This is a genomic window from Pseudalkalibacillus sp. A8 (genome assembly GCF_045920555.1).
Lineage (GTDB): Bacteria > Bacillota > Bacilli > Bacillales > Fictibacillaceae > Pseudalkalibacillus.
The window spans coordinates 5,822,977-5,880,647 of the sequence record NZ_CP174509.1; the positions used below are offsets into that span (position 1 = coordinate 5,822,977).

General features: G+C 44.0%; 49 protein-coding genes and 1 riboswitch (2 of these 50 only partly in view). Of the genes, 8 read left to right on the top strand and 41 right to left on the bottom strand.

Going from position 1 to position 57,671, the window contains the following annotated elements; genetic code table 11:
- Positions 1–109 carry the 5' portion of a manganese efflux pump MntP family protein gene (locus tag ACJROX_RS29060; protein ID WP_408008639.1) on the bottom strand. 482 nt of this gene lie to the left of the window's left edge, so only the first 109 of its 591 coding nucleotides appear in the window; it begins with the start codon at positions 107–109; its stop codon lies beyond the left edge, outside the window.
- Between the two features lie 188 nt (positions 110–297).
- On the opposite strand from ACJROX_RS29060, the gene ACJROX_RS29065 reads away from it, so the two are divergent.
- Positions 298–2,517: a PAS domain S-box protein gene (locus ACJROX_RS29065; protein WP_408008640.1), complete on the top strand. Its 2,220-nt coding sequence runs from the start codon at positions 298–300 to the stop codon at positions 2,515–2,517.
- Between the two features lie 79 nt (positions 2,518–2,596).
- Here ACJROX_RS29065 and ACJROX_RS29070 read toward each other — a convergent pair whose 3' ends face one another.
- From ACJROX_RS29070 to ACJROX_RS29095, 6 genes are all read right to left on the bottom strand, one after another.
- Positions 2,597–3,649, bottom strand: coding sequence for an L-threonylcarbamoyladenylate synthase (locus ACJROX_RS29070; RefSeq protein WP_408011826.1), 1,053 nt, complete (start codon positions 3,647–3,649; stop codon positions 2,597–2,599).
- A gap of 188 nt (positions 3,650–3,837) precedes the next feature.
- On the bottom strand, positions 3,838–4,278 hold the full coding sequence (locus ACJROX_RS29075; protein ID WP_408008641.1) for a GNAT family N-acetyltransferase: 441 nt from the start codon (positions 4,276–4,278) through the stop codon (positions 3,838–3,840).
- Between the two features lie 149 nt (positions 4,279–4,427).
- Complete coding sequence (gene spoIIR / locus ACJROX_RS29080; RefSeq protein ID WP_408008642.1) at positions 4,428–5,072, bottom strand: stage II sporulation protein R; 645 nt, start codon at positions 5,070–5,072, stop codon at positions 4,428–4,430.
- A 247-nt stretch (positions 5,073–5,319) separates the two neighbouring features.
- Positions 5,320–6,177 carry a peptide chain release factor N(5)-glutamine methyltransferase gene (gene prmC, locus ACJROX_RS29085; protein ID WP_408011828.1) on the bottom strand — a complete coding sequence of 286 codons (858 nt, stop codon included), beginning with the start codon at positions 6,175–6,177 and terminating at the stop codon, positions 5,320–5,322.
- An 8-nt stretch (positions 6,178–6,185) separates the two neighbouring features.
- Positions 6,186–7,256 carry a peptide chain release factor 1 gene (prfA, locus tag ACJROX_RS29090; protein WP_408008643.1) on the bottom strand — a complete coding sequence of 357 codons (1,071 nt, stop codon included), beginning with the start codon at positions 7,254–7,256 and terminating at the stop codon, positions 6,186–6,188.
- 367 nt (positions 7,257–7,623) lie between these two features.
- Positions 7,624–7,953, bottom strand: coding sequence for a hypothetical protein (locus ACJROX_RS29095; RefSeq protein WP_408008644.1), 330 nt, complete (start codon positions 7,951–7,953; stop codon positions 7,624–7,626).
- 273 nt (positions 7,954–8,226) lie between these two features.
- Between ACJROX_RS29095 and ACJROX_RS29100 the strand changes: the two genes are divergently transcribed.
- Complete coding sequence (locus tag ACJROX_RS29100) at positions 8,227–9,558, top strand: CoA-disulfide reductase (protein ID WP_408011829.1); 1,332 nt, start codon at positions 8,227–8,229, stop codon at positions 9,556–9,558.
- 239 nt (positions 9,559–9,797) lie between these two features.
- Here the strand turns inward: ACJROX_RS29100 and ACJROX_RS29105 are convergent, their stop codons facing one another.
- From ACJROX_RS29105 to ACJROX_RS29150, 10 genes are all read right to left on the bottom strand, one after another.
- A complete protein-coding gene (locus ACJROX_RS29105) occupies positions 9,798–10,265 on the bottom strand; it encodes a hypothetical protein (RefSeq protein ID WP_408008645.1) in 468 nt (155 codons plus the stop codon).
- A gap of 212 nt (positions 10,266–10,477) precedes the next feature.
- Complete coding sequence (locus ACJROX_RS29110; RefSeq protein ID WP_408008646.1) at positions 10,478–10,642, bottom strand: hypothetical protein; 165 nt, start codon at positions 10,640–10,642, stop codon at positions 10,478–10,480.
- A gap of 197 nt (positions 10,643–10,839) precedes the next feature.
- On the bottom strand, positions 10,840–11,460 hold the full coding sequence (locus tag ACJROX_RS29115; RefSeq protein ID WP_408008647.1) for a thymidine kinase: 621 nt from the start codon (positions 11,458–11,460) through the stop codon (positions 10,840–10,842).
- Positions 11,461–11,840: 380 nt separating this feature from the next.
- Positions 11,841–12,041 (bottom strand): 50S ribosomal protein L31, encoded by a 201-nt coding sequence (gene rpmE / locus ACJROX_RS29120; RefSeq protein ID WP_408008648.1) that lies wholly within the window; start codon positions 12,039–12,041, stop codon positions 11,841–11,843.
- A gap of 93 nt (positions 12,042–12,134) precedes the next feature.
- Positions 12,135–13,415, bottom strand: coding sequence for a transcription termination factor Rho (rho, locus tag ACJROX_RS29125; RefSeq protein WP_408008649.1), 1,281 nt, complete (start codon positions 13,413–13,415; stop codon positions 12,135–12,137).
- Positions 13,416–13,760: 345 nt separating this feature from the next.
- Entirely contained in the window at positions 13,761–14,729 is a 969-nt protein-coding gene (gene glpX / locus ACJROX_RS29130) for a class II fructose-bisphosphatase (protein ID WP_408008650.1), read from the bottom strand.
- 186 nt (positions 14,730–14,915) lie between these two features.
- Positions 14,916–16,202 (bottom strand): UDP-N-acetylglucosamine 1-carboxyvinyltransferase, encoded by a 1,287-nt coding sequence (locus ACJROX_RS29135; RefSeq protein WP_408008651.1) that lies wholly within the window; start codon positions 16,200–16,202, stop codon positions 14,916–14,918.
- Between the two features lie 124 nt (positions 16,203–16,326).
- Positions 16,327–16,977 (bottom strand): fructose-6-phosphate aldolase, encoded by a 651-nt coding sequence (gene fsa, locus ACJROX_RS29140; protein ID WP_408008652.1) that lies wholly within the window; start codon positions 16,975–16,977, stop codon positions 16,327–16,329.
- A gap of 288 nt (positions 16,978–17,265) precedes the next feature.
- Entirely contained in the window at positions 17,266–18,129 is an 864-nt protein-coding gene (gene fba / locus ACJROX_RS29145; RefSeq protein ID WP_408008653.1) for a class II fructose-1,6-bisphosphate aldolase, read from the bottom strand.
- Positions 18,130–18,451: 322 nt separating this feature from the next.
- Complete coding sequence (locus tag ACJROX_RS29150) at positions 18,452–18,820, bottom strand: response regulator (RefSeq protein WP_408008654.1); 369 nt, start codon at positions 18,818–18,820, stop codon at positions 18,452–18,454.
- Between the two features lie 187 nt (positions 18,821–19,007).
- On the opposite strand from ACJROX_RS29150, the gene ACJROX_RS29155 reads away from it, so the two are divergent.
- Positions 19,008–19,523: a DUF2529 family protein gene (locus ACJROX_RS29155; RefSeq protein WP_408008655.1), complete on the top strand. Its 516-nt coding sequence runs from the start codon at positions 19,008–19,010 to the stop codon at positions 19,521–19,523.
- Positions 19,524–19,909: 386 nt separating this feature from the next.
- Here ACJROX_RS29155 and ACJROX_RS29160 read toward each other — a convergent pair whose 3' ends face one another.
- The 10 genes from ACJROX_RS29160 to ACJROX_RS29205 form a co-directional block, all read right to left on the bottom strand.
- Positions 19,910–21,514 carry a CTP synthase gene (locus ACJROX_RS29160; protein WP_408008656.1) on the bottom strand — a complete coding sequence of 535 codons (1,605 nt, stop codon included), beginning with the start codon at positions 21,512–21,514 and terminating at the stop codon, positions 19,910–19,912.
- Between the two features lie 327 nt (positions 21,515–21,841).
- The gene (gene rpoE, locus ACJROX_RS29165; RefSeq protein ID WP_408008657.1) at positions 21,842–22,357 is read right to left on the bottom strand and encodes a DNA-directed RNA polymerase subunit delta; all 516 of its coding nucleotides are present in this window, start codon (positions 22,355–22,357) and stop codon (positions 21,842–21,844) included.
- 810 nt (positions 22,358–23,167) lie between these two features.
- Positions 23,168–26,428, bottom strand: coding sequence for a fused isobutyryl-CoA mutase/GTPase IcmF (icmF, locus tag ACJROX_RS29170; protein ID WP_408008658.1), 3,261 nt, complete (start codon positions 26,426–26,428; stop codon positions 23,168–23,170).
- A 167-nt stretch (positions 26,429–26,595) separates the two neighbouring features.
- Positions 26,596–27,237, bottom strand: coding sequence for a TetR/AcrR family transcriptional regulator (locus tag ACJROX_RS29175; protein ID WP_408008659.1), 642 nt, complete (start codon positions 27,235–27,237; stop codon positions 26,596–26,598).
- Positions 27,238–27,319: 82 nt separating this feature from the next.
- On the bottom strand, positions 27,320–28,255 hold the full coding sequence (gene meaB / locus ACJROX_RS29180) for a methylmalonyl Co-A mutase-associated GTPase MeaB (RefSeq protein WP_408008660.1): 936 nt from the start codon (positions 28,253–28,255) through the stop codon (positions 27,320–27,322).
- Positions 28,256–28,283: 28 nt separating this feature from the next.
- Positions 28,284–29,426, bottom strand: a complete 1,143-nt coding sequence (locus ACJROX_RS29185) for an acyl-CoA dehydrogenase (protein WP_408008661.1) — start codon at positions 29,424–29,426, stop codon at positions 28,284–28,286.
- A 345-nt stretch (positions 29,427–29,771) separates the two neighbouring features.
- A complete protein-coding gene (locus ACJROX_RS29190; protein ID WP_408008662.1) occupies positions 29,772–30,914 on the bottom strand; it encodes an acyl-CoA dehydrogenase in 1,143 nt (380 codons plus the stop codon).
- Between the two features lie 27 nt (positions 30,915–30,941).
- Complete coding sequence (locus tag ACJROX_RS29195) at positions 30,942–31,793, bottom strand: 3-hydroxybutyryl-CoA dehydrogenase (protein ID WP_408008663.1); 852 nt, start codon at positions 31,791–31,793, stop codon at positions 30,942–30,944.
- Between the two features lie 16 nt (positions 31,794–31,809).
- Positions 31,810–32,997 carry an acetyl-CoA C-acetyltransferase gene (locus ACJROX_RS29200; RefSeq protein WP_408008664.1) on the bottom strand — a complete coding sequence of 396 codons (1,188 nt, stop codon included), beginning with the start codon at positions 32,995–32,997 and terminating at the stop codon, positions 31,810–31,812.
- Positions 32,998–33,330: 333 nt separating this feature from the next.
- On the bottom strand, positions 33,331–35,469 hold the full coding sequence (locus ACJROX_RS29205) for a (Fe-S)-binding protein (protein ID WP_408008665.1): 2,139 nt from the start codon (positions 35,467–35,469) through the stop codon (positions 33,331–33,333).
- A 601-nt stretch (positions 35,470–36,070) separates the two neighbouring features.
- On the opposite strand from ACJROX_RS29205, the gene cls reads away from it, so the two are divergent.
- The gene (cls, locus tag ACJROX_RS29210) at positions 36,071–37,261 is read left to right on the top strand and encodes a cardiolipin synthase (RefSeq protein ID WP_408008666.1); all 1,191 of its coding nucleotides are present in this window, start codon (positions 36,071–36,073) and stop codon (positions 37,259–37,261) included.
- 98 nt (positions 37,262–37,359) lie between these two features.
- Positions 37,360–38,088 carry a ZIP family metal transporter gene (locus tag ACJROX_RS29215; protein WP_408008667.1) on the top strand — a complete coding sequence of 243 codons (729 nt, stop codon included), beginning with the start codon at positions 37,360–37,362 and terminating at the stop codon, positions 38,086–38,088.
- A gap of 1 nt (position 38,089) precedes the next feature.
- On the opposite strand, the gene ACJROX_RS29220 is transcribed toward ACJROX_RS29215, so the two are convergent.
- The 8 genes from ACJROX_RS29220 to speE form a co-directional block, all read right to left on the bottom strand.
- A complete protein-coding gene (locus ACJROX_RS29220; protein ID WP_408008668.1) occupies positions 38,090–38,560 on the bottom strand; it encodes an RDD family protein in 471 nt (156 codons plus the stop codon).
- 68 nt (positions 38,561–38,628) lie between these two features.
- A complete protein-coding gene (locus tag ACJROX_RS29225; RefSeq protein WP_408008669.1) occupies positions 38,629–39,393 on the bottom strand; it encodes an alpha/beta fold hydrolase in 765 nt (254 codons plus the stop codon).
- Between the two features lie 16 nt (positions 39,394–39,409).
- Positions 39,410–39,580 carry a XapX domain-containing protein gene (locus tag ACJROX_RS29230; RefSeq protein ID WP_408008670.1) on the bottom strand — a complete coding sequence of 57 codons (171 nt, stop codon included), beginning with the start codon at positions 39,578–39,580 and terminating at the stop codon, positions 39,410–39,412.
- 98 nt (positions 39,581–39,678) lie between these two features.
- Positions 39,679–41,349 carry an arginine--tRNA ligase gene (gene argS / locus ACJROX_RS29235; RefSeq protein ID WP_408008671.1) on the bottom strand — a complete coding sequence of 557 codons (1,671 nt, stop codon included), beginning with the start codon at positions 41,347–41,349 and terminating at the stop codon, positions 39,679–39,681.
- Entirely contained in the window at positions 41,346–41,780 is a 435-nt protein-coding gene (locus ACJROX_RS29240; RefSeq protein ID WP_408008672.1) for a DUF1934 domain-containing protein, read from the bottom strand. Before ACJROX_RS29240 ends, argS begins: the two co-directional genes overlap by 4 nt.
- Before the next feature lie 106 nt (positions 41,781–41,886).
- Positions 41,887–43,695, bottom strand: a complete 1,809-nt coding sequence (locus tag ACJROX_RS29245; protein WP_408008673.1) for a PAS domain S-box protein — start codon at positions 43,693–43,695, stop codon at positions 41,887–41,889.
- A gap of 585 nt (positions 43,696–44,280) precedes the next feature.
- Positions 44,281–45,153 carry an agmatinase gene (gene speB, locus ACJROX_RS29250; protein ID WP_408008674.1) on the bottom strand — a complete coding sequence of 291 codons (873 nt, stop codon included), beginning with the start codon at positions 45,151–45,153 and terminating at the stop codon, positions 44,281–44,283.
- A 9-nt stretch (positions 45,154–45,162) separates the two neighbouring features.
- A complete protein-coding gene (gene speE / locus ACJROX_RS29255) occupies positions 45,163–45,990 on the bottom strand; it encodes a polyamine aminopropyltransferase (RefSeq protein WP_408008675.1) in 828 nt (275 codons plus the stop codon).
- A gap of 356 nt (positions 45,991–46,346) precedes the next feature.
- On the opposite strand from speE, the gene ACJROX_RS29260 reads away from it, so the two are divergent.
- Positions 46,347–48,413: a transglycosylase domain-containing protein gene (locus ACJROX_RS29260; protein WP_408008676.1), complete on the top strand. Its 2,067-nt coding sequence runs from the start codon at positions 46,347–46,349 to the stop codon at positions 48,411–48,413.
- A gap of 273 nt (positions 48,414–48,686) precedes the next feature.
- Here ACJROX_RS29260 and ACJROX_RS29265 read toward each other — a convergent pair whose 3' ends face one another.
- Positions 48,687–49,232, bottom strand: a complete 546-nt coding sequence (locus ACJROX_RS29265; RefSeq protein ID WP_408008677.1) for a YwhD family protein — start codon at positions 49,230–49,232, stop codon at positions 48,687–48,689.
- 204 nt (positions 49,233–49,436) lie between these two features.
- Here ACJROX_RS29265 and ACJROX_RS29270 point away from each other — a divergent pair, with 204 nt between their 5' ends.
- Both ACJROX_RS29270 and ACJROX_RS29275 read left to right on the top strand, forming a co-directional pair.
- Positions 49,437–50,747, top strand: a complete 1,311-nt coding sequence (locus ACJROX_RS29270; RefSeq protein ID WP_408008678.1) for an NCS2 family permease — start codon at positions 49,437–49,439, stop codon at positions 50,745–50,747.
- Positions 50,748–51,009: 262 nt separating this feature from the next.
- Entirely contained in the window at positions 51,010–51,825 is an 816-nt protein-coding gene (locus tag ACJROX_RS29275; protein WP_408008679.1) for a glycerophosphodiester phosphodiesterase, read from the top strand.
- Positions 51,826–51,955: 130 nt separating this feature from the next.
- Here ACJROX_RS29275 and ACJROX_RS29280 read toward each other — a convergent pair whose 3' ends face one another.
- From ACJROX_RS29280 to ACJROX_RS29300, 5 genes are all read right to left on the bottom strand, one after another.
- Entirely contained in the window at positions 51,956–52,351 is a 396-nt protein-coding gene (locus ACJROX_RS29280; RefSeq protein WP_408008680.1) for a DUF1992 domain-containing protein, read from the bottom strand.
- A gap of 118 nt (positions 52,352–52,469) precedes the next feature.
- Positions 52,470–53,513 (bottom strand): ribonucleotide-diphosphate reductase subunit beta, encoded by a 1,044-nt coding sequence (locus ACJROX_RS29285; RefSeq protein ID WP_408008681.1) that lies wholly within the window; start codon positions 53,511–53,513, stop codon positions 52,470–52,472.
- Complete coding sequence (locus ACJROX_RS29290) at positions 53,503–55,743, bottom strand: ribonucleoside-diphosphate reductase subunit alpha (RefSeq protein ID WP_408008682.1); 2,241 nt, start codon at positions 55,741–55,743, stop codon at positions 53,503–53,505. The genes ACJROX_RS29285 and ACJROX_RS29290 overlap by 11 nt, the downstream gene beginning before the upstream one ends.
- 160 nt (positions 55,744–55,903) lie before the next feature.
- A riboswitch (cobalamin riboswitch) is annotated at positions 55,904–56,106 on the bottom strand.
- A 295-nt stretch (positions 56,107–56,401) separates the two neighbouring features.
- A complete protein-coding gene (locus ACJROX_RS29295; RefSeq protein WP_408008683.1) occupies positions 56,402–56,908 on the bottom strand; it encodes a YwgA family protein in 507 nt (168 codons plus the stop codon).
- Between the two features lie 12 nt (positions 56,909–56,920).
- Positions 56,921–57,671, bottom strand: partial view of an HD domain-containing protein gene (locus ACJROX_RS29300; RefSeq protein ID WP_408008684.1) — the 3' portion only. 542 nt of this gene lie beyond the right edge of the window; only the last 751 of its 1,293 coding nucleotides appear in the window; its start codon lies off the right edge, out of view — the gene reads right to left on this strand; its stop codon occupies positions 56,921–56,923.

The following is a 57,671-nucleotide window of genomic DNA, read 5'->3' on the forward strand; positions in this document are numbered from 1 at the left end:
ACGCATCCATACCTAAAGCTATTGCCATGATGATAAGTGTAATCAATTCACCAACGAGTTCAGTCGTCACAGTTGTCCTCCCCCTTTGCCCATACTTCAACGTATGCATGTCTACTTCGGATTAGACATTTCTTCCAATTAAAGGGGAAAATCGAGTTTTGACGAAGGAAATTTTTCATTTATAGTGAATGTATACGAGGGACAAATATTTTCACAGATTATGTTTTGATTTGTTGTTTGATGGAGATTGTTGTGTTGTAACCACTCTCCCAATAAATAAAGAGCGGAGGATGCATCATGGACCCTTTATATCCAAATCCCTCTAATTATCATGAAAACGAAGGTAATAGTGAGGATTATATCTTAAGAAGAGCCGAGGAATTGGAACTTGAGGATCACATACAGGACAGCATGACGTTCAAAGTCGAAAAATCAAAATCTACATACAGGTTTGTCAATTGCCAGGGAAATTTGTTAAAAAAATTCGGCTATCAGCCATCTGACATAGTAGGAAAAAGCCTTGTTGAATGCTTTCCAACGAACCACACGCTTAAAAAAATTCTTTCATCTGACCGTGCCTGGGAAGGAAAGACCATTACATATGAAGGGCATTTGAATGGCATCCCATTTTTAGGGGCCGTTGCTCCAATTTACGATGATGAGGGGGAAGTTAGACAACTTCAAGGTTTCTGTGTCGATATCAGCAAGAAAAAGGAATCGGAAAAACAATTGAAGGAACGGGAATATTACTTTCGGACCCTCTTCAAATATCATCCTGATGGAATTTTCACTTTGAATAAGGAGGGCAAATTTCTTTTTGTCAATCCAGCAGTGCTCTCCATTTGCGGCTATAAGGAGAATGAGCTGATCAATACCCATTTCATGCCGTTGATCGTTCCAGAAGAAAGAAAAAACGCAAGAGACTATTTTTATAAAGCAAGCAACGGTAAAATCCTGGACTTCGAAACAACCATTTTCCATAAGCATGGTGATCCTGTGAATGTCCAAGTGACCAATATCCCGATCATCATTGACGATGAAGTCCATAGCATCTACGGAATCGTACGTGATATCACGCAGCAGAAGAAAAGTGAAAAAGAGCTCCATCTATTGAAGGATCGATTGGCCTCGATGATTTACCATTCCGCCGATTCGATTGCGATTTTTGATATGGACGATCTTTTGGTCAACGCGAATCCGACTTTTGAAAGCTTTTATGGATGGAAAGCTGAAGATCTGATCGGTAAAAAAGTTCCGTATGTACCTGAAGAGTATAAAAACGAGTACGGCCAAATTTTAGAAAAGGTCAAAAAAGGAAAGAAATTCACTGCTATCGAAACGACAAGGATCACAAAGGATGGGTCTAATTTCTATGCAAGCGTGACACTTTCTCCCCTGGAGGATGAAGAGGGCAATATTTTCGGTTATTCTGCTATTACAAGGGATATCAATAAGCAGAAACTCGCTCAAGACGCTCTAAGGAAACAAAATGAACATTACCGGATCATCACGGAACATACAATGGACCTCATCAATGTCTTCCATCCGAATGGGCAGATCCTGTATTCTTCCCCTTCTCATAAAACAATTCTTGGTTATAATGCTGGGGAGTTCAAGGATATGGAATGGACGAAAGTCATACATCCTGAGGATCTAGGATCAGTCATACAATCGATTGTCAATATGAAACAGACAAAGGATTCTTCTAAAATTGAATTCCGTATAAAAAATGCGGATGGGGATTGGGTTGTTTTAGAATGTTACGGTACAGTAGTCCTCAATCAAAAGAATGAAGTCGAATCGTTCGTTACGATCTCACGCGATATCACTGAAAGGAAGCAGACAGAGGATTTTTTACGGAAATCAGAAAAGCTGGCAGTCCTAGGGGAGCTTGCTGCAGGTATCGCACACGAAATCCGGAATCCGCTTACATCATTAAAGGGGTTCACTCATTTACTTAAAGCCAATGCCGGCGATGAAAATCTCGAATACTATGACATCATGCTTTCTGAGCTCGAACGGATCAATACGATTGTCGGGGAATTCATGATGCTTGCCAAACCCCAGCCTCGCAATGTCAAACCGAATGATATCTCGAAGATTTTAAAAGAAGCGACATCATTATTGGAAGCGCAGGCAAATCTCTACAACATCCAATTCCTTTTAGATTTCGATTCAGTCTTGATCGTGAATTGCGAAGCCGATCAGATGAAACAGGTCTTCATCAACTTGATGAAAAATGCCATCGAATCAATGGAGTCAAGCGGTGGCCTTATTGTGATCAGAGCAATCAGTAATAAGGACTCCGCCGCGATTTCATTTATTGATGAAGGGTGCGGCATACCAGAGGAGAAACTTTCAAATATCGGGGAACCATTTTATACGACAAAGGAAAAAGGGACCGGTCTTGGCATGATGATTTGCAATAAAATCATTGAAAACCACCACGGTTCGATTTCGATTGAGAGTGAATTGGATAAAGGGACAAAAGTAACGATCACATTGCCGCTCAGCTGAGGATTGATAGGAGTCGAGGGCATGTATGGCTGACCTTCGGCCGTATTAGAACAAAAAAAAGGGATTGACCCTTATCAGGTCAGTCCCGTTTCTTGTTCTTTGTAATCACTCGATTGCCTGCAGCTTTTAGGAGACGATTCATGAGGGCTTCACCCATGCCATCAATCGGATAGGTTTCTCCTAAAATCACATCCACTGACGTTTCATCGAATGCTCGAAGCTGATGATACAATTTTTGAGCTACACCTTCTACTTCTAATGCAGATCCTAGACTTTTCACTTCATCAGCTCGAAGCTGTCTTGCCAGTTCATCACTGACAAGCACTCCAACCTTCTTTCCTTCTCGTTGAAATCCTTCAATTTGCGATTGGAAAAATGCGCTATTTCCTTCTATCAAGTACAGCGGGGCATCCGGTGCGTAATGCGTGTATTTCATACCCGGAGATTTTGGCGCTTGTTCGCTTTCCAACAAGGCCGGATCCCATTTTACATCCCCCACAACCGTTTCTAGCTGGGCTTTCGTGATTCCGCCTGGACGAAGGATTATCACGGTTTCCCCTGTCACTTCTACAACGGTTGATTCTAGACCTACCCCTGTCACACCTCCGTCGAGGATCCCTTTAATCCTGCCATTCAGATCCTGGTACACATGCTCGCCGATTGTTGGACTTGGCTTCCCAGACTTGTTTGCGCTAGGTGCTGCGAGAGGCAGACCAGATGCTTCAATCAAGGCGAGAGCAACCGGATGGTCCGGCATCCTAACCCCGACACTTGTTAAGCCGGCAGTGGTGCGTTCTGCGATCCGCTCATTTTTAGGTAAAATGATCGTAAGCGGACCTGGCCAAAATCGATCCATCAACCTTTCCGCTGTTTCGTTCCAGGATGAGGCAGCTTGCTCCAACTGCGCTTTATCCGCAATGTGGACGATCAACGGGTTGTCGCTGGGCCGTCCTTTCGCCTCGAAGATTTTTTCAATCGCCCTATTGGAACAAGCATTGGCACCCAGCCCATAAACCGTTTCTGTCGGAAATGCGATGACCTCCCCTTCTCTTATCCACATTGCCGCTTCCTTTATTGATGGATGTTCCTTGATGTTATCCACATTTTCCACATTCCATTTTGTAGTTATCAACTGTTCCATGTGGGTAAGTACTCCTTTAAACTGTATATTATATCTGGGTTTTCACGATCTACCCACAAGCGTCCCAGAACTGTGGATATCGCTGTGGATAACTATTGGGTATAAAGAAAACTTGGTGAAGCCAAGCTTAAGCGCAGGCTGAAACTTAGTTGCCTTATACTGAAGTAGTCATACTTTCTTTAAGTGAAGTTAAGGCTCCGTTTCATGATTGCAATTTGATCTTTATCATATTGTTGCAGATGTGCACTTTTCAATAAGCTTTCTGGTATTTTATCATAGGGGATCTCCATAAATCCTAACGTATAGAAAATGGAGGTTACTTTTGTGAGTAAATATACCGTTTTAACCCCTTGTTGGTCAGCTAGCCGGATGATTGCTGTTAATAAACGAAGAAGCAATTCTTCTGATGAATACTCTTTGTCCAAAACGAGTGAACGGATTAGTCCGCTTTCCCCGAATCGTTCTAACCCAACAGTACCTGCCATTTTCTTTTTATCTGTTTCCAGGATGATGAACGTCTGGATGCATTCTTCAATTCCCTCACTTGAAAGCCCCGCCTGGGCAACAAACTTTTTTATAGATGGGGTATCATTCGTTTCAGCTGGACGAAACGATAACATCTCATCCTCTCCTTTCTAGCAATTCTACTCTAATCTATGAACGGAGAGAAGAGAATATCCCATTTTTTATAGACTTCCTGATAAAGAAAACTTTGAAGGATAAAATTATAAGGTCCTACTTGTAAAAAGGAAAGAGGGAATCTATCATTCTATGTGAATAGATTCCCTACTGTGGCAAATAGATTTTTTACGATTTCAAAAACGAAGAATTTCACCTCAGGTTCTTTTTCGGTAGTTGCTGCAGATGGAGCTGGTGCCTCTTGAGCCTCTTCATCCGTTTGGACTGCATCACCGTTGTCAAAGTCCAGGAAGCATAACGGCGGGAATAAAACACACCACCAGTTTGCACCTGTTGCTTCACCGATTGAAATCAAAACAGCTTCGTATTCTCCAGCCGGGTAGACAAGATCCCCATATAACTTTGTCGGGAACGGAACCTTTCCGAACGTTACGGAAAATGTTTCATTGAGTCCTTTATTTGAAAGTGATTGCTGAACGATTTTGTTGATGGATGGCAACTCACGTTTAATGATCGTTCTTGCTTCATCGATCGATTCGATGCCGAACACCCACTGTGTGATTTCTTCGTTCACCTTGTCACGGATCGATCTTTTCAGCTCTTGATCTGCTTGTGAGTCACTATTTGCGAGAATCCGTAAACGGATTGACTCATCTGGAATCACTTGCTCTGATACATTGTTGAACGAAGCATTTGCTACCTTGATTTGAGTTTCAAAGAATACAACCAATAAGATTAAAGATAATAGTATAATGACCATCGATTTTCGTTTCATCTCTCACCCACACCCTTTCTGATAAACAGTGTGGACGACAAACGGATGATTTATACTAGTAATCTAGTTAATTTTTTAATTGATTGATTTGTCGAAGATCCTTAAATCGCTGCGGGGTCTTGCCTGGCTCGCTTATCCCGCTATAAAAGAATAATAAACAAATCCGAATTTTTTAAGGATGCCTATTCACTGGTTAGAGCATAATCAAGTGGGAATGAAACATTCAAACAGAAAAAAATCCTACCTTCTATTCCACCACTCCGATGACGATCCGCTCTTTCCCGTTGATATCAGTAAGGACTTCAGTTTGTACGTGTTCACCTAGTTTTTCTTGCAAGAGTGATGCTACTGTCTGTCCTTGATCATAACCGACCTCAAATGCGATGAGCGCACGGTCTTCCATGACTTCTGGAAGCGAATCAATCATTTTATTGTAAAACTCGTACCCATCTGCCCCTCCTACAAGTGCTCGGATCGGTTCATAATCTTTTACGATAGAAGAAAGGGTCTCGATATCAGCCTCAGGGATATATGGAGGGTTCGAAACGATGACGTCGAAACGCTCACCCGATTCTAAAAACGGTTGAAAGAGGTCCCCATGAACCCATCGCACATCCGCCTGAAGTTTATTGGCATTTTCACAGGCCACTTGCAAAGATTCCTCTGCGATATCAACACCTGTTACGTTTAAATCTGGACGTTCAAGCGTCAACGTGATCGCGATGATTCCGCTGCCTGTTCCGATATCTGCCACGTTCAGATCGTTCTGTTCCGGAAAGAGTTTCTGGATACGTTCAAGGACTGCAAGGACGAGTTCTTCGGTTTCAGGCCTCGGAATCAATACTTCGGGACTTACTGTAAATGGCCTTCCGTAAAACTCTTCAGTTTTTGTAAGGTATTGAACCGGCGTGCCTTCCGCATGCATTTTTATATAATCAGAAAATTGGCACTCTTCTTCCTTTGTCAAAACGCGTTGCAATGAAGAGAGCATTTCGCTTCGCCGGACTTCAAGTACATGACACAGGAGCCATTCCGCAGCATTCGGCTCCCTGCCTTTTTCATTTAAAAAAGAAGAAGCCCATTTGAGGGCCTCAATGACATTCATTTCACTCATTATGCTCCCGCCTGCTTCATCATGTTGGCTTGCTCCTCATGGATCAGTGCCTCAATGATTTCTTCGACTTTCCCTTGTAAAATCTGGTCAAGCTTTTGGATGGTCAATCCGATTCGGTGGTCTGTGACACGGTTTTGCGGGAAGTTGTATGTGCGTATACGTTCAGAACGATCCCCCGTACCGACTGCGGATTTTCGGTTAGCCGCATACTCATCCATCGCTTCTTGTTGGAATTTATCATAAATACGTGCGCGCAATACTTTCATCGCTTTTTCTTTGTTTTTGATCTGGGACTTTTCATCCTGACATGAAACGACGATTCCGGTCGGTTCGTGAGTCAGACGTACAGCTGACATGGTCGTATTGACACTCTGTCCGCCAGGCCCGCTTGATGCGAAAGTATCGACTCGGATATCTTTTTCATGGATATCGACTTCCACTTCTTCTGCTTCTGGTAAAACAGCAACTGTAGCAGTTGAAGTGTGGATCCGTCCGCCAGATTCTGTCGAAGGTACACGTTGAACACGGTGTGCTCCATTTTCGTATTTAAGCTTCGAATATGCACCAGCACCGTTCACCATGAAAATGATCTCTTTGTAACCGCCTAACTCTGTATAACTCGCTTCAATGATTTCTGTCTTCCATCCCTGGATTTCAGCGTAACGGCTGTACATACGGTAAAGATCCGCAGCAAATAACGCTGCTTCATCTCCCCCAGCGGCTCCACGGACTTCGATGATGACGTTCTTGTCATCGTTCGGATCTTTTGGAAGCAAAAGAAGCTTTAATTGTTGCGTAAGCTCTTCATGACGTTCCTTCAATTCAGAAAGCTCCATTTTCACCATTTCACGCATTTCCACATCGAGCTTTTCTTCAAGCATCTGTTCAGCGCCTTCAAGCTCTTCAGTTACTTCTTTATATTCCCTGTATGTTGTTACTGTATCTTCAAGGTCAGATTGTTCCTTCGAGTATTCGCGGAGTTTTTTCGAATCACTGATGACTTCCGGATCACTCAATAACTCATTCAATTTTTCATATCGTTCTTCGATTGATTGCAATCGTTCTAACATATTGCTCACCATCCCAATTATCGTATTACGTTCCTAATTTTCATCAGGTAGGTAAAATCCGAACGGTCGAACCCGTATGAACGAAATCAACGTCTTTTTTTACCATATATGAATAAGAAAAGCGTAAGCGCCCAGTTTAACCACGCAGGTCATTGGAAGTCCGGCAAGGAGGCTGGCGCCTCACAGGTGGGCTGAAGTGGACCAAGTGGTTGTGCGCTGAGCTAGACAAGGCTTCTCAGACAAATAGTTGCTTAACATTAACATTATAGTATACGTCTTGTAGGAGGTCAAAGAACAGTTTAGAAGGAATTGAACTAGCATTTTTAAGGTAAATCTATTATGTAGAGGGAATGAATGTGTTATTGGTTTATATTTTTGCGTTGTATTTGATCCGTTCATAATCGGAACGGCATTGGTTCATCCGGATTGCTGCGGTGAGTGATTCGATAACAACCTGTTCATCGGTTATGATACTGAAAACGTGGGAAGAAGTTGCAAAATGTCCAAAAAAGTGGGTACAACCTTCAAAGCGTCTGTTTTCACTTGTCCATCGGCTTGGTTGATAAGAAACGATGAAGTTCCCCATACTTTCATAGATCGGATCAAGTGGTTCTGAATTCAAGCGCTTAAGCAATGCCTGTAAATTCTCTGGGTTCCCACTCCCCCATTCTGGTCCATTCGAATCAATGTATAGCATATACAAAAACCCCTTTCATCATGTAAGATTCGACAGCTTATGAGCTTTCATGAGTGTTATAGTGAAAGAAGATGGTAATAGATATACTAGGAATAGGAAAATTTTTAAAGAAGCGTAAGCGCCCTGCTAAGGTGTGTATAGGGTTAGAGATTCTGTAATACAACAAGCTGTTTGTTTGGTGAAAGAATCGAAGCGATCGTAGAGCACCTGGGCGCTGGAACTGGACAATACTTTATCGAAACATCTTACCTTTTAGAAAAGGAGTCGTCTGACATGAAATACGTCATAATCGGGGGCGATGCTGCCGGAATGAGTGCAGCAATGCAAATCGTCCGTAACGCTTCAAATCCAGAAATTCTTACACTTGAAAAAGGGAACATTTACTCTTATGGTCAATGCGGTCTTCCTTATGTAATAAGCGGTGAAATACCGGAAGCTGAAGATTTGATTGCAAGAGAAGTGGAAACCTTCCGAGAAAAATACGGAATAGACGCGAAAACCCACCACGAGGTGACAAGCGTCGATACTGATAAAAAAACCGTCAGCGGAAGTCATACAGAAACGGGTGAATCTTTTACATATTCGTATGATCGATTACTTGTCGCAACGGGTGTACGGCCGATCGTTCCTGTTTGGTATGGGAGAGAATTAGAGGGTGTCCATACACTCAAAACGATTCCTGATGCAAAGGAAATCATAGAGAACCTTAAGCATGGCGTAGAACAGGTCACCATCATTGGAGGAGGCTATATCGGTCTTGAAATGGCGGAAAGCTTTGTCCATCTTGGGAAAAGGGTACGTATGATCGAGCGGAACGAGCAATTGGCGAAAATCTTCGATGAGGATATGGCAGGATCTATTCATGAAGAAGCTGAAAAACATGGCGTTGAGCTCTGTTTCAGTGAACAAGTGAAAGGTTTCAACGGCGAAGGACATGTAAAATCTGTGGTTACGGACAAAAATGAATATGCTTCTGATTTAGTGCTTATCGCGGTTGGTGTAAAACCGAATACGGATTTTCTAGAAGATACGCCAGTCGTTTTGAATGAAAAAGGCGCTGTCATTGTGGATGCCTACATGAAAACGAACGTAGAGGATGTGTATTCCGCAGGAGATTGCGCGACCCATTTTCATCGGATCAAAAAACTGAACGATCATATTCCACTCGGTACGACTGCCAATAAACAAGGCCGGATTGCAGGCTTGAACATGATTGATAGGCCAAAATCTTTTGCAGGGATCCTTGGCACTTCCGTCATCAAATTCATGGAGTTGACACTGGGAAGGACGGGAATCTCTGAACGGGAAGCTAAGGCTCTTAACATTCCTTATGAAACGGTGAAAACGGAAGCAAAAGATATCGCCGGTTATTATCCAGGCGCTGAAAAACTGCATGTCAAACTGCTGTACAACACGGAAAATCAGCGGATCATAGGCGGGCAGTTCATCGGGAAACACGGCGTGGATAAGCGGGTTGATGTGTTGGCGATGGCTTTGTTCCATAAAATGTCCCTACATGATTTAGAAGATTTGGACTTAAGCTATGCACCACCATACAACGGAGTTTGGGATCCGATCCAACAAGCCGCGAGAAGAGCAAAATGATACGTGGAACAGATGTCCATTAATTTTGAAACACCTCTTTTTGTCACAAATAAAGGAACAGGTGTCCTCTGAATTCTATGCATATCTTTCAAATAATTCTTAGAGGACAATGGTCCAAAAAAATATAGTAACTGTCCCTTCATTGTGTACTCAGAACTTATTATACATGAAGGCCGTTTTTATTTAGTAAAAAGGCAAAACTCCGATTGTTTCCGGAGTTCATGCCCTTTATTACGTAACTATTTCGAATCTAAGCGGAGTTGAAGTTGATACCTTGGAACTGACATCCGTATAGCATCCTCGATTTTTTCCTTGAGGGCTTTACGCTCTTTCGCAGACAAATCACGAGGCACATTTACGTGGACCCAGGCATTATTTCCGTTGATCGAAACGAACTGGGCTTCTCGACCGGAAGCATCTTTTACAGCTTCTCGAATCTTATCCTGATCATCACTGATGGTGAAACGCTTTGTTGTCAGGTTACGATAGCTGTTCGGATTCTGATTCGATTCGAAAAAATAGTTAGCGTTCGGTTTCCTATTGGTCGCGTGATAATTGATGATCCCGTGACCTACGAGAGGATTATTGTTCTCTTTCGTTTCATATGCAGACGGTTCTTTGTCGGCAATTTCCTCTGTGGTTGGAGGCTGCATAGGTGAACAAGCACCTAAAAGCACTGTCGCACTAAGAAAGATCGCTTTCTTCAAGATATACACCCCCGTAACCTTAGCATAACCAAAACCTAAATGAATAAAGTGGTAATCCGTGCCAGGCACCATAAAAGAAGTCAAAGGTAACGGTACCTGGCACCGATTTGAAACCCTTCTGCGCCAATGGCTTTGAAAGTGTACCAGGCACCCAAATAAAAAAGGGATAACCTTGTTATGGCACCCCAGTTTGTTTTCAGAAGGTTTAAGGATCAGCCTTCTCCATTTTCTTCTTCCATATCTCCGTTTTCTTCCGCAGGATCTTGTTCTTCTGTCGGCTCTTCTTCCTCTGGTTCTTCATTCGCTGCACAACCGAACAACAATCCTACTGAGAGTATAGCTGACATTGAAGCGAATAAGTATTTTTTCCAGCTCATATCTGCACCTCCCATCTATCCACATTTCGTTTAGGTTAACCTTCCCTTTAAAAAATATGTAAAATGGAGAAAGCGTGCCTGGCACCGATCGAAAAACCAGTGGTACCAAGGCTTCGAGTTTGGTGCCTGGCACGCAACAATAGGAGAGCACCAAAAAACCTGAGTGTCGTTTTTTCTACTCAGGTCATTTTTTGGGTTTATGCTTTTGTAGGTTGTGGTTGGTATTTCGATTTCATCCGGGGATGTTCCGGCACTTCATGACAGTGCCTGCATCGAGGTTCGTACGATTCTGAGGCGCCGACTAATATGATCGGATCGTTATATGATGCTGGTTTTCCGTCGATCAAGCGTTGTGTTCGGCTGGCTGGACTCCCGCACACCAAGCAGACCGCATGAAGCTTTGTCACACTTTCAGCCAATGCCATTATTTCAGGAACCTTTCCGAAAGGCTCTGCTCTGAAATCCTGATCAAGTCCGGCTACGATCACTCGTTTGCCGTTGTTGGCAAGGTGTTGGATCACTTCTACAATTTTTTCATCAAAAAATTGGACTTCATCTATTGCTACGACTTCTGTATCATACGAAACAAGATTCGAAATATCCTCAGATTTTTTCAAAGGTACTGCCACGACAGAGGTTCCGTTATGGGAAACGACTTCGTCTTTGCTATAACGATCATCAAGCAAAGGCTTGAAGACCTGCACTTTTTGCTTACCGAACGTGGCACGTCGAACGCGTCGAATCAACTCCTCTGATTTTCCCGAAAACATGCTGCCGCAGATCAGCTCGACCCAACCATCCTTCTTCATTACATACATGCCCGTCTCTCCCTTCGCCACAATCCTTAAAAAAAGATGACGTTTTGTGACTTTCTCTTATGTATTCTTTTCTAATGATAACAAATCATAAGCGTGATGGACGAAATAATTTTCGACTTATATTAGAAAAGCGTAAGCACCCTGGTCATCCTCGAAGGTCACTATTGTTGATATATGCAAAACCCACTCCCTTTCCGCGGGCGATCCGCAAGCCTCCACGCTTGTCACTGCGAGGTCTTGCCTGGCTCGCTTTTCTGGCTGGAGTGTCGCGAATTTCACTTTAGAAAAATTTCTTGCAAAAATCAACATTACAATTTAATAAAACTTATTTTTAAAGTAAAAAACAGGCAGAAGGGCGATCCCCTGCCTGTTTAAAGACCTTATTTAAGGTTGTATTTTTTCTTAAAGCGATCAACACGTCCACCTGCGTCAGCAAACTTCTGACGTCCTGTGTAGAACGGATGACATTCAGAACAAATTTCAACGCGAATATTTTCTTTTACAGAACCTGTTTCGAATTCATTTCCACAAGCGCAAGAAACTTTCGCTTTTTTGTAATCTGGATGGATTGCTTGTTTCATCCCATTCATCTCCTTCTGCCCTGAACCCTTGGGGAACAGAGTTATTTGCACACATGAGGTAGTATATCAATTTTTCATACAAATATCAACAATCTATTTGACCGTCATTTTCTTGCCTTGACCGGATCTTTCCTTCTCGAACATTTGGAAAAACTCTTCATTCGTTTTTGTTTTCTTGACCCGTCTCATGAAATGTTCAACAAAGTCATATGAGTCATCCATCGTTTTACGGATCGCCCAGAGATGCTCAAGATGCTCTTTTGCGATGAGCATTTCTTCTTTTCGCGTACCAGAGCGACGGATATCGATTGCAGGGAAGATTCGCCGTTCTGCAAGCTTACGGTCAAGATGAAGCTCCATGTTACCGGTTCCTTTGAACTCCTCATAAATCACATCGTCCATACGAGAACCTGTTTCAACAAGAGCTGTCGCTAAAATCGTCAGGCTTCCCCCGTCTTCAATGTTACGTGCTGCACCGAAGAAACGCTTCGGCTTATGGAATGCAGCTGGGTCGATACCACCGGACAACGTTCTTCCACTTGGAGGGATGACGAGGTTATACGCACGTGCTAAACGTGTAATGCTGTCCATTAAAATGACGACATCCTTCTTATGTTCGACAAGTCTCATCGCACGTTCAAGAACGAGTTCAGCTACCTTGATATGGTTTTCAGGCACCTCATCGAAAGTCGAGCTGACAACGTCACCTTGTACAGATCGCTCAATATCCGTCACTTCCTCTGGACGTTCATCGATCAACAGTACGATCAGTTCTGTATCAGGGTGGTTCGTCGTCACGCTATGTGCAATCTCTTTTAAAAGGGTCGTCTTACCGGCTTTAGGCGGGGCAACAATCAATCCACGCTGTCCGAACCCGACTGGAGAGATCATATCCATGATCCTGGTTGATACGTTCTTCGCGGATGTTTCAAGTGTCATCTTGTCTTCCGGGTATAGTGGAGTCAATGCAGGAAAGTGTACACGTTCCTTCGCTGTATCTGGATCTTCACCGTTTACTGCGGCTACATGCAGCAATCCGTAGTAACGTTCATTCTCTTTCGGAGGTCGCACCTTACCCGAAACCTTATCCCCATTTCTTAAATCGAATCGACGGATTTGAGACGCTGAAATATAGATATCTTCTGAACTTGGAGAATAATTGATCGGTCGTAAAAATCCGAATCCTTCTGTCGGGATGACTTCCAAAATCCCTTCCATGAACGAGAGATCTTCTTTTTCAGCTTGCGCTTTCAGAATCGCAAAAATCAATTCCCTTTTCGTCAACTTGCTGTAGTATGAAATTTTCAGCTCTTTGGCTCTTTCATACAAATCCTTTAGTTTCATATTTTCTAATTGTGCTAAATTCAAGGTCATAGTACACCACTCTTCACGCTTATTTAAAAATGTATAAATTAAGGCAGAAATAGGCCTTTAAAGCTTAGGCTCTGTTATGCTTCATTGTTGACATCTGTGAAATTCACTAAAAGCAATTTTCAAAAGAAATCACCATTAACCTTTAACAATACCAAAGATAAAAACATATGTTTTGGAACGCTAGGGCTTGGAAGGAAAAGATACGTTTTACAGAAGTGTGTTTGTAAAAGAAGTAAGTTGATGAAGCAATAATCAATAGATACATATATTCTACCCAAAAATGATAGAAATAATCAAGACAATCACAATGCTGCTCATTTCAAACAGCATTGTGTGTTGAAAATGTCATGGCTTGATTACTAAATTGGGCTTCTTTTTCAAGCTATGTTTTCCATCAATAAAACGGACTGTTCCAGACTTCGCTCTCATTACGACAGATTGAGTTGTACCAACTGTCCCCTTGAATCGGACACCCTTCAACAATTCTCCGTCAGTAACACCGGTGGCAGCAAAGATGGCATCATCGCCCTTCACGATGTCTTCCATCCGGAGAACGCGGTGGATGTCTTCGATCCCCATCTTCTTACAACGTGCTAGTTCTTCGTCTGTCTGTGGAAGCAGCTTACCTTGAAGCTCCCCACCTAAACATTTGAGAGCTACCGCTGCAATGACACCTTCTGGCGCACCTCCGCTGCCGAGCAGGATATCAACTCCTGTATCATCGAAGGCGGTATTGATCGCTGCTGCAACATCCCCATCCTGGATGAGCTTGATCCGAGCCCCAGAATCACGGACTTCTTGAATCAACTTCTCATGGCGTTTACGATTCAAAATGACTGCGACGATATCCTCGATGTCTTTATTTTTCGCACGGGCAACAGCTTTAAGATTATCTGTCACGGAAGCATCGATATCAACCATACCGACTGCTTCTGGACCAACAGCGATTTTATCCATATACATATCTGGAGCATGCAGGAGATTCCCGTGGTCAGCAATGGCAAGAACTGCAAGTGCATTCCAAGTTCCATTCGCTACAATATTCGTTCCTTCAAGGGGGTCAACTGCAACATCGACACGCGGTCCGTAACCAGTACCCAGCTTTTCACCGATATAAAGCATAGGTGCTTCGTCCATTTCTCCTTCTCCAATAACGACCGTACCCTTCATTGGAACAGTATCGAACACATTACGCATAGCTGAAGTCGCAGCATCATCAGCTTCTTCCTTACGGCCTCTTCCCATCCAACGGGCAGATGCCAGGGCAGCCGCTTCCGTCACACGGACAATTTCCATGGATAAACTTCTCTCCATACTTTTCTCCCCCTATAAAAGCTTTTTTAAGATCACTGGTTCAATGTATTACCCTTTAAAATCAACGAATTAGAAACGATACCGGCTAAAACCGTCACGTCCTATGACAACGTCGGCCCTAGTACGTCCTGTACGTCGGAGGACCGGAAAAACCAAGTAAATCCGACGTTTATCATTCGATGAGACTTAAGAGTGATTGACCTCATCCAACTCTTCAATTTCAAAATTCTCTCGCCATACTTTTGCCCCTAAACCTTTGAGCTTTGTAACCAGGTTTTCATACCCGCGATCGACATGCTCAAGGTTAGAGATTTCAGTAATGCCTTTTGCCATTAGTCCTGCAACAATGAGCGATGCCCCTGCTCGCAGGTCGGATGCTTTGACTTTCGCCCCTTCTAATAGGGTCGGACCATTTATGATTGCTGACCGGCCTTCAACTTTTACGTTAGCACCCATCCGTCTCAGCTCATCAATATGTTTAAAACGAGAGCTATATATTGTATCGGTTACGATGCTCGTCCCTTCAGTACTTGTCAATAAAGCAGTGAACGGCTGCTGCAGATCTGTAGCAAACCCTGGATAGACCAGTGTCTTGATATCCACACTGTTAAGACTGCTGCCCCGGCGAACGAAAACAGAGTCATCAGATAGTTCGATATGCACGCCCATTTCGCGAAGCTTTGCAATCAATGACTCAAGGTGAAGCGGAATGACGTTATCAATCGTAACTCCGTTCCCCATCGCAGCTGCAATGATCATATAAGTCCCTGCTTCAATCCTGTCAGGAATGATCGAATGACGACACCCATGCAATGATTCGACGCCATCGATTCTGATTACATCAGTACCAGCACCTTTGATTTTTGCTCCCATACTAGAAAGAAGTGTAGCTACATCGATGATTTCAGGTTCCTTTGCGGCATTTTCAATGATTGTTTGGCCTTTCGCCCGGACGGCAGCCAGCATGATGTTGATCGTTGCTCCGACACTTACGACATCAAGATAGATTCGTGCACCGACAAGTTCATCCGCACGCAAATAGATCGCACCCTGTTCATTCGTCACTTTTGCTCCGAGTGCTTGAAAACCTTTTATATGTTGGTCAATTGGCCGAGGACCTAAGTTGCAGCCGCCTGGAAGTCCGATGACCGCTTTCTTGAATCGTCCAAGCATGGCACCCATCAAATAATAGGATGCTCTCAGCTTTTTCACTTTCCCATTCGGAAGTGGCATGGATATCATATTTTCTGGTTGTACGGTCAGGGTGTTGTTCTCTAGGTGCACTTCCCCGCCGATGTCTTCTAGTAAGTCACGTAAAATGCCCACATCCGAGATGCCTGGGAGATGGTCGATCGTTACAGTCGAATCAGCTAAGATGGCAGCAGGAATCAACGCGACTGCGCTATTCTTCGCACCGCTGATCTGAACTGTACCTTCTAAGGGATGACCTCCCTCGATCATTAATTTCTCCATCACTTTCTCCCTTCTTCGCCTTCTGTAAAATCAAGAGGTCAAAAACTGTTATCGTTAGTGTAAGCAAAAAATCTATTTTTATCCAAAATTTACCTCTATGGATTAATGTTTGAATTTTAAAAAATCAGCCTTTATTTTGACTATTGTTCCAATCTGCTAAAAACTTCTCGATGCCTTGGTCCGTCAATGGATGGTTCATCAATTGCGACAATACTTTCGGAGGTAGCGTGGCGATATGAGCTCCTCTAAGTGCCGCTTCTGTAACATGAATCGGGTTACGGATGGAAGCTGCAATGATCTCAGACTCGATCTTATGGACATTGAAAATTTCCGCGATTTCAGAAATCAACGACAAACCGTCCTGTCCGATATCATCCAATCTTCCTAAAAACGGTGATACATACGTAGCACCGGCCCGAGCAGCAAGCAGCGCCTGGTTCGCTGAGAAAATCAATGTCACGTTTGTTTTAATACCCAATTCTGTAAACGTTTTAGCCGCTTTCAAACCGTCTTTAGTCATAGGGACTTTAACAGTGATGTTAGGAGCAATTGCTGCTAGCTCTTTCCCTTCTTCAATCATTTCCTCGTAAGTCAGACCGATTACTTCAGCGCTGACAGATTCCGAGACGATGGAGGTGATTTCCTTTAAACGCTCGTGGAAATCAACTCCTTCTTTAGCGACTAGAGATGGGTTTGTCGTTACACCACCTAAAATACCGAGCTCATGTGCTTCGCGAATTTCGTCAATATTCGCCGTATCAATAAAGAACTTCATAGGATATATCACTCCTTATGTTTATAGAACTTTCGTCAAATCTTTTGAAAATTAGTGGGTTTTATTTCTAGTGAGGGAATGTCCAACCAATGTTTTAAGAGGTTGACTCATAATGCCAGATCTCCACCAAACCGACTGGTGATGATAAGCCTCCTCCATTTTAACATCAATTTGGGCAAAGATGTTATTTTTGAAGGATTCTAACCATTTACAAGTCCGTGAGTTGGAGGTGCCTGACATTTTGTTACTTGAGTCAACCCCTTAGTCATCAGCCTATTTTCAATTCATTTATGCTTTGTTTGAAGAACCGAATTCACGCATTTTACCTTTGACTGTCTCTTTGATTGCATCGCGTGCTGGTCCTAAATATTTACGAGGATCATATAATTCTGGTTTTTCTGCAAGCACTTCACGTACTGCTTTTGAAGCTGAGATTTGGCTTTCAGTGTTCACGTTGATTTTTGCGTGTCCGAAAGAGATTGCTTTCTTTACATCAGATGTCGGGATTCCTGTTCCACCGTGAAGGACAAGTGGTACACCAGTCAGTTCGCTGATTTCCTTCATACGGTCGAATCCTAAGTTCGGCTCCCCTTTATAAGGCCCGTGAACAGATCCTAATGCCGGAGCAAAACAATCCACCCCAGTTTCACGGATAAGCTGGTCACATTCGGCTGGAATCGCGTATGCTGCTTCTGCATCATCAACGATCAAGTCATCTTCTTGTCCACCGATACGTCCTAGTTCGGCTTCAACTGAAACGCCTACCGCATGAGCAACTTCCACCACTTTTTTCGTAAGAGCGATGTTTTCTTCAAGTGGATGATGAGATCCATCGATCATGACAGAAGTGAATCCTGCATGGATCGCTTCCACACACTTTTCAAAGCTGGAACCGTGGTCCAAGTGAATCGCTACAGGAACAGTTACATTGTACTCTTCCATTAATGATTCAACGAGATTGACGACCGTCTTGAATCCGCCCATGTAACGAGCAGCACCTTCTGAAACCCCGCAAATCAGAGGAGATTTTTCCTCTTCAGCAGCCTGCAGAATCGCTTGTGTAAACTCCATGTTGTTCAGGTTGTATTGTCCTACTGCATATCCTTCCGCTTTCGCTTTTTCAAGCATTTCCTTCATTGAAACTAAAGGCATAAACGATTTCCTCCTTGTAGGTATTAACCACCCATATATTCATCATAAGTATTAGTTCAAAAAGCAGACCAGCCCACTTTTTGACGCATCCCCTGAATAGAGCCGTATTCGACCCGATAAATTTCAGTTCAATCAAAACAACTATAGCATATCAATTTTAGGCAAAATCCGCAATTGATAATGAAAACAGGGTTGCCCGAAAGTCCGTCTCCTACCTGCAAAACAGAAAACATTTCCCGTGAAGGCGTTATGTAAAAATGCTGTGCTGGAGGTTTTGACACTATTCAAGGACAACCCTTATTATTTGCCTATGTGAGTACGTCTATGAGCGTATTGGTAAATGTTTCTTGACAACCTCGCGAATTTCGTCGATGTCAAAAGGTTTAGCGAAATGAGTAATAGCACCTAAGTCCATGGCTTCATGAATCATATCAAGCTCACCGTAAGCTGTCATGATGATGACGCCTACACTTTGGTCCACTTTCTTGACACGGCGTAAAATTTCCAATCCATCCATACCAGGGATTTTCATATCAAGGATCAACAGATCAGGCTTTTCATTCTCCACGATCGAAAGTGCTTGAACGCCATTTGCTGCTTGATAAGTCTGATACCCTTCTTTTTTGAAAATCTCATTTAATAGGATCCGGATTCCATACTGATCATCCACAATAAGTATTTTGCCTTTCATACCTAATCACACCCTAGTTTCCATGTTGTTGTTATTTCCCCTCATCCATATCTCTTAACATATTTCGATTAATATTTTCAAATTCCTCCTCGGTCGTCAAAATACACCAAAATCAATATCAAGAATTTTATTATTCGGGCTAAAGTTCGATATACTGAAACTAGACTAAATTCTTGAGGTGAACAAGATGTTGAAAATTTTCACGACACAGCTGTTTGGTGTGTTTAAAAAGATCCAAGAGCATGAAGACGAAAAGATCGAGGATTGTTCCCGGTTACTGGCACAAACAATCACTAGGAATGGAACCATACATATAAAAGGGTTTGGAGAACTCGAAGGGATTGCTTCTGTGATTTTAAATAGCTATGAAAGCCTTCCTACATGTGTACCTTACGACGGAAAGGGAATGAAGGCAGGGGACTGTATCCTGGTTTTTTCCAGTAAAGCGAATGACGAACAACTCAAAAAACTGATTCAGCACGCAATGGCCGAAAACGTATCCATCGTCAGTGTTGCAGGAGTGGAAAAAGAGGCAGAAACAATCCTGAATGAAGAGTTTCATATCGATACAAAATTATTGAACGGTCTGGTCCCTGGAGATGATGGTGAACGTTTCGGCTACCCAATTTTCATTTTGGCTTTATATGTCTATTATGCCCTGTACTTCAATACGCAAGAAATCCTGGATGAATACGAGGGATGATTTTAATGAGATTAAATTTTTTAATTTTTTTTAATATGTTAGAAGGAAATATGTGAAAGGATGGAGAATTATATGTTAAAGCATGACAAAAGTCACGCTTATCAGCCTTCTCCTTCCCATGCCTGTTCTTTTTGATCCCCTTACTTTTCATAGTCCCCACCCTATTCCCCAACTATGGAAAAGACAAAATCGATCCGTTTTGATACTTCACCCCTAAGGCTGTAGATCGGACCACATACATATTCGTGGATAGTAAGGACCAATCAGGTTACGTTCATTTCGAAACCAGCGACGAAATGATCGTGACCTGTTTTGGTTTTATGATACGCTTCAAATTAAAAAGCTGACCAAAGTATTTAACTAAGGTCAGCTCTTGCATCAAACTGTTACTTTTTCAAGTTGGTTGCTGCATTCACGAATTCTCTGAATAACGGCTGTGGTTTTGTCGGTCTTGAAATGAATTCCGGGTGGAACTGTGAAGCCACGAACCACGGGTGATCCTTCAGCTCGATGATTTCAACAAGGCGTCCATCAGGGCTTGTCCCTGAAAATAAGAAGCCTGCTTTCTCCATCTCTTCACGGTACTCATTATTAAATTCAAAACGATGACGGTGACGTTCGTAAACGACCTCTTGATCATAAGCTTCAAATGCGTTTGTACCTTTTCTAAGCTTACAAGGGTAAAGGCCAAGTCGAAGCGTTCCTCCGAGATCCTCCACATCTTTCTGTTCCGGAAGCAAGTCAATCACCGGATGTGTCGATGCCGGATTGATCTCAGCTGAATGTGCATCTTCATACCCTAATACGTTTCGCGCAAATTCTACGGAAGCAAGTTGCATTCCAAGACAGATACCTAACATAGGAACTTTGTTTTCACGCGCAAAACGGATCGCCGAAATTTTACCTTCGATTCCACGGTCTCCGAATCCCCCAGGAACAAGGATCCCATCAACATCCTCCAGGACATCTTTAACATTTTCATCTGTCACTTGTTCTGAATTGATCCATTTGATGTCAATGTCTGTGTCAAACTCATACCCTGCATGACGGAGGGATTCCACTACTGAGATATACGCATCCGGTAAAGCTACATATTTGCCGACGATAGCGATCCTCGTCTTGTTTTTCAAGTTCGTTACACGATTGACGAGCTCTTTCCAATCGGTCATGTCTGCTTCTTTACAGTTCAGCTTCAAATGTTCACATGTGATCTGGTCTAATTTTTGCGCTTGAAGAGCAAGAGGCACTTCATATAATGTATCTGCATCCATTGCCTCAATTACTGAAGCAGGGTTGATATCACAGAACAATGCAATCTTATCCTTCATCTCCTGCGGCAGCGGCATCTCGTTCCGTACGACGATGACGTTAGGCTGGATACCCAGACTTCGCAATTCTTTAACGCTATGTTGTGTCGGTTTTGTCTTCATCTCACCGGCAGCTTTTATATATGGTACGAGGGTGCAGTGGATGTACATCACATTTTCTACGCCGATATCACTTTTGATTTGGCGGATTGCCTCAAGGTAAGGAAGACTCTCGATGTCACCGACCGTACCGCCGATTTCTGTAATGACAACATCAGCGTTCGTTTCACGCCCAGCACGGAATACACGCTCTTTGATTTCGTTCGTGATGTGCGGGATGACTTGGACAGTCCCGCCTAAGTAATCGCCGCGGCGTTCCTTTTTCAAAACAGTTGAGTATATTTTTCCTGTCGTAACGTTGCTGTACTTATTCAGATTGATATCGATGAAACGTTCATAGTGCCCCAAATCCAAGTCGGTTTCGGCGCCATCATCTGTGACAAATACTTCTCCGTGTTGATATGGACTCATTGTTCCAGGGTCGACGTTGATGTATGGATCGAACTTTTGAATTGTTACTTTCACTCCGCGATTTTTCAGAAGACGTCCGAGCGATGCTGCGGTGATTCCTTTTCCTAAAGACGAGACTACTCCACCAGTTACAAAGATATATTTTTTTGTCACGTTTGTTCCCCCTTTTGAAATCAGTATGTTGTTATGTCTTTTTACAATTACCGTTGAAACAGGGTATTGATAACACGGAGCGCTTTATCTGTTATCAGCTCTGTTAGATAGTATTCTCATCCATATAAAACTTAAAAGCTTATATTAACGAATAGGAAAATCCAACAGAGTGATAAAAACAAAAAAACAAAAGCGACACCTGCCCTGTAGTGGGGGGCGCTTTTGTTTTATTTCGTAAGGTAATTTATTTAATTTCGTCATTATTTTAGACTATAAGTAAAGCCCAAAAATGATTCTATCTACTTTCTGCTAAATTGTCAAGATGAATTATTGTTCTTCCTCGTCTTCCCCTTCTACCAAATCATCATCTGTTTCTTCTTCGTCATCATCAGAAAGATCTTCATCATCGAAGTCAACGTATTCTTCCTCTTCAGCATCTTCTTCGTCATCGAAGTCATCTTCAAGATTATCGAATTCTTCGTCTAAATCGTCTTCGAAGTCTTCGAAATCTTCCTCATCTTCGTCTAATTGTGCTTTCACTTTTTTACGTTTCTTCGGTTTGATCGTTGTTGCCAGCTCTTCGTCACTGCTTTCAACCGGGTACCATACCTTTAGTCCCCATTGGTTATCACCCATACATACGAAACGACCATCAATATTGATGTCCGTGTAGAATTGAGCAACTCGTTGTTTTTGCTCCTCAGGGGTCAAATTTCGCATTTTTGAAACTTGGTCCATCAATTCCGTGAACGGAGTCGGTTTCTTGTTATCTTTTAAAATATGATATGCAATTTCAAGCATCGGAATTTCTTTCAGTTCTTCCTTAGAATACGTATCCAGCATTTACAGGCACGTCCTTTCTTTCGTTAATCAGTCCGTTAGACTAATCTATAAACAAGGCTAGCTTTACCTAATCGGCTTTATATTCTAACGTTAATTTTCGCGAAATTCAGGCTCGCTTTTCCCGCAGGAGTGTCGCGAATTTCGCTTAAAACATAGAGCAAATACCCTTACCAATTCAGTCAAAGCTCACCTAACCACAACTAACGTAATCATACCATCCATTATAAACAAATTATCTAAAGATATGCTATAGCTCTGCACAATTTTTTCAAATTAATTATGTAGAATTTCCTGTAACAAAACCAAAAGGACATATGCTCATAAATTATGGTAAAAACTCTGTTATTATTCCTTGTTGATTTTCGCGAAATCCACTCCCTTTCCGCGGGCGATCCGCAAGCCACCTCGCTCACTTGCACAGGATCTCAACACAAAAATGAAATCATTTTCGTGTCTGCGATGAGAATTCTTAGAAGCTTTCCTTATGCTGGCTTCGACGTTCACCACAAGACCACGGACTTATAATCAACCATGTAGTTTTGCGCCGAGTAACCGCAGGCGCAGGACGTACTTGTACAGGATGTACTGACTTCGACGTTTACCATAGGACGTGGTGGTACTTAGTCGAAGTTCATTATTATACTCGAAGATCCTTAATCGCTGCGGGGTCTCGCCTGGCTCGCTTTCCCGCAGGGAGTGTCGTAGATTTCGCTTAAACATTAAAAAATTTATCACACAAACAGAAAAAAAACCACCTCGAAAAAAGATACGTTCGAGATGGTTCCTTACTAATATTTTTTCGTAAGTCACTTACATATTTCGTCGGTATTTTCCACCAACTTCGTAAAGTGCCCGTGTGATTTGCCCGAGACTTGCATGACGTACGGTCGTCATAAGCTCCGCAAACAGGTTACCGCCTGATAGCGCTGTCTGCTTCAAACGTTGCAACGCCTCAGTTGTCTTATCCTCATGCTTTTCCTGGAAGGCACGTAAGTTAGCGATTTGTTGTTCTTTCTCTTCTTTCGTCGCTCGGGCTAATTGAATGTTGAATTCTTCCTCTGAAGGAGGATTCGGATTCAAGTACGTATTCACCCCGATGATCGGCAATGAACCATCATGTTTCTTCATTTCATAATACATGGATTCTTCCTGGATCTTACCACGCTGGTACTGTGTCTCCATCGCACCGAGAACGCCTCCACGGGAATTGATGCGCTCGAACTCCTGGAGAACCGCTTCTTCAACAAGGTCTGTCAACTCTTCAATGATGAATGAACCTTGCAGAGAGTTTTCATTTTTCGCAAGACCAAGTTCCTTCGTGATGATCATCTGGATCGCCATAGCTCGACGGACAGATTCTTCTGTCGGTGTGGTGATCGCTTCATCATAGGAGTTCGTATGGAGCGAGTTACAGTTATCATAAATCGCCATCAATGCCTGCAACGTCGTACGGATATCGTTGAAGTCGATTTCCTGAGCATGCAAGGAACGACCAGAAGTCTGGATATGGTACTTCAGCTTCTGACTGCGCTCATTCCCTTTATACTTATTTTTCATGACCGTTGCCCAAATTCTTCTCGCTACACGGCCGATGACCGTATATTCCGGGTCAAGACCATTACTGAAGAAGAAGGACAGGTTCGGTGCGAACGTATCGATATCCATACCCCTGCTCAAATAGTACTCCACATAAGTGAAGCCATTTGCAAGTGTAAGCGCAAGCTGGGTGATCGGGTTCGCTCCTGCTTCAGCAATATGGTAGCCGGAGATTGAAACGGAATAGTAGTTACGCACTTTGTTATCGATGAAATACTCCTGGATGTCCCCCATCAGACGAAGAGCAAATTCCGTCGAGAAGATGCAGGTGTTCTGTCCCTGGTCTTCCTTCAGGATATCCGCCTGGACGGTTCCACGGACAACCGATAACGTCTTAGCCTTGATTTCTTCCGCCTCTTCGCCTGTCGGTTTGCGGCCGTTTTCCTCTTCAAAACGAGCTAACTGTTGATCGATAGCCGTATTCATGTACATCGCGAGGATGATCGGGGCCGGTCCGTTGATCGTCATCGATACTGAAGTGGACGGCGCGGTCAGATCGAATCCTGCATAAAGTTTCTTCATGTCTTCAAGTGTACAAATGCTGACGCCGCTCTCTCCGACTTTTCCGTAAATGTCCGGGCGGTAATCAGGATCCTCACCATACAATGTCACGGAGTCGAAAGCAGTACTGAGCCGTTTGGCTTCGTCATCCTTCGAAAGATAGTGGAATCTGCGGTTTGTTCGTTCTGGTGTCCCTTCTCCAGCAAATTGACGCTTCGGATCTTCTCCTTTCCGCTTGAAAGGAAATACGCCACCTGTGAATGGATAGCGTCCTGGTACGTTTTCAAGCAATGACCAGCGGACAATTTCGCCCCAGTCTTTGTACTTCGGAAGCGCGACTTTAGGGATATCGAGTCCCGAAAGGCTTCTTGTTTTCAGCTCGGTCACGATTTCCTTGTCACGGATCTTCGTCACGAATTCATCTTTACTGTATTGTTCTTTTAACGTATCCCATCCATCTAAAATTTCCTTCGCTTCAGGATGAAGTTTCTTTTCGTAGTCTTTTTTCACGTCAGTCAACGTACGGATCGTCACTTTGCCGTCCGCATCCGTTTCCTCGATCGCTTCAAGCGTTCCTTCGATCTGATACATTTTTCGAGCCGTTTCAGACTGCTCTTCGACATACTCATGATAACCACGGACGGTTTGCACGATTTCATTGAGATATCCGACGCGATCCGGCGGAATGATCATGTTCTGTTTTTCGACCTTCCCTTTTGTATCAAAAGAACTCTCCCATCCGAGGTTGAACTTCTCATTCAAGACATTGACGAGTGCGCTGAAAAGTATGTTCGTCCCGAGGTCATTGAATTGGCTCGCGATTGTTCCAAACACCGGCATTTCATCAAGGTCTTTATCGAACAGCATGCGGCTGCGCTGGTATTGTTTTTTCACATCGCGCAATGCATCCTCAGAGCCTTTACGGTCGAATTTGTTGATCGCAATCAAGTCTGCATAATCGATCATATCGATTTTTTCAAGCTGGGAAGGCGCACCGAATTCACTTGTCATGACATACATCGATACGTCAGAGATTTCCACGATTTCAGCATTCCCCTGGCCGATCCCGCTCGTCTCGACGATGATCAGGTCATATCCCGCAGCTTTTACAACAGAAAGCGCATCCGTGATCGCTTCCGATAATTCCGTTTTCGAACCGCGTGTTGCCAGGCTTCGCATATAGACCCGCGGTGAATGGATGGCATTCATACGGATCCTGTCTCCGAGAAGGGCGCCGCCGGTTTTCTGTTTTGTCGGATCGACGGAAAGGATTGCGACTGTTTTATCGTGGAATTCATTCAAATAGCGGCGGACGAGTTCATCTGTCAGTGAGCTTTTACCCGCTCCACCTGTTCCTGTTATCCCCAGCACCGGAACTTTTGCTGCCATTTCTTTCATTTGTATGATCGCTTTTTCTGCCGTAGCAGCCATCTCTTTCTGCGTTTTACCGAAGTTTTCGGCAACTGTGATCAACCGGGCCACTGCTCTTGGATCCCTCGATTGGAGATGTTCCATTTCATCGGTCAGGTCAGAAAATGTCGGGAAATCACAATCCTTCACCATCTGGTTGATCATGCCTTGCAGGCCAAATGTGCGTCCGTCTTCAGGTGAGAAGATTCGTGAGACTCCATACTCATGAAGTTCCTTGATTTCCTTCGGGATGATGACGCCCCCGCCTCCTCCGTATACACGGATATGTGAAGCACCGTTTTCTTTCAAAAGATCAATCATGTATTTGAAATATTCAACGTGCCCGCCTTGATAAGATGACACGGCTATGCCCTGAACATCTTCTTGGATTGCCGCTTGCACGACTTCATCTACAGAACGGTTATGGCCTAAATGAATGACTTCAGCCCCGCTTGCTTGAATGATGCGTCGCATGATGTTTATCGAAGCATCATGGCCATCGAAAAGACTTGTGGCTGTCACAAAACGAACATGGTTCTTCGGTTTGTATACTTCTGTTTCCATTTTGGGCTTGCTCCTTTCTATTTCAGTTTTGGGTATATCGCCGGTCCGGTTGATTTATCGGCGATTTTGGTAATATATCGGCGGTTCTATTGTTTTATCAGCGATTTTGATGATTTATCGGCGGTCCGACACTATTCGGCATCCTTTACCGGCCGATTATCCAGCTGCTATACTTTACTCGCCTTACGGTTCATTTCGATCCCATTCAATAAAAGCTCAATCTGGAATTGAGTATACGCTTCCAAACTATGGCTCTTTTGCAGGGCCCAACGTCTGAATGTCCACATCTGTCCCAGGATTAAGATGTTATGAGCGAGCAAATTCACTTCCTCTTCTGATAAAAACAGATTCCCTGCTTCCACAGAGCGTTGAATCAGCCTTTCGAAAATCGCTGTCATCTCGATTTCTTTTCTCAATACGTACGGAAGCGCCTCATCTGATAAAGACTTCGCTTCCTGGTACATGACGAGAACCTCATCCTGCATTTCATCCATTACTTTAAAATACGCAGCGATCGCTTCCTTGAGCCTGTTTATTCCAGGTTGATCCATGACGATTTCACTTTGCAAACGCGAGCGGACTTCGTCATAAATCGAATCACAGACAAGATACAGGACATCTTCTTTTGAGCGGATATACTCGTAAAGGGTTCCGATGCTGAACCCTGCTGCTTTTGCAATTTCCCTTGTTGTCGTCCGGTGGAATCCCTTCTCTTTAAAAAGGGTTACGGCTGCTTTGACCATTTCTTCACGACGTTTTTGTATGAGTTTCTCGTCCTTTACTAGTGAAGGTACTTTCTTTTTCCCCAACGTCATCCCTCTTTCATAGTTGGTTTCTTTTTTCGACTCAATACGTATTGAAGTCTAGCAAACGGCGGATCGTCTACCGTTCTTATCTATCCAAATCAAGTTCTGATAAAATACTAGCAGCAGCAGTGTATGGATCTATTTTCCTACGTTCGATTTGTTCTCTCCAATCTCCATCCTGTTGCTGTTGTTCGATTTTCTTCATCAGTTCGTAATGTACGACTTCCAGTACCTCATCTTGTAAAATACGGGTCTTTTTCCGTTCGCCTTCCCCGCTATCTTGAAGGTACTGCAAGTGTTTACAAGCCAAATCCCATACATCCTCCATGCCCTTGTTCTGTGTTGAAATCGTCTGGGCGATCGGTGGACGGTAGTCAGCATCATGTTTGACGAGATCGAGCATGCCTTCGATTTCAGTCATCAATTTCGAAACTCCAGGGAGGTCGGCTTTATTGATGATGAAGAGGTCCGCAATCTCCATGATCCCAGCTTTGAAGACCTGCACAACGTCCCCGCTTCCAGGGTTCAGGACGACCGCTGTCGTATCAGCCACCTTCATGATATCAAGCTCCGACTGACCGACCCCGACAGTCTCCACGAGAATGACGTCAAAGCCATACGCATCCATCATCCGGACTGTCTCTTTCGTCGTCCTGGCCAGACCCCCTAGACTGCCACGTGTCCCCATGCTGCGGATATACACACCGGGATCGGTAAAATGCTCCGCCATCCGTACCCGGTCACCAAGCAATGCTCCTCCACTGAAAGGGCTTGTTGGATCGACAGCGACAATACCCACAGTCAATTTCTTCGAGCGCAAGTACTGGATGAAACGATTGACGAGCGAGCTTTTCCCCGCACCGGGAGAACCAGTGATTCCGATGATATGAGCACCTTTGCCCTCGGCATGCAGGTCTTTTAAAATACTGAGTTTATCCGGATGATCGTTTTCAAGGAAGCTGATTCCCCTCGCTAGTGCCCTTACGTCTTTTTTAATTATCTTATTTGCGAGGTCATGCATGATTGGTCCTCCTCGTTCTTCCCTGCTATCAATCTGCTAATAGCATTCTCGAAATGACAAGACGTTGGATTTCGTTCGTTCCTTCATAGATTTGAGTGATTTTCGCATCACGCATATAACGCTCGACAGGATAGTCCTTCGTGTACCCATATCCGCCATACACCTGGACCGCTTCCGTCGTCACTTCCATCGCGATATCTCCTGCAAACAATTTTGACATTGCAGACTCTTTACCATATGGAAGCCCTTCGCTTTCTTTCCAAGCCGCTTGATAGGTCAAAAGTCTTGCAGCTTCAACCTTCGTCGCCATGTCCGCTAGTTTAAAACCTATCCCTTGCTGCAATCCGATCGGCTTCCCGAACTGCTGGCGTTCCTTAGCATAGCTTGTTGCAGCATCCAGTGCACCCTGAGCGATCCCGACTGCTTGTGCTGCGATTCCATTACGTCCGCCGTCCAGTGTTTGCATCGCGATTTTAAATCCTTCGCCTTCTTCACCTAGGCGGTTTTCAACTGGTACACGACAGTCTTCGAAAATGATTTCCAAAGTCGGGGACGAACGGATACCAAGTTTCTTTTCCTTTTTCCCGAATGAGAATCCAGGTGTTCCCTTTTCAACAATGAATGCTGAGATCCCTTTATGCTTTTTTTCGGCATCCGTGACCGCGAACACGACATAGATCTCAGCGTCTCCACCGTTTGTGATGAAAATCTTCGAGCCGTTCAAGATGTATCCATCTCCATCAAGACGTGCTGTCGTTTTCATTTTCGCCGCATCAGACCCGGACCCTGGTTCAGTCAATCCATATGCGCCAAGTTTCTTTCCTTCAGCCATTGGACGTAGGAATTTCTGCTTTTGTTCTTCTGTACCGAATTTATATACCGGCCAGCCGGCAAGTGATGTATGTGCGGATAATGTTACCCCAGTAGAAGCACAGACACGTGACAGTTCTTCGACCGCGATGACGTAGCTCAAATAATCCGATCCGATTCCGCCATACTCTTCTGGCCACGGGATTCCCGTAAGGCCAAGTTCAGCCATTTGATCGAAAAGCGAACGGTCGAAGCGTTCTTCCTCATCACGTTCTGCAGCCGTCGGTTCCACCTCGTTCTTCGCGAAATCGCGGACCATTTTTCTAAGCATTTCATGTTCTTCTGAAAGTTGAAATTGCATGATTCCCTCTCCCTTTTCCATTTGAAATTACGTATTTTTTGCGTCAACCAGTAACTCGACAAATTAGAAACATCACCGGCTAAAAACATCACGTCCAATGATTTCAGCCGTCCGATTGCAAGGATTATTGTATTTTTAGAGGACATTTGTGCCGTTATTTGTGACATAAAGGTGTGATTCTAGAAATTAGTGGACATCGGTTCCGTTAATTGACTATTGAATCGTATTTTTGACGCCATTTTTACGAAATAAGGTCTCCAGTGTCCTCTAAATATTACGCAGGATAAAGTGCAACTAAGGCTCAGCCTGCGCCAGAGGCTTGGCTTTGCCAATTTTTTTATTGAATCAGCTGTTCATCAAATGTTTGCTGATCACCAACCGTTGTATCTCACTCGTGCCTTCATAGATTTCACATACTTTCGCATCCCGGAACAGCCGCTCGACTGGGTACTCTTTCGTATATCCATATCCACCGTGGACTTGGACCGCTTCAATCACCGCTTTCGTCGCAATGGTCGACGCGAAGAGCTTCGCCATGGAAGCATCCTTTCCACAAGGCTTTCCTAGCGATTTCAGATTCGCCGCTTTATAGGTCAAAAGCCTCGCCCCTTCGACTTGGGTCGCCATATCGGCAAGCTTGAATCCGACGCCTTGCTGCATGCCGATCGGCTTTCCGAATTGCTGGCGTTCTTTTGCGTAATCTGTTGAGTATTCTAGCGCGGCTTCTGCAATTCCCAATGCTTGCGCGGCGATCCCGATCCGCCCGACATCAAGGTTCGCCATTGCGATTTTAAAGCCCATGCTTTCTTCCCCAAGTCGGTTTTCCGCAGGCACTCGGCAATCTTCGAAGATAAGCTGACTTGTGTTCGACCCATTCAGTCCCATCTTCTTCTCTTTTTTACCGACTTCAAAACCAGGTGTGTCTTTTTCAACGATGAATGCAGTGATTCCGCGGCTTCCTTCTCCTGGATCCGTGGAAGCGAAAACAATATAGACATCCGCTTCACCGGCATTCGTGATGAAAACCTTCGAGCCGTTCAAGATATAGTGATCGCCATCCCTGACTGCACGCGTCTTCAACCCGCCTGCATCGGATCCAGCGTTTGGCTCTGTCAATCCGAATGCACCGAGATACTCACCGCTTGCCAGCTTCGGCACATACTTTTTCTTTTGTTCATCGGTTCCGAAATAGTAGATTGGATTCGTCGCGACGGATGTGTGCACTGATAAAATGACTCCAACTGTGGCACTCACTCTGGAGAGCTCATTGATTGCGATGATGTAGGATGTGAAATCCATCCCTGCTCCACCGTACTCTTCAGGAATCGGTATACCCATCAACCCAAGCTCACCCATTTTTTCAATGACAGCTGTTGGAAATTTATCCTTCTCATCCATCTCTTCTAAAATCGGACGGATTTCAGCTTCGGCAAAATCACGGACCATCTTCCGCATCATTTCTTGTTCTTCTGTAAAACGAAGATTCATCGTCCTCCTCCTCTCTGGTCTTAACGGCTAGTTGTACTCATAAAATCCTTTTCCGGTTTTCTTTCCTAGCCAGCCTGCTTTCACATATTTACGTAGCAATGGACATGGGCGATATTTGTCGTCTCCGAACCCTTCATGAAGCGTTTCCATAATATACAGGCACGTATCCAGGCCAATGAAGTCAGCAAGGGTCAACGGTCCCATTGGATGGTTCATACCAAGCTTCATCACTTCATCAATCGCTTCAGGCTCTGCTACTCCTTCAAATACTGTGTAAATCGCTTCGTTGATCATTGGCATCAGTACGCGGTTCGATACGAATCCAGGGAAGTCTTGTACTTCAACCGGTACTTTGTTGAGTGCTTTTGTCGTTTGTTCAATCGCTTTATACGTTTCATCAGTCGTTGCAAGCCCGCGGATGATTTCGACAAGCTTCATTACCGGCACCGGGTTCATGAAATGCATTCCGATCACTTTTCCTGCACGGTTGGTTGCTGCTGCAATTTCTGTAATCGGTAAAGATGATGTATTTGTCGCTAAAATCGCATGTTCAGGAGTGATTTCATCCAGATGCGAAAATAGTTTGCTTTTGATATCGATATTTTCCACGACCGCTTCAACGACAAGATCCACATTCGAAGCGTTGTTCAAATCAGTGGAAGGTGTCAATCTGCCTAAAACTGCATCCACTTCTTCCCTCGTCATCCGCTCTTTTTCTACTTGGCGGTTCATGTTTTTCGTTATATAAGCCATTCCTTTTTCGACAATATCTGCTTTAAGATCATGTAAAGTGACGTTGAATTCAGCTTGAGCGAAAACCTGGGCGATTCCTGAACCCATCTGTCCTGCTCCAACTACCATTACATTTTTGATTTGCATATGTGATCCTCCTCGTTTATTGCTTCTCTACTTCGATCATTACTGCATCACCTTGGCCGCCGCCGCTGCAGATTGCTGCGATGCCAATACCACCGCCGCGACGTTTCAATTCGTGGATCAACGTGATGATGATTCTTGCACCACTCGCCCCGATTGGATGTCCGAGTGCAACTGCACCGCCATTAACGTTCACTTTTTCCTCATCAAGCTCTGCGATTTGCGAGCTGACTAGTGCTACTGCGGCAAATGCTTCGTTTACTTCAAACAGGTCGATGTCACTTAGTGATTTACCTGTCTTCTTTAAAAGTTCGTTGATTACAACACCTGGAGTTTGCGGGAAGTTTTCAGGTTCCATAGCGATTGCAGTATGCCCGAGGATTGTCGCCATCACTTGCTTACCTTCTTTTTTCGCACGTTCTTCGGACATGAGGACGAGTGCTCCTGCACCATCATTGACGCCAGGTGCGTTCCCTGCTGTGATCGATCCTTGCGGGTCAAACACCGGCTTCAGTTTTGCGAGTGTTTCTACTGTCGTATCTTTTCGCGGCGCCTCGTCATTTTCGACCACGACTGGGTCTCCTTTCCGCTGCGGCACTTCTACAGACGCGATTTCTTCTGATAATATTCCTTCTTCAATCGCTGCAACAGCGCGTTGATGGCTGCGGTTTGCCCACTCATCCTGTTTTTCTCTTGAAAGGCCAAATTCATTTGCGGTCGAGTTTCCGTAGTTCCCCATGTGGACGCCTTTAAAGGAACAGGTCAGACCGTCCGACACCATCGAATCGACGACCTTCGCATCGCCCATCCGCAAGCCCCATCGTGCTTTCGGCATCATATACGGGGCATTGCTCATCGACTCCATACCGCCTGCTACGATTACTTCTTCATCACCTGCACGGATGATCTGGTCGGCTAAGGTTACACTTCGCATACCGGAAGCACATACTTTGTTGATCGTCTCCGTTTGGACTTCCCATGGGATGCCGGCATAGTTTGCCGCTTGTCTGGACGGGATTTGCCCTTGACCTGCCTGCAGGACGGATCCCATGATGACTTCATCGACATCTTCTGGTGAGATTCCTGCGCGGACAAGTGCTTCCTTGATCGCCGCTCCTCCTAGCTGTGAAGCAGTCAAAGAACTGAGTGCACCACCAAATTTTCCAAATGGCGTCCGAACTCCACTTACGATTACTGTCTTCCCCATTTTTAACTCCTCCTCTATGAAAGTGATCTTGGACATTATCAGTTTTCTTAACAAACACACAGATTTTTTTGACAAAATTCCAGATTTTCTTGACAAACAAACGAATTATTTTGTCAAAACTGTAGATTTTTTTATAAAACCAACTTTATTTAATTCCAGGGGTCATGCTCCTTCGAGCGAACGCTCAATCGGAGCAGCGGCATAGAAAGAGATCAGGAGATGTTTAGTGTCAGACACCTCCAACACGACATTTTGTTTCAAAACTCGATTTTCCCCAAAATGTCGCTAGGTACGGAGGGAGTCAGACACGTCTCTGATCTTTTTCTATTACCGTCATTGTGCGATACGCTGCGCTTCATCTCCAAGAACGGATTTTTCTAAAATTTCCACCACGTCAAGTGTCTGGACGTTATCTTCCACTTCCTTCGCTTTTGTTCCATCACTCAACATCGTCAGACAGTAAGGACAGCCGCTTCCGATCATAGTCGGATTCACTTCAAGTGCTTGCTCTGTACGAGCGACATTGACCCGGTGGCCAGCGTCCTCTTCCATCCACATCATGCCACCGCCAGCACCACAGCACATACCGTTTTGACGGTTGCGGTTCATTTCAACAACATTTACACCCGGAATCGCTTTCAAAATGTCACGCGGCGGTTCATAAACCTCGTTGTAACGGCCGAGGTAGCAAGAATCATGGTACGTAATCGTTTCATTCACTTCATGCGTCGGCTTCAAGCGTCCTTCACGGATCCATTCTGCCAACAGCTCTGTATGGTGATAGACTTCTACGCCTTCTTGGCCGAAATCAGGATATTCATTTTTAAATGTGTTATAAGCATGCGGGTCGATCGTGATGATTTTCTTTACATTATGCTTATTGAACAGCTCGATATTTTTTGTTGCGATCTCCTGGAACAAGAACTCGTTACCGATACGGCGCGGTGTGTCACCAGAGTTTTTCTCCTTATTACCGAGAATCGCGAACTTGATGCCAGCGGAGTTCATCATACGTGCGAGTGACAATGCGATTTTTTGGCTGCGGTTGTCGTAAGAGCCCATTGAGCTTACCCAGAAGAGGTACTCAAACTCTTCACCCGCTTTTTCCACTTCTTTTACAGTAGGGATATGGACATCATCATGTCCTTCTCGCCAGTCTTCACGCTCTTTACGGCTGAGTCCCCAAGGGTTCCCTTGGCGCTCTATGTTCTGGATCGCACGCTGGCCATCCGCATCCATCTTTCCTTCCGTCAATACGAGGTACCGTCGCATGTCGATAATCTTATCGACGTGCTCATTCATAACTGGACATTGGTCTTCACAGTTACGGCATGTCGTACAAGCCCAAATCTCCTCTTCGGTAATGACATCCCCGATCAAATCGATGGTATATTCGAATCCACGGCTACCTTCCTCAACTGCTGCGGCTGTTTCTTGGCTTCCTTTCCCTTGCGCGGCAATCGCCAGCTGGTTTCCTGTCGTATTGTTGAACGCGAAAGCAGGGACCCACGGTGTGCGTGATGTGATTGCTGCACCTTTTTCAGTCAAATGATCTCGGATTTTGATGATCAGATCCATCGGTGAAAGCATTTTTCCGGTACCAGTCGCTGGACAAACATTTGTACAACGTCCACATTCGACACATGCATACAAGTCGACGAGCTGTTTCTGATTGAATTCCTCTACTTTACCGACACCGAAAGTCTCTTGCGATTCATCCTCAAAATCAATAGGCGCCAGTCTTCCAACTTTATGTGTACGACCAAGGAATACATTTACCGGCCCTGCGATCAAGTGGGCGTGTTTCGATTGTGGTACGTAAACAAGGAATGTCAGCAAGATCAGTAAGTGGACCCACCATGCGACATAGAATAAAACGATTGATCCAGTTTCTCCAACCCATCCGAACAAAAAGGCGATGGCACTTGCAACGGGTGCTGTCCAACTTAATTCGAGGTCATGCCAGATAATTTCCATTCCATTCCCGAACAGGACGGAAAGCATCAAACCTCCGATGAACAATAGGACCAGTCCAGCTTTAAAGCCACGTTTCAATCGGACGAGCTTCTCAATATAACGACGGTAGAATGCCCAGATCACTGCAACCAGGATCATCAACGTTACAATCTCCTGGAACAGAGTGAACGCTGGATAAACTGGACCGAACGGCAGGTGGGATTCTGGTTTCAAACCTTTCCAGATCATATCGATGGCACCGAATTGTACCATGATGAATCCATAGAACATCATGACATGGATAATGCCGCTCTTCTTATCCTTCAATAATTTCTTTTGCCCGAATACATTCACTAAAATCGATTGAAGCCGCTCTTTCATCGTATGGTCAAATTCAGCTTTCTTCCCCAGCTTGATGTACTCAAACCGAGTTTTCACAACATAAGCGAACAAAAATACTCCGTAAGCGGTTACAATAAGAAATGCAAGCCAGTTGATGATCAATAATGTGTTCATTATTTCTCAGCCCCCTTCAGTTTCTCGTGTGGTTAAAATGGCAAAAAAGTTTTATTAGGACAGCAATTCAGAATGAAACTAATTTTCTGACATCATTATAGCATAAATTTGAATGAATGAGCATTCAGTCAACAAATTTTTCTGAAAAAAATTCACCGAAAATGAAGGATCTATTGTATTTCGCGAAATCCACTCCCTTTCCGCGGGGGATCCGCATGCCTCCTCACTTGCACATGGATTTCCACACAAAAATGAAATCATTTTCGTGTCTGCGATGAGAATTCTTAGAAGCTTTCCTTATGCTGGCTTCGACGTTCACCACAAGACCACGGACTTAAATTCCATCCTTGTAGTTTTGCGCCGAGTAATCGCAGGCGCAGGACGTGGTGGTATTTAGTCGAAGTTCATTATGTTAGTCGAAGATCCTTTAATAGCGCGGGGGGACTCGCCTGGGCTCGCTTTTCCCGCTGAAGTGTCGCAAATTGGCGCTTCAAAGCATTCAAAACAATAGCTTAATTAAGACTTCGCGTTTTTTTATAGGGAAGGCATCAATTGGGAATAGTAAGAGCACAAATCGTTTGTAATTCGAGGTGTGCTGAAAATGTTCATGACTATCGTTGTTATTATCGCTTTGATTGTCCTTTGGGCTTCTACCGACTTTTATTTCGGATGGAAAAAACATTCAAAAGAAGCGAATCAGCTCTACCTCCCTCCTGAACGCGGAAATGCCGAATTGATTTCTGAAGGCGTCTCTTTTTTTTCAAGCTTGTTTTCTGATTTAAAAGAAGCGAAATCATTCATTTACGTACAGTTTTATATCATCCGTAACGATCCTCTCGGCCAGGAATTGTTTCAGATATTGAAAAAGAAAGCATCGGAAGATATTGATGTATATCTAGCATTCGATGCAATCGGGAGTTATCAGCTTCCTAAAAAGTCAATTGAAAGCTTGAAGGCTAGCGGGATACGAATTTTACAGGCCGAATCCCCTCGTCTTCCTTATCTTTTCTACACGTTCAACCGACGGAACCACCGCAAAATTACCGTAGTCGATGGGAAGGTTGCTTATGTCGGAGGCTTCAATGTCGGGGAAGAATATATCGGAAAAGACCCGAAGTTAGGCCATTGGCGTGACTACCATTTAAGATTGACCGGGAAGGTTGTCGAGCAATTTGTAAAATTGATCCAATGGGATTGGAAGAAGTCTAAAAAGGAAGAGCTGAAAATCAAAACCCTACCCTCCGAAGATACTGGTGACGAAAATTTTGCATTGTTAGCAACGAACGGTGAACATATGGATCAGTTCTTTTTAAAAAAGATTGAGGAAGCGAAGAAATCCATTTTCATCGGTTCACCTTATTTCATACCTGGCAAAAGATTCGTCAAGGCATTGAAACAAGCAAGTCAGAATGGGATCCGGGTAACGATTCTGATTCCGATGAGGTCTGATCATCCTCTTGTTAAAGAAGCAGCGATCCCTTATGTACTCCCCCTCCTTGCAGCAGGGGTTGAGGTATATCGTTACTACCCAGGGTTCTATCATTCCAAAGTATTCATGATTGATCGTAAGTTCTGTGATATCGGAACGGCGAATTTTGATAAACGGAGCTTTTATTTGAATAACGAGATAAATTGTTTGTTCACTTCCACCACTCTCATACAAGAGATTGAGAAAGTATTGGAGTTTGATCTCCAGCAATCGGAGCGGCTGACGCTACCAGATTTGCGTAACCGCTCAATTTTAGAAAGAGGAAAAGGACTTGTAGCCCTTTCAATTTCCCGCTTCCTTTAAAAGGTTCAGGAGTTATTGTCAAATACTTTTTTTATAGTGAGAGAAATCAACATTAACCTTTAACAAAGCCTAGAAGAAAATATAAAGGATGAGGAGTAATGTGGTTTGCATTAGCCGTAGGAGCAATTGCTGGATCTTCTGTTTTCCTTGGTGCCTTGACCGGTATCAAATTCAATTTTCGTGAAAAGAATATTGCGATGATTATGGCTTTTGGTGCCGGAATCCTGCTTGGCGCAGCGGCGTTCGAACTATTGTCAGAGTCAGTTGAAAGAGGTGGAATCTTTGCAACGACGATCGGTTTTTTATGCGGGAGCATCGTGTTCACCAGTTTCAACTTCTATCTTTATAAAAAGGGCGGACACAAGCGTAAGAGCTCAGACCGCAACCCGCCGGATCATTCTGGATTGGCGATTTTCTTCGGCACATTGCTTGATGCGATTCCAGAATCAATCATCATCGGGGTCAATATTCTGCAAGAAGGCACAATCGGCTGGTTATTTTTCATCGCCGTTTTCATCAGTAACTTTCCAGAAGGGCTTTCAAGTTCGATCGGGTTAAAAAAGAACGGTTACTCACACACGAAAATTCTCAGTATGTGGGCAACCGTATTTGTGTTGACAGGATTAAGTGCTCTTTCCGGCTATTCATTGCTTGAGGATACGCGACCCGAAACCATTTCGATCATCAATGCCTTTGCAGCAGGAGGAATTACCGCGATGGTCGTTGATACGATGGTCCCCGAGGCATTCAAGAAAGGCGGGCCGCTCGTCGGATTCATCGCATCACTCGGCCTGCTCCTATCACTCGTCCTGACTCAGTTTCAGTGATTCAGGCGGAAACTTTCGTGTTCTGCAACACATACTTCGGCACAGTGTTCTTCACTACGACTGTATTAGCGATGACATCGTGGAGGGTTTTCCTATCAGGGCGTATCATCATCATTCCAACACTGACGAGGAAGAGAACGCCGAATGAAATCAAGTAAAAGAAAGGTACGATCCCATAACGGAAGAACATGCATAATACACCAGGGTCCGTACCACTACGCATTTCAATCCGAATTCCAGCCATCCATTTTCCGATCGTATATCCCCCTGTCAGGACCGGGATGATCAACCAATAAAATACTTCAATCGCAATCGTGATCCAGTCTCCCATCCAATTTCCGATTATAAGGTAACTGATTACGCTTAAAGGGACCGTCACAACAACAAGATCTACAATCATAGCAAGGGCGCGCTGCCATACAGTGGCGTAAACTTGAACACTGGGACGCCGCTGCTTCTTCATTTCGTCCATCCGTTTCTCCTCCTCAAACTACAGCTTGTAAGACTACTGTATGCGATAGACTATGCAGATATATATCCTCATTGTATTTTCGTATTGATGAATTCATCGACTAAAGGGTTGAAGACATTCCACTTACGGATCGGCACTTCATGAAAGGCATTAGAAACGACTGCAATGTATGGTTGCTCTAAATGTTGCTTGTATACTTTTTCAAAATTTTTGATGTGCACGACGCGATCCCCGTATATGACGAGAGTCGGAACTGTGATCCGTGATAATTGGTTCAGGCAGGAATACGTGTAAGAGGCTTGATAGAAGTCGTAACAGTTTCTAAGATTTGTCTTACTCACAGTTTTCAACAGGATCGCTCGTTCTTCCTTCTTTTTCCCATGACTTGTCACTAGAATTGTCTTAAGGAGATCAGGGGAATATTGCAAAAGGGCCATCCCGGCTAAAAACTCTGCTTTCAAGAGGGGGGCAACGTACGGAAAGCCACCGCTTAAAATAAGGCCGAGGCAGCGCTCCGGGTAAGTGATCGCGAAATGCTGCACAATCGATCCTCCTGCTGAGTATCCGCAAATGACCGCCTTTTCCACTTGTAATACATCAAGCAATTGGCGCAATTCTTCTGTCAGACTTACTATCGTGACTTGATCAGGGCTCGGATCACTGAATCCGTGTCCACACATATCATAGGTGATGATCCGATAGGTTGAGCTTAAGTGATGTTGATGCATGAAGACACTTTTCCCAAGTCCCGGGGGATGAAGGAAAACGATCGGGATTCCTTCTCCCCTATCCTCCACGCTTAAATTCCTGCCAAAAACAGATCGAGCAGACATGTCGAATGCCCCTTTCCTATCTTAATAAGAGAGGCATTACCGTGATGACGAATTTATAGCCCAGGTAGATTCCGACTATCCCTAAGATCCCTGCAAATGCTGGCGGGGCGGGGATCGGAAGCTTGAATGCGGCAAAGACCAGCCCGACGATGAAACCGCAGAAAAGTGATAATAAGGCAATTTTCATAAAAAGAAACCTCCAGTCGTTCATTCCGATCTGATGTCTATAATAAAAAAAATGCTCTCTGCTAGTTAGTATGACAGAGAGCATTCCGAAATATGTCTTTACATTTTTTCTGGTGCAGAGACACCAATCAATTCTGTACCGTTCTTGAGTGTTTGCTGAACAGCTTTCATCAACGAATATCTTTCTTTACTTTGTTCAGGATTGTCGTCATCAAGAACACGTTCTGCATTATAAAAGCTATGAAGGGCTGAAGCGAGTTCGAACAAGTAGTTCGTCATCCGATGCGTAGACAACGTCAGTGCTGCCTCCGCAACAGCTTCCGGAAACTCTCCCAGCTTCTTCAATAAGACATATTCTTTTTCCGAACGGATGGTCGAGAAGTCGACTTGATCCTCGAATGTATACCCTTTTTCTTTCCCCTGGCGAAGCATGCTGCAGACGCGGGCATGTGCATATTGGATATAATAGACAGGGTTTTCATTCGAACGGGATACGGCAAGGTCCATATCAAAATCAAGATGGGAATCAGAGCTGCGCATCGCAAAGAAATAACGCATTGCATCAACGCCGACTTCATCCATCAGTTCACGTAAAGTGACCGCTTTCCCTGTCCGTTTACTCATCTTCACCTTTTCGCCGTCTTGGAAAAGGCTGACGAGCTGTATGATTTGCACTTCAAGCTGTTCACGATCGTAACCAAGCGCCTCGACAGCAGCCTTCATTCGCGGGATATACCCATGATGGTCTGCGCCCCAAATATTGATGACTGTTTCAAAACCGCGCTTGAATTTATCGAAGTGATAAGCCATATCGGGTGTCAAATAGGTATAAGTTCCGTCGTTTTTGATCAAAACACGGTCCTTGTCATCCCCTAAGTCCGTTGTCCGGAACCATGTTGCTCCATCTTTTTCATAGGTAACGTCTTTTTCCTTCAACAAAGCAAGCGTTTCATCGATCTTACCTGATGTATAAAGGGATGTTTCAGAATACCATTCATTAAAACGGACTCGGAATTCCGCTAAGTCCTCTTTGATCTTCTCAAGCTGCTTCTCAAGGCCGTATTCTCTGAAGTAGCGAATGCGTTCTTCCTGGTTCAGGTGGACATATTTGTCGCCTTCCTTTTCAGCAACCTCTTTTGCAAAGCGGATGATGTCCTTTCCGTAATACCCATCTTCAGGCATGGAAGCCTCGTGACCCAATGCCTCCAGGTAACGCGCTTCTAGGGACAAGGCAAGATTGTGGATCTGATTGCCGGCATCGTTGATATAGTATTCCCGCGATACATCATAGCCGGATTTATCCAATATATTACATAGCGTATCCCCTACTGCCGCTCCGCGTGCATGGCCAAGGTGAAGGCTGCCTGTCGGATTGGCAGAAACAAACTCGATCTGTACCTTTTTGTTTTGTCCTGTATCCGTTTGGCCGTATTGATCACCAGCTTTGATGATGGCAGGGATCAAATCGGTCAAATAATGGTTGTCTAAGTAAAAATTGATGAATCCAGGTCCTGCGATTTCGATCTTTTCAATCGACGCTTTCGTTTGATCGAAGTTCGCGACCATTTCTTCGGCAATCTGGCGCGGCGCCTTTCTTGCAATACGTGCGAGCTGCATGGCCATGTTCGTGGCGAAATCACCATGGTCCTTGTTTTTCGGAAGCTCAAGAACGACTTCTGGCAGCTGTTCTTCTGTAGCCAAGCCCGCTCTTACAACTGAGTTGGCAATTTCCTTTTTCAATTGTTCCTTTACCTGTTCTACAATCGTCATCTTTCTTCCCCTCTCAGCTTAATAAGCATTTGATGGTAGCCCGCTTCTTCACCCTGGAAGAGCACCTGATAATCCATAGATAAATAACCCTTTTGTACTGTTTCATTCCAATCGAAATCGATCTTATCCGTTTTCGTTGAGATCTGAATCGGACCATAAGGGCTTTCATAAGTTCCTTCCTTCTCGGTCCCAGGGCTGAAACGCTGCCGCATCGATACGGCTCCCTGGCGGATGATCGTGATTTCGTCGGTCAAAATTTTTATCGTCGTATTCACTTTGTCTTTTTCGTTGATCATTTCTTCATAGCGAAGGTAGACAGCGCCGTTTTTCCTGTATAACGTTCCGTTCGATGACAACTTCGAATCCTCGGTTGCCCCGGAATCAATGATTTTCGTATGTAAATCCACTTCAACAGGGATCGTAACATCCACACTGCTCACACCCTTCTCTTCGTTAACTTACCCATTATAATAAAAAAACGCCTCCTCTTTCAAGGTTCAGCGCTAAGACGACACTTTGGGAAAATTTTACTCACTATTAAGGTAGCGGCAGTACTACATCCACCGTTGTTCCATCATGTTCACTGCTTGAAAACTGAATCGTCCCTTTATGATCTTTAACGATTTTAAAACTAACCATCAATCCTAACCCTGTACCTTTTTCCTTCGTCGTGTAAAAAGGTTCACCCAGCCTCGACATCCGGTCTTTCGGAATGCCTGGTCCCTGGTCTTTAATCCTGATGAGAAGCATACCATCTTTCCTTGTCCTTGAAGAGATGATGATTTTCCCTCCATCCGGCATGACTTCGATTGCATTTTTGATCAAATTGATGAAAACTTGCTTCAATTGATTCTCTTCACACTCGATCAATTCTGAATCCGCTTCCAAATCCGTGATGAACTGGATATTATGAAGGTTGGCTTGTCCCTCCAGAAGCTTCAAAACATGCCGGATGAGGTTTCCGGCTTTCTTTTTCTCAAAACAAATGCTCTGCGGCTTTGCTAATAAAAGTAATTCACTGATGATCTGTTCGATACGATCCAGTTCAGATAGTACGATTTGATAATACAGATCCTTATCTTCGAGACCGCCCTCCATCATCTGTATGAACCCTTTGATCGAGGTCAATGGATTCCGGATTTCATGGGCGATTGCTGCCGCAAGCTCGCCGAAAACGGTCAGTTTCTCTGACCTCCTGAGCATTTCCTGCGATTTTTTCTCGTCGGTGATATCCCGCAGAATCCCATACATGCCTATGATTTTATCATCGACGATCATCGGGAAACCGACGACCCTTACGGTGATTGTCTCGCCATCTTTTCGTGTCATATGTTTTTCGAATTTGACCGTTTCTCCGGTGAAAATCTTCTCGTAATTGGCGACGACTTCCTCTTTTTCATCCGCCAGCAGGAAATCGGTGTATTGCCTTCCAATCTGCTCTTCCTCCGAGAAACCAATAATAGTAACGATTGCCGGATTGATGCTTGTCAATTCCCCTTTAAGGTTGATCGAATAGATGCCATCAGGATTGTGTTGAAATAGGGATCTGTATCGGTGCTCACTGTGCAGCAAAGACTTTTTCGCTGAAATCTTCTCGGTAACATCCCTGAACACGGCGAGTACGAATGTATTCCCGTTCTCTTTAATCGGAATCGATTTTCCTTCCATTTCTAAAATAGAGCCATCTGGTCGAATAAGTTTTATAGGGAACAATCTGGTGAACCGGTGCCCTCTCATGACCTTTGCAACACGTTTTTTAGACTCTTCTTGATAGTCCGGATGTATAAATGCTGAAGGAGATATTCCGATGATATCGGATTTGTCGTTGATTCCGAGCATCTCGACCGCAACATCGTTCACATACAGGATTTTTTCCGAGTCATGCAAACAAACAGGGTCAGGGGAGTGTTCAACAAGCTGTCTGTACCGATATTCAGATTCAAGCAATGCTTGCTGGGCTTTTTGCAATGCTGAATTATTCATTGATGTATGAATGTCACAGTATTCCTTCATCTCATGCCCATTTTCAATGTTACGGACAAGAACGTCGATGCTTCCATCCTTTTTTGGACAAAAGGAGAATTCAACAGTTTCTGTTCGTCTGTCGAGCCTGACGAGTTCCGTCTTGAACCAGGCTCCGTCATAACTTTTATTGATTTCAATATCAGGAAAGAACCGGATCAGTTTTTGTCCGATCAGTTGCTCGGTTTCTACGCCTAACCAGTCTTTGATCGTTTGGTTGGCATGTATGATTGAACCCTCTTTATTTATTTGTAAAAAGCCATCTGATAATTGATCAATGAAAGCTTGATTTAATTCAATCAAAGCAGAAGTTGTCCTTTGCACGGTACCTGCTCCTTTTTATTGCATCGTCTTGTCTTCATTAAAAACTCGATCATGGTGCAGCGTGTTTGCTATTTGTCCGCTATTACCATAAGTGATTTAATCGCCACCTAACTAATTAGACCTTTTTGAAAAAACTCCTTCTTCCAAACGCCTTTTGTCATAAAGCTATATTAATAATTGAAATATGGGCAATCCTGAAAAAGTTTAGAACCTGCCCCTGGCGATGTTCTCTCTATTTTCTCGTAAGAAGTATTAACTCAAAAATTAGAGGACATCTGTTCCGTTATCCGGATAAAAGCCTGTTGATTTTTAATGATTTTCCGCAAATAAGGGCGCTGGTGGCCTCTAACTTTATTCTCATTGCAGCTCCTTTTTTGTGGGAATACCCTGAACCGGCACTATTTTTTTCACGTTTACATGTAAAGAAAACTTTGGCGAAGCCAAGCCTTTGGTGAAGCCAAACCTTTGGTGAAGGCTGAGCCCTAGTTACACTTATACTGAAGAAAGTATTTTATACTTTCTTCAAGTGCAAAAACCCTTTCAGAGTGAGTGCTTCTTTCTAAAAGGGTATCGACATCAGCGGACTTATTTCACCCAACCGAGCAGCATTTCTCGGATGAATTTGCTTGCGGCGATTGGGGTTTGTTCGGAGTGATCATAAATCGGAGCGACTTCGACAAGATCTGCTCCAATGACATTGGCGTCAGAATTTGCAATCAGCACGATTGCTTCCAAAAGCTCCTTCGAAGTGATGCCTCCCGCTTCAGCTGTTCCTGTACCTGGCGCGTGTGCAGGATCGAGGACATCGATATCGATCGTCACATACACTTTTTGTCCCGAAAGCTTTGGAAGGACTTCTTTCAATGGTTCTACGACATCGAACTTTGCCATATACATGCCTGATTCTTTTGCATATTGAAATTCTTCTTTCATACCGGAGCGGATTCCGAAAGAATAGACGTTTTCCGGTCCGATCAGCTCACACGCTTTTCGGATCGGTGTCGAATGGGATAACGGTTCTCCTTCATATTCTTCACGTAGATCCGCATGGGCATCGATATGGATGACCGCAAAATCTTTGTACCTTTCATGGAACGCTTTAAAAATCGGCCATGAAACGAGATGCTCTCCGCCTAATCCAAGTGGAAACTTCCCAGCATCTAAAATTTTCCCTACATACTCCTCGATCATATCGATACTTCGCTGCGGGTTGCCGAACGGAAGCGGGATATCCCCTGCATCGTAAAAACGCACTTCCTCAAGCTCACGGTCCATATATGGGCTGTACTCTTCCAATCCAAGTGATACTTCACGAATTTTAGCAGGACCGAAACGTGACCCTGGGCGGAAGCTGACAGTCCAATCCATCGGCATCCCGTAAATGACCGCTTCACTATCTTCAAAATCAGGATGGCTTTTTATGAATACATTTCCTGAATAAGCTTCTTCAAATCGCATAACAGCCTCCTATTCCACAAGATCCCGGACGAATTTAGGCAGCGCGAAAGCTGCAGTATGCAGTTCTTTCGTGTAATACTTCGTATCGATGTCGTGGAAACGATCTTCTTCCACTTTCAATGGATCATGTTTTTTCGATCCGATCGTAAACGTCCACAATCCGCTTGGGTACGTTGGTATGTTTGCTATATAAAGGCGGGTCACAGGGAAAATCTCTCTTACATCCCTTTGTACTTGAGAGATGAGATCTGCTTTGAACCAAGGGTTGTCCGTCTGCGCAACGAATACACCGTCTTCTTTCAATGCTTTCGAAATCCCTTCATAAAACCCTTTTTCAAACAATTTCGCAGCTGGACCGACCGGCTCAGTGGAATCGACCATGATCACATCGTACTCGTTTTCACTTTTAGCAATGTGCATGAAGCCATCATCCACCTGGACGTCAACACGCGGGTCTTCCAAGTCCCCAGCAATTTCCGACAAGTATTTTTTCGAATACTCGATGACTTTTCCATCGATCTCGACAAGGACCGCTTTTTCAACTGAAGGGTGCTTCAAGACTTCGCGGATGACACCACCGTCTCCTCCACCAACGACGAGGACATGCTTTGGATTCGGGTGTGTGAAAAGCGGGATATGAGCGACCATTTCGTGATAGACGAACTCATCCTTTTGTGTCGTCATGACCATGCCGTCCAAGACGAGCATGTTGCCGAACTCTTCCGTTTCAATCATATCCAGCCGCTGAAAATCTGTTTGCTCGGTATGTAATGTCTGTTTGATTTTTGCAGTGATGCCGAACTTTTCTGTTTGTTTTTCCGTGTACCATAATTCCATTTCATTCACCTCAATTTTATTATCCTGAAAATCTTATTTGGCATTCTATCATCAGTATTCGACGTGTTTCGAATTTACACCCGGACCATGAAAGATACTCTGTCATCTATTGTCCGTTTCCCTCAGTCGTCCATTTGAAACTTCCAAATTCATAATGTGCAAGAAAAGTATACTCGATTGCCCTATTTTTTCAAGAGAAATTTTATATCCAATTTCAAATAAGGGCTGGAATGACGAAATCTTCAAAGGCTAAAAGCGTCAATATCAACGTTTAGAATCATTGAAACCCTCCCATACTAGTAAAAACAGAAGTTACTAAGAAGCTGAAAAACCGCTCATGTAAGGGGGGAAACGTCATGGAAGTCATAACCGCTGGTCGTTTGTTGAGGACATGGAAAGTAGTATGGCTCTACCTCAGGACTTTCTTAATATTTTCATTGCCGGTCTTATTGGTAGGTCTTATTTTTGTCGTTGTCATCCATGTAATGGGCCCTCCTCCGTTAAAGGTTCCCCAGACGACGATCTTTTATGGCGCAGATGAATCGATCATCGGAGAGCACGAGCCTCTCGGGCAAAATCGGTTTTGGGTAAAACTTGAGGATATATCGCCTTATATGACGAAAGCTACCGTAGCTGTAGAGGACCGTAGATTTTATAATCATCACGGGTTTGATTTGAAACGGATCGGCGCTGCCCTTTTAGCAGATATCCGGGCAGGTTCGAAAGTCCAGGGTGCTAGTACGATCACTCAGCAGTACTCTCGAAATCTATTTCTTGCACCTGATAAAACGTGGGAACGAAAGCTGAAGGAAGCTATATATGCAGCTCGGATCGAGGCGAACTACACAAAAGATGAAATCCTCCAGGGCTATTTGAACACGATTTATTACGGTCATGGTCACTACGGAATCGAGGCTGCCTCTCAGTTTTATTATGGGAAGCCTGCAAAAAAATTGAATCTGGCTGAGGCAAGCATGCTAGCGGGTATCCCGAAAGGTCCGTCCTATTACAGTCCGATCGTCAGTATGGACCATGCAAAAAAACGGCAGAAGATCGTGTTGGATGCTATGGTCGCAACTGGAGCAGCAAGTGCAACAGAAGCAGCTGAAGCATACAATGCACCTCTTAAAATCGTGGGGAAAGCGAATCTGCCTGCTGGAAGAGCTTCTTATTTCCAGGACGAAGTCGAATACCTTTTAAAAAATAAACTTGGACTGGATGCTGAAGAGGTGAAGCTCGGTGGTTACCACGTCTACACGACATTGGACCCGGAACTCCAGGAAAAAGCAGAGCACTGGGTTGAAAAGTCGATTCCGAAAACCTCTAGCATCCAAGTCGGAATGGTTGCACTCGATCCTAGAACTGGAGATGTAAAAGCGATGGTGGGAGGCCGGGACTATCAGGAGAGCGCTTATAACCGTGCAACCCAGGCAAGACGTGCACCTGGCTCGACCTTCAAACCATTCTTATACACTGCGGCATTGGAAAACGGGTTCACACCTTCAACTCTATTGATGAGTGAGCCGACAACCTTTTTCGAAGGAGAAGAGAACCAGTATACACCTGAAAATTTCGGTCATCATTATGCAAACGATGAGATCACGTTAGCGCAGGCAATAGCGGTTTCTGACAACGTTTATGCAGTGAAGACCAATATCTTCATCGGCCCTGAACAGCTTGTCAAAACAGCAAAGGATTTCGGCATAAAAAGTGATCTTTCTGCCATCCCTTCACTCGCACTTGGAACAAAGCCTGTCGGGGTACTGGAAATGACATCAGCCTATAGCGTATTTGCCAACAACGGGGTGAAAAGTGAGCCAAGATTCATCACGAAGGTCGTCGATTATAAAGGAGACATCGTATACGAACAAGAGGTCAAGAAAAAGCGCGTGATCGATCAAGAATATGCCTATGTCATGACCGATTTGATGAAAGGGGTATTCGATGAAAGGTTAAATGACTATACAAGAGTTACTGGTGCTTCCATCAACAGTTTGATCGATCGACCAACCGCAGGAAAAACTGGTTCGACTAATTATGATAACTGGATCATCGGTTATACGCCTCAGCTCGTGACTGGGGTGTGGACCGGTTACGACAAAGGAAAATCCCTTCATCCGTTCAATGATGTGCTTTATTCCAAAAATATTTGGGGTCACTTCATGAAAGATACGATGGCCGATCGTCCTGTCGCCCAATTCACTCAACCTGAAGGCGTTGTTGGAGTAAATGTGAATCCAGAAACGGGCTTGCTGGCGAGTGACAGCTGTCCGGAAAAAAGGCTTTCTTTTTATATCGAAGGCACACAGCCGACGAAACACTGTAAAGGCGATGCCAGTGATAAGGAAAAAGCACCTGTTTCTCCTAAACAGACAGAGGAAAAAGGCTTTTTCAAACGGATTTGGAACTGGATGACAGGTTAAAAAGCGGATCAGTCCGCTTTTTTTCGTTTTAATTTTAGGTGGGCCATAAAGGAGTTCACCGCTCCGGAGATTAAATGGACCACTCTGAGAATAAACGCACCAGCTGATGAAAAAGGGACTGGCTCAAATGAGCCAGTCCCTTTTTCTGTCCTAGTAAATATGTGTGTAAAGATAATGTTTATTTTACTCCATTTCGGGTCCATCGCACAGATGTTTCACATTTTGTTCAAAAACTGTTCAAAGAAATCTCGCCGTTCATCATTCTTTGATCCCTTAAAGAGCGTTTTTCACTTCTTCACTCGCACGCTCCCAAAACTCTTCATTATGTTCGATCAAGAACTTTTTCAACAATGCTTTTGATTTATCATCCATATTGTCCACGACGACTTTTTTCTTAAGTGCCTTATCCATATTGTTCACATGTTCCGGCATACTTTTATAGCCTCGTCTTGCTTCTGCATCAACCTGGAGCTCGCAGGCACCAAGCCCAGCGTAATAAGGGCCGGCACTTGAAGAATCGACCATCACCCAGACGAGCCAGTACAGCTTCGGGTTCGGTGCATCTTCACGGTTTGCTGTGAATTTGATCCGTTTCTCCACTGAACTTCGTGCATGCAACGCGCCCATATCCACGAACACTTCTTCATCTTCTGGATCGACAAAGATCGGGGTAAGATTATTAAGGCTGATCGTTCCGACACCATACCCTCCGTGCCCATCCGTGGAATCTCCACTCAGAATCGTGAATCCTTGCTTTTTCTTCGGCTTTTTTTCATCCTTATTATTGTTGCTGTTATTGTTATTAAAGAGATCTTTCACGTCCAAAACCTCCTATTATCGCATATAAATCCGGATTTGATGTTCTTCAAAACCTTTCGAACATCCTCTTTAACGTATGATTTTATCTTATCATACTATTCAATTCTTATGAATGATTACAGTATCCACTCTTGCATTCTACAACAAAAGCGAATATTATAATGGATGGTTATCATAAATGTTCGTATTTTGGGGGTATTTCTTATGTTCACCAACTTTTTTAAGCTCAAAGAAAACCAAACAAGTGTCAAAACCGAATTAATTGCTGGTTTGACGACATTTTTAACAATGGTCTATATCGTGGTCGTAAACCCAGGTATTTTAAGTGAAGCTGGCGCGCCATTCGATGCTGTTTTCATGGCGACGATCATCGCGACAGTCGTAGGAACACTTTGGATGGGGCTGTTTGCCAATTATCCGATCGCCATTGCTCCGGGAATGGGGTTGAACGCTTATTTTGCATATTCCGTCGTCGGGGGAATGGGGATTTCATATGAAGTCGCATTCGGTGCTGTTTTCGTATCTGGTATTTTATTCGTCATCTTATCGTTGACTCCTTTCCGTAAAAAGCTGATCGAAGCGATTCCATCCAACCTGAAGCATGGCATCACTGCCGGTATCGGATTATTCATCGCTTTCATCGGGTTGAGATTGACTGGCCTTGTCGTATCTCATCCACAAAACCTTGTCGGCCTAGGGGATCTTCACTCGCCACAAGTCCTTTTGACATTGACAGGACTAGCGGTGACATTGATTCTGATGGCATTGAATGTGAATGGTGCGTTGTTCTTAGGGATGGTCATCACCGGAACGATCGCTTATTTCACTGGACAACTTAAATTTGAAAGTGGTGTAGTTGGGTTGCCTTCAATGCCCGATGTCTTCATTTTCGGCAGTCCGATCACTGCATTTACAGATATGTTCACTTACGGTCTTTATGCTGCCGTTTTCTCATTCCTACTCGTTACAATTTTCGATACGACTGGAACAATGATCGGTGTTGCAGAACAAGCTGGACTGATGAAAGGCAACAAAATGCCGCGTGCTCGCCAGGCGCTGCTTGCAGATTCAGTAGCTACTTCTGTTGGGGCGGTTTTCGGAACAAGCCCGACAAGCGCGTACATCGAATCGTCTTCAGGTGTTGCAGCAGGCGGCCGGACAGGGATGACGAATATGGTCGTCGCCTTCATGTTCCTTGTAGCTATGTTCTTTGCGCCACTTGTCGGGGCGATTTCAGGGCTCGCTGCCATCACTTCTCCAACATTGATCATTGTCGGAAGCTTCATGCTATCAAGCCTTTCTAAAATAGATTGGAACACATTCGATGAGGCATTCCCAGCATTCCTGATCATTTTGACGATGCCGCTTACTTCGAGCATTGCCACTGGAATCGCCCTTGGCTTCATCTCTTATCCGCTGTTGAAAATCGTACGTGGAAAATGGCGTGAAGTCCATCCGTTAGTCATGTTGTTCGCTGTCCTATTCTTTATCCAATTGGCTTATGTACCACACTAATACAGTGTGTGAAAGGAATCGCAAAAAGCGGTTCCTTTCTTTTTGCCTATATAGCCAAACCTTGACCGATGATTATTTCCCCCTAAATGCCTAACATCAATACCCTCTTAATAAATACTAAGACTTTGTGCCTCTTTTCATTTATAAAAGTTCATCTGTCATTCATACCCATTTAAAAGACTCCCTTTAATGTAAGTCCTGTAATCAAAATTACTTGATTGGGGATGAGAAAGTGTTCACTTTTGATGGGAAAAAATTCGCTATGGTATTATTCACATTTTCAGTTGTTGCAGCTCTGATGGTGTTGCCGCTCGAACGTGCTGGAGCAGCCATTCATGATCACGTTGAAAATGTAGCTCACCGCGGTGCCGCTGGCTATGCACCTGAAAACACGATGGCCGCTTTTCGAAAAGCGTTTGATATGAAGGCTGATTATGTGGAAATGGATGTCCAGATGAGCAAGGATGGAGAGCTTGTGGTCATTCATGATACCACGGTTGATCGGACAACTGACGGTACAGGTAAAGTAGGTGATCTTACATATGGAGAGCTCCGTTCCCTTGATGCGGGAAGCTGGTTTGCTTCGGAATTCGAAGGTGAGCCGATTCCAACTTTTGAAGATGTATTGGATGCCATGCGAGGTAAAACAAAGCTCTTGATCGAACTGAAAGCCCCATCTCTATATCCTGGAGTTGAGAAAAAGGTAGCTGAAGCGTTGAAAGAGCGGAATATGGATAAACCGAAAAACAATTCTGTCATTGTACAGTCATTCGATTTCAATTCGATGAGAACGTTCCACAATCTTTTACCTGACGTTCCAGTTGGTATCCTTACCTCAAACTATCAGGATCTGACTGATGAATCGCTTAATGAATTCAAAACCTACGCAGATTACATAAATCCGAACAAAAATCAAGTCGATCGTGCACTTGTAGACCGTATCCACGCTCTCGATATGGGCATCATGCCATGGACTGTCCGGGCTAAAGAGGATGTCCAGCCACTGCTTGATGCAGGCGTGGACGGTATCATAAGTGACTACCCGGATTACGTGCCCAGGAATTACGGCAAGCAGTAACCTAAAGATCTATTTTGAATCTTGATGAAATAAGTCGAATGTTGATATATTTAAAAATATGTACACAAATAAGGGAGCTGGCCTATAGGACGTTACTGTTTTGCGATGTTCCCGGCCGCTCCCTTTATTTTCATTCCGAGGGCAAATATTCTTCCAGCTTTAATTTTCGTTTCTGTGCAGTTGGAGGACAGCTTAAGTTGTAATTGAAGATTTTCTTGTTGATTTCCTCTACAGACTTACGGATGTTATATTCACTTGAGTATTGAGCCAATTCCGCTTTCAGTCGTTCAATCTCTTTGTCCATCTGAATCCAAGGCGGAAGAATATTGTTGTCTTTCATCACCTTATTCAATAAACGATCAGGGTTGTACGAATGATCCCCATCAAGCTTGAGAGGTTTCCCTTTACCTTTCAGGTTGTCGAAAGCACCTTCTTGTTCAGCCCGTTTGATGATGTCACCTATGAGATCTGAATACTGGATTTCATCCACTTCCGGCTTCTTCTTACCTTCATTGTCCTTACTCACGTCCATCCCTCCCTGCAAATAGTCGTTGTTTATATGAACAACTCCCTACTTATAGTAATACGGGATAGACCGGAAAAATCCTCATAGCATTTTTGGCAATTACGTGAATTTGTGTGGTTTACAGCTCGTCAAAGCCATTGTCATCTGAGACCTTCGTGTATTGTCTGGATTTTTGTTCAAAAAAGTCACTTTTCCCTTCATTCACTGATTCATAGGCTTTGATCCAGGGCATCGGATTTTTGCGATGTTCAGGATAAGGCCTGTCCGCGCCAAGCTGATTTACGCGTTTGTTGGCGATGAATTTGATATAAGAATCAAGTTCAGATGAAGTGATGCCTGGGAAACGGTCTCCTAAAATGTAATTCCCCCACTTGATTTCCAGGTGGGCTGCTTTTTTGAACGTTTCACTGACAAAATGCTGTGCTTCTCTCTTATCTAAAGAGAATTCATCAATAACCGCATGATAGATTTTTGTGAAAAGATGGACGTGCAGCTGCTCATCACGATTGATGTAATTGATCATCGTAGAGGTAGAAACCATCTTTTGATTCCGGGCCAGGTTGTAGAAGAAGCTGAACCCTGAGTAAAAGTTCAATCCTTCCAGGACGACATCATAGACGATCGACTCCAGAAATGTCTCAGGCGTCGGATTTTTCACAAAAGACTCGTATCCTTCTATGATGAATTCATTCCGCTCCCGTAATACAGCATCATGCTTCCAATACTCGAAGATCTCGTCCTGCTTCCCTTTGTCGACGAGACTTGAAAGCACGTAGGAATACGACTGGTTATGGACCACTTCCTGAAAGGCGAGCACTGTCATCAACGCCGTCAAGCTCGAATCGGTCAGATAACCGGCAACCCGGTTCGCATAATCAGTCTGGATGCTGTCAAGGAACGCGAGCAGTCCGATGATTTTGTTGAATGCTTCCTGTTCCTCTCCAGACAACTCCGTATATTGTTTACGATCACCAGACATGTTGATTTCGAATGGTGTCCAAAAGTTCGAAAGCATCTGCTTATACAGCGGATATGCCCACGTATGGCGGACATCATCCCAGTTCAAGACATTTGAGCTTTGCCCATTCAGAATACCTGTAGAGGCGTTCGGGGCTCCAGGGACATACAATTCCCGTACGTTAAGTGTCGCATCAGCTTTCACAAGAATCACATCCTTCTACATCTTCGTGTGAGGTGGAACGGACATAATAAGTCGTCTTCAACCCTGAATTCCAGGCACTAAGGTGCAAGTCGAGAAGTTCCTTCGCTTTCACCGTATTCCGTACATATAGGTTGAATGAAATCGATTGATCGACATGTCGCTGTCTGGCCGCATTTTGCCGGATACTCCATTTTTGGTCGATATCATAAGCACTTTTATAAAACCACGTTGTTTCAGGTGACAAGTCAGGAGCTGTCACAGGTATTTTCGAGTTTTTCTTCTCTTCGGCATATTGCTTTTTAAAAATCGGATCGATGCTCGCTGTAGAGCCTGCTATGATGCTCGTTGACGCATTCGGTGCAACCGCCAGCAGCCAACCGTTCCGGATCCCTTCGTTTTGGATCTTGTTCCCTAGTTCACGCCACTCTGGACTTTCGTAGCCCCTCTTTTCAAAATAAGCACCTGTATTCCAATCGCTGCCTTCAAAGGCCGGATAAACACCTTTTTCTTTTGCCAGGGCATGACTAGCCTGGATTGTCAGGAAATTGATTTTTTCATAGAGCTGATCTGCAAAGGTGACCGCTTCTTCCGATTCCCAACGGATCCCTTTCTGGGCGAGTAAATGATGCCACCCGAACGTCCCTAGTCCGATCGCCCGGTATTTTTCATTCGTCAGGATCGCTTGCTTCACTTCGATTTTATCTTTATTGAGTTCGATGACGTTATCGAGCATCCGTACTTGAGTCGGAATGACCCGCTCCAACACATCGTCCTTCATGACCTTTGCAAGGGAGAGGCTTGATAAGTTACAGACGACAAAATCACCAGGTGTTTTCGTGATGATGATTTTCCCATCCTCGGTCGTTTCCTCTTCAACCGTAGTCGCAGACTGGTTTTGCGTGATTTCCGTACAAAGGTTGGTACAATAGATGATGCCTCCATGGCGGTTGTTATTAAGTCGATTGACTGTATCCTTGTAAAACATGAACGGGCCGCCTGTTTCAAGCTGGCTGATCATGATCCGTTTCATGATATCGATCGCCGGCACGGTCTCGCGAGATAGGAAGGGATGATTGACGCATTGTTCGTACTTCTTCCGGAAGCTTCCTTCACCTTTGGTTTCATCGTAAAAATCATCCAGCTCGAATCCCATCAACTTTTTTACTTCATGAGGATCGAACAGATGCCATTCTTCACGGTTTTCGACTTTTTCCATGAAAAGGTCAGGGATGACGACCCCTGTGAACAGATCATGTGTTCTCTGCCGCTCGTCCCCGTTGTTCAGCTTCGCATCGAGGAAGGCGAAAATGTCTTTTCCGAATACCGGGTAGTAGACCGCCACAGCACCGTTCCGCTGTCCGAGTTGATCAACATTGACAGCGGTCGTGTTAAGCTGCTTCATCCAGGCGATCACACCTGAAGACGTGTTTTTGTACCCTTTGATGTCAGAACCTTTACTGCGGATCTTACCGAGGTATACACCGATCCCTCCACCTGCCTTACTGAGCATCGCGATGTCCGTATTCGAGTCATAGATTCCCCGCAAGCTGTCATCCACTGTATCGATGAAGCATGAACTGAGCTGCCCATGCGCTTTCCCTGCATTAGCAAGTGTCGGCGTGGCTACTGTCATATAGAGGTTTGATAGCACCCAATAGGCCTCTTTTACAAGGTGAAGACGCTTTTCCTTCGGTTCAGGAATCATCAACGTCATCGCAATGACCATCCATCGCTCTTGAGGCAGCTCGTATAAATGGCGATCATGATCTCGGGCAAGATAGCGGTCTGCCAGCATCCGGATACCGGCATAGGTGAACAGCTCATCCCGCTCGGGCACCAGTTCCGCTTCAAGCTCGTCCACCTCTTCTTTCGTATAATGAGTAAGCAACTCTTTGTCAAAAAGACCTTTTTTGATCAATGATTGAAGCAGATCATGGAAGTTTCGATAACCAGGCGCTTGCTCACGATTTCGAGCGGTTTCATCATAAAGAGAATGAAGATGGATTTGGGCACAGACATACGTCCAATCCGGCTCTTCTTGTGTAATTCTTGCCAAACCTTCTAAAAGCATCAAGTTGATGATCGCTCCCTCATCGGCATTATTATCCGATTGAATCGTTGCTTTCTCGATTAAATCCGATACATCCAGATGAGGAAATTCCTCTTTAAGTTTTTCAGTAAGCTCAATAAGTTGCATCGGAATACGCTTTTTATTTAATTCAGTCGTCATTATGAATTCCTCCAATTCAATTAACTATGAAATCATTAAAAAAACCACCCGGATCTCGAGTGGTTGAAACGCAGACGGTTTGAGATTGGAACGGGTCCGTATGAAAGACCAAGACCGAACTGAATAGACGTCCACGCTTCAACCCTTAACCCCCGAAGAATTGAAACATTCAAGCTCAGGCAGGTCTACTGACTTTTGCTTCTTCCTACTAGGAACCCTTCCCATATAAGCACCTATTGCTAGACTCTCTTATACAGTGGTTTATTCCGTTCGTCCACAATTACAGTTGCGGGGACAGTCCTGGATTCTCACCAGATTCCCTATCAAGTCTCCTAAAGAGACACCTGTCACTCGAATAAATCTATATATTGTATTACTAACCTTACAATCTCACTAAATGTAGTGTTTGTCAATATGTTTTTAGAATAGTTATAAGATGGTGACTTTAATTCTAGAAATTTTTTTGTTGATCCTGGAAGAATGGCTGGTAATCCTAGAAATCTTGCAGCTAATACTAGAATTCTTCATCATATTCCTAGAAAATAGTACAAAAGACCCTATATCTAGCCCGTATCTTCCATACCTAAAGGCACCCAGTGAAGAAAACGTAATCCTTCACAAAAGTGCCTTTGTCGTTTTTAAAGTTATATGTTCAGCTTTAAACTATTGTTTGGCTTTTAAGATCCTCGATATATCGGAATGCTTCTTCTATCTCTTCTTCTGTGTATTTCTGTTTTTGCTTCACGACTTGAATCTTTTCTCCAATCTCCTCATTTGAAAGATGATCGAAATAAAGGATGGTTGAAATAAGTTCAAGCATGCGTGAAGGCTGTTCATTCATAGAAGTTACACAGTCCTTGAGCGGTTCTAGATCCATATCATAATGCTTCAAGAATTGCTCGCCATCAACGGTCAATGTGTAACGGTATTGATAATAGCCTGATACCTTTTCTTTCGTCTCTTCGATAAATCCTAGATTACAAAGTTCTTCGACACGTAGAGTCAGTTCCTCAGAATATGGCCCGTAAAAATGGAATTGATATTTTTCTCCGAAAGGAAAGTTCAACTTTTTTGCGATATAAACCATTTTCTGAAGCTTCTTCCTTCCTACGACCTCCTTGGCGTAATCGAACAATGCAACCAACCGTGCATGATGTTCAAGCACGATGATCCCCTCCTATAATTCTAATATTTCACCGATTTTTCTCTTTAAGTCTTGATCTTCTATTGTCTCTATCAGATCCGATGGATAATACAACTTATGGTCGGTCCGTTTTTTACCCGATATGGCTTCGACAACCGTAGACTCCCTGGACAACTCCCGATATTCCCCGCTCTTCATCAACAAGTGGATCGGCAGGCGTTCTTCTTCCTCACCTGGGCGATAAAAGTCATAAGGCAGGTCTGACGATGAATCGACAATCAAATAGTAATCCGGGTCGATATTCGCTTTGACGAAATAGGTGTAGAGTCGGTGCCAATGCTCCATATGGACGTTTGGATTGAATTCCATGTACTTGAAAAGACGGCGATTCAAAAACCGCTCACAAAGATCACTTAATATCTCATCTTTCTCTTCCTGCCATGCCTGGAAATAAAACTGGATGATCCCTTCGTCAAGCTTGATATAATCATCCAAATCGACATCATCATTAAATAATGAAACGAAATGGACCGGCTCCAACTTAAAGGTATAGCCTTCTTTGTGGAGAGCCTTCGCACGATGGAGAATTTTTGAAAGAATGACTTCCGCACTACGAGTCACTGGATGAAAATATACTTGCCAATACATTTGATATCGGCTCATTATATAGTCCTCTACAGCATGCATCCCGCTATGTTTGATGACGACCTGATCTTCTTTCGGGCGCATGACTCTCAAAATCCTTTCAATATCGAATTGTCCGTAGCTGACCCCTGTAAAATAA

Bases quoted from the DNA above. Each gene is read 5' to 3' on its own strand.
- ACJROX_RS29185 (WP_408008661.1), bottom strand. From the start codon at position 29,426: ATGCAATTTCAACTTTCAGAAGAACATGAAATGCTTAGAAAAATGGTC.
- rho (WP_408008649.1), bottom strand. From the start codon at position 13,415: ATGACCTTGAATTTAGCACAATTAGAAAATATGAAACTAAAGGATTTG.
- ACJROX_RS29110 (WP_408008646.1), bottom strand. From the start codon at position 10,642: ATGAGCTGGAAAAAATACTTATTCGCTTCAATGTCAGCTATACTCTCA.
- ACJROX_RS29230 (WP_408008670.1), bottom strand. From the start codon at position 39,580: ATGAAAATTGCCTTATTATCACTTTTCTGCGGTTTCATCGTCGGGCTG.
- ACJROX_RS29115 (WP_408008647.1), bottom strand. From the start codon at position 11,460: ATGTATGTAATGAAGAAGGATGGTTGGGTCGAGCTGATCTGCGGCAGC.
- prmC (WP_408011828.1), bottom strand. From the start codon at position 6,177: ATGAATGTCATTGAGGCCCTCAAATGGGCTTCTTCTTTTTTAAATGAA.
- spoIIR (WP_408008642.1), bottom strand. From the start codon at position 5,072: ATGAAACGAAAATCGATGGTCATTATACTATTATCTTTAATCTTATTG.
- ACJROX_RS29215 (WP_408008667.1), top strand. From the start codon at position 37,360: ATGTGGTTTGCATTAGCCGTAGGAGCAATTGCTGGATCTTCTGTTTTC.
- ACJROX_RS29260 (WP_408008676.1), top strand. From the start codon at position 46,347: ATGGAAGTCATAACCGCTGGTCGTTTGTTGAGGACATGGAAAGTAGTA.
- ACJROX_RS29205 (WP_408008665.1), bottom strand. From the start codon at position 35,469: ATGAACACATTATTGATCATCAACTGGCTTGCATTTCTTATTGTAACC.
- ACJROX_RS29275 (WP_408008679.1), top strand. From the start codon at position 51,010: ATGGTATTATTCACATTTTCAGTTGTTGCAGCTCTGATGGTGTTGCCG.
- ACJROX_RS29155 (WP_408008655.1), top strand. From the start codon at position 19,008: ATGTTGAAAATTTTCACGACACAGCTGTTTGGTGTGTTTAAAAAGATC.
- ACJROX_RS29065 (WP_408008640.1), top strand. From the start codon at position 298: ATGGACCCTTTATATCCAAATCCCTCTAATTATCATGAAAACGAAGGT.
- meaB (WP_408008660.1), bottom strand. From the start codon at position 28,255: ATGCATGACCTCGCAAATAAGATAATTAAAAAAGACGTAAGGGCACTA.
- ACJROX_RS29135 (WP_408008651.1), bottom strand. From the start codon at position 16,202: ATGGAGAAATTAATGATCGAGGGAGGTCATCCCTTAGAAGGTACAGTT.
- rpmE (WP_408008648.1), bottom strand. From the start codon at position 12,041: ATGAAACAAGCAATCCATCCAGATTACAAAAAAGCGAAAGTTTCTTGC.
- ACJROX_RS29290 (WP_408008682.1), bottom strand. From the start codon at position 55,743: ATGACGACTGAATTAAATAAAAAGCGTATTCCGATGCAACTTATTGAG.
- ACJROX_RS29270 (WP_408008678.1), top strand. From the start codon at position 49,437: ATGTTCACCAACTTTTTTAAGCTCAAAGAAAACCAAACAAGTGTCAAA.
- ACJROX_RS29195 (WP_408008663.1), bottom strand. From the start codon at position 31,793: ATGCAAATCAAAAATGTAATGGTAGTTGGAGCAGGACAGATGGGTTCA.
- ACJROX_RS29190 (WP_408008662.1), bottom strand. From the start codon at position 30,914: ATGAATCTTCGTTTTACAGAAGAACAAGAAATGATGCGGAAGATGGTC.
- rpoE (WP_408008657.1), bottom strand. From the start codon at position 22,357: ATGCTGGATACGTATTCTAAGGAAGAACTGAAAGAAATTCCGATGCTT.
- speB (WP_408008674.1), bottom strand. From the start codon at position 45,153: ATGCGATTTGAAGAAGCTTATTCAGGAAATGTATTCATAAAAAGCCAT.
- fsa (WP_408008652.1), bottom strand. From the start codon at position 16,977: ATGAAGTTCTTTATTGATACGGCGAATATTGACGAAATTCGCGAAGCA.
- ACJROX_RS29225 (WP_408008669.1), bottom strand. From the start codon at position 39,393: ATGTCTGCTCGATCTGTTTTTGGCAGGAATTTAAGCGTGGAGGATAGG.
- ACJROX_RS29100 (WP_408011829.1), top strand. From the start codon at position 8,227: ATGAAATACGTCATAATCGGGGGCGATGCTGCCGGAATGAGTGCAGCA.
- glpX (WP_408008650.1), bottom strand. From the start codon at position 14,729: ATGGAGAGAAGTTTATCCATGGAAATTGTCCGTGTGACGGAAGCGGCT.
- ACJROX_RS29095 (WP_408008644.1), bottom strand. From the start codon at position 7,953: ATGCTATACATTGATTCGAATGGACCAGAATGGGGGAGTGGGAACCCA.
- fba (WP_408008653.1), bottom strand. From the start codon at position 18,129: ATGCCTTTAGTTTCAATGAAGGAAATGCTTGAAAAAGCGAAAGCGGAA.
- ACJROX_RS29075 (WP_408008641.1), bottom strand. From the start codon at position 4,278: ATGTTATCGTTTCGTCCAGCTGAAACGAATGATACCCCATCTATAAAA.
- ACJROX_RS29220 (WP_408008668.1), bottom strand. From the start codon at position 38,560: ATGGACGAAATGAAGAAGCAGCGGCGTCCCAGTGTTCAAGTTTACGCC.
- ACJROX_RS29200 (WP_408008664.1), bottom strand. From the start codon at position 32,997: ATGGGGAAGACAGTAATCGTAAGTGGAGTTCGGACGCCATTTGGAAAA.
- argS (WP_408008671.1), bottom strand. From the start codon at position 41,349: ATGACGATTGTAGAACAGGTAAAGGAACAATTGAAAAAGGAAATTGCC.
- cls (WP_408008666.1), top strand. From the start codon at position 36,071: ATGTTCATGACTATCGTTGTTATTATCGCTTTGATTGTCCTTTGGGCT.
- prfA (WP_408008643.1), bottom strand. From the start codon at position 7,256: ATGTTAGAACGATTGCAATCAATCGAAGAACGATATGAAAAATTGAAT.
- ACJROX_RS29150 (WP_408008654.1), bottom strand. From the start codon at position 18,820: ATGAAAGGCAAAATACTTATTGTGGATGATCAGTATGGAATCCGGATC.
- icmF (WP_408008658.1), bottom strand. From the start codon at position 26,428: ATGGAAACAGAAGTATACAAACCGAAGAACCATGTTCGTTTTGTGACA.
- speE (WP_408008675.1), bottom strand. From the start codon at position 45,990: ATGGAATTATGGTACACGGAAAAACAAACAGAAAAGTTCGGCATCACT.